The 55,273-nt window shown below is 63.7% G+C and carries 54 protein-coding genes and 3 tRNA genes (1 of these 57 running past the window's edge); 33 read left to right on the top strand and 24 right to left on the bottom strand.

The genetic code is table 11. The annotated features are described in order from the left end of the window. Positions 1–150, bottom strand: partial view of a Co2+/Mg2+ efflux facilitator ApaG/CorD gene (gene apaG / locus AC56KZ_RS18000; RefSeq protein ID WP_497163558.1) — the 5' portion only. 225 nt of this gene lie to the left of the window's left edge; the window shows 150 of its 375 coding nt (coding positions 1–150); the start codon lies at positions 148–150; its stop codon lies off the left edge, out of view. Positions 151–284: 134 nt separating this feature from the next. Between apaG and rpe the strand changes: the two genes are divergently transcribed. The 7 genes from rpe to AC56KZ_RS17965 all read left to right on the top strand — a co-directional run bounded on the left by rpe (position 285) and on the right by AC56KZ_RS17965 (position 6,283). Next, a complete protein-coding gene (gene rpe, locus AC56KZ_RS17995; protein WP_497163557.1) occupies positions 285–956 on the top strand; it encodes a ribulose-phosphate 3-epimerase in 672 nt (223 codons plus the stop codon). Next, entirely contained in the window at positions 956–1,654 is a 699-nt protein-coding gene (locus AC56KZ_RS17990; RefSeq protein WP_497163556.1) for a phosphoglycolate phosphatase, read from the top strand. Before rpe ends, AC56KZ_RS17990 begins: the two co-directional genes overlap by 1 nt. Positions 1,655–1,851: 197 nt before the next feature. Continuing rightward, positions 1,852–3,348, top strand: a complete 1,497-nt coding sequence (gene trpE / locus AC56KZ_RS17985) for an anthranilate synthase component I (RefSeq protein WP_497163555.1) — start codon at positions 1,852–1,854, stop codon at positions 3,346–3,348. Between the two features lies 1 nt (position 3,349). After that, positions 3,350–3,916: an anthranilate synthase component II gene (locus tag AC56KZ_RS17980; protein ID WP_497163554.1), complete on the top strand. Its 567-nt coding sequence runs from the start codon at positions 3,350–3,352 to the stop codon at positions 3,914–3,916. 22 nt (positions 3,917–3,938) lie between these two features. Continuing rightward, on the top strand, positions 3,939–4,988 hold the full coding sequence (gene trpD / locus AC56KZ_RS17975) for an anthranilate phosphoribosyltransferase (RefSeq protein WP_497163553.1): 1,050 nt from the start codon (positions 3,939–3,941) through the stop codon (positions 4,986–4,988). A 1-nt stretch (position 4,989) separates the two neighbouring features. Further along, positions 4,990–5,790 carry an indole-3-glycerol phosphate synthase TrpC gene (gene trpC / locus AC56KZ_RS17970; protein ID WP_497163552.1) on the top strand — a complete coding sequence of 267 codons (801 nt, stop codon included), beginning with the start codon at positions 4,990–4,992 and terminating at the stop codon, positions 5,788–5,790. A 1-nt stretch (position 5,791) separates the two neighbouring features. After that, positions 5,792–6,283: an energy transducer TonB gene (locus tag AC56KZ_RS17965; RefSeq protein ID WP_497163551.1), complete on the top strand. Its 492-nt coding sequence runs from the start codon at positions 5,792–5,794 to the stop codon at positions 6,281–6,283. A gap of 8 nt (positions 6,284–6,291) precedes the next feature. On the opposite strand, the gene AC56KZ_RS17960 is transcribed toward AC56KZ_RS17965, so the two are convergent. Genes AC56KZ_RS17960 through AC56KZ_RS17935 form a run of 6 tightly spaced genes read right to left on the bottom strand, consistent with a single transcriptional unit; the run spans position 6,292 to position 12,570 of the window. Then, positions 6,292–7,608, bottom strand: a complete 1,317-nt coding sequence (locus AC56KZ_RS17960; protein WP_497163550.1) for an amidohydrolase — start codon at positions 7,606–7,608, stop codon at positions 6,292–6,294. 25 nt (positions 7,609–7,633) lie between these two features. Beyond that, the gene (locus AC56KZ_RS17955) at positions 7,634–9,457 is read right to left on the bottom strand and encodes a M61 family metallopeptidase (RefSeq protein ID WP_497163549.1); all 1,824 of its coding nucleotides are present in this window, start codon (positions 9,455–9,457) and stop codon (positions 7,634–7,636) included. A gap of 43 nt (positions 9,458–9,500) precedes the next feature. Further along, positions 9,501–10,094: a nucleotidyltransferase family protein gene (locus tag AC56KZ_RS17950; protein WP_497163548.1), complete on the bottom strand. Its 594-nt coding sequence runs from the start codon at positions 10,092–10,094 to the stop codon at positions 9,501–9,503. Between the two features lie 12 nt (positions 10,095–10,106). Beyond that, positions 10,107–10,565 carry a (2Fe-2S)-binding protein gene (locus tag AC56KZ_RS17945; RefSeq protein ID WP_497163547.1) on the bottom strand — a complete coding sequence of 153 codons (459 nt, stop codon included), beginning with the start codon at positions 10,563–10,565 and terminating at the stop codon, positions 10,107–10,109. Between the two features lie 16 nt (positions 10,566–10,581). Further along, entirely contained in the window at positions 10,582–11,298 is a 717-nt protein-coding gene (locus AC56KZ_RS17940) for a DsbC family protein (protein WP_497163546.1), read from the bottom strand. Positions 11,299–11,346: 48 nt separating this feature from the next. Then, positions 11,347–12,570: an FAD-dependent monooxygenase gene (locus tag AC56KZ_RS17935; RefSeq protein ID WP_497163545.1), complete on the bottom strand. Its 1,224-nt coding sequence runs from the start codon at positions 12,568–12,570 to the stop codon at positions 11,347–11,349. 86 nt (positions 12,571–12,656) lie between these two features. On the opposite strand from AC56KZ_RS17935, the gene AC56KZ_RS17930 reads away from it, so the two are divergent. Next, positions 12,657–12,732, top strand: a tRNA-Phe gene (locus AC56KZ_RS17930). 181 nt (positions 12,733–12,913) lie between these two features. On the opposite strand, the gene AC56KZ_RS17925 is transcribed toward AC56KZ_RS17930, so the two are convergent. Then, the gene (locus tag AC56KZ_RS17925) at positions 12,914–13,807 is read right to left on the bottom strand and encodes a DJ-1/PfpI family protein (protein ID WP_497163544.1); all 894 of its coding nucleotides are present in this window, start codon (positions 13,805–13,807) and stop codon (positions 12,914–12,916) included. Between the two features lie 137 nt (positions 13,808–13,944). On the opposite strand from AC56KZ_RS17925, the gene AC56KZ_RS17920 reads away from it, so the two are divergent. From AC56KZ_RS17920 to AC56KZ_RS17910, 3 genes are all read left to right on the top strand, one after another. After that, a complete protein-coding gene (locus AC56KZ_RS17920) occupies positions 13,945–15,015 on the top strand; it encodes a sensor histidine kinase (protein ID WP_497163543.1) in 1,071 nt (356 codons plus the stop codon). A gap of 20 nt (positions 15,016–15,035) precedes the next feature. Next, positions 15,036–15,725, top strand: a complete 690-nt coding sequence (locus AC56KZ_RS17915; RefSeq protein WP_497163542.1) for a LytR/AlgR family response regulator transcription factor — start codon at positions 15,036–15,038, stop codon at positions 15,723–15,725. Positions 15,726–16,051: 326 nt separating this feature from the next. Beyond that, positions 16,052–16,156 (top strand) — tRNA-Phe (locus tag AC56KZ_RS17910). A 63-nt stretch (positions 16,157–16,219) separates the two neighbouring features. Here the strand turns inward: AC56KZ_RS17910 and AC56KZ_RS17905 are convergent. Continuing rightward, positions 16,220–17,773 (bottom strand): cryptochrome/photolyase family protein, encoded by a 1,554-nt coding sequence (locus AC56KZ_RS17905; protein WP_497163566.1) that lies wholly within the window; start codon positions 17,771–17,773, stop codon positions 16,220–16,222. A 181-nt stretch (positions 17,774–17,954) separates the two neighbouring features. Between AC56KZ_RS17905 and AC56KZ_RS17900 the strand changes: the two genes are divergently transcribed. The 5 genes from AC56KZ_RS17900 (at position 17,955) to AC56KZ_RS17880 (ending at position 22,757) form a co-directional block, all read left to right on the top strand. Further along, positions 17,955–18,650, top strand: coding sequence for an SDR family NAD(P)-dependent oxidoreductase (locus AC56KZ_RS17900; protein WP_497163565.1), 696 nt, complete (start codon positions 17,955–17,957; stop codon positions 18,648–18,650). Between the two features lie 91 nt (positions 18,651–18,741). Beyond that, positions 18,742–19,740, top strand: coding sequence for a sensor histidine kinase (locus AC56KZ_RS17895; protein ID WP_497163541.1), 999 nt, complete (start codon positions 18,742–18,744; stop codon positions 19,738–19,740). A 95-nt stretch (positions 19,741–19,835) separates the two neighbouring features. Next, positions 19,836–20,258, top strand: a complete 423-nt coding sequence (locus tag AC56KZ_RS17890; protein ID WP_497163540.1) for a hypothetical protein — start codon at positions 19,836–19,838, stop codon at positions 20,256–20,258. After that, on the top strand, positions 20,251–21,738 hold the full coding sequence (locus tag AC56KZ_RS17885; protein ID WP_497163539.1) for an ATPase domain-containing protein: 1,488 nt from the start codon (positions 20,251–20,253) through the stop codon (positions 21,736–21,738). The genes AC56KZ_RS17890 and AC56KZ_RS17885 overlap by 8 nt, the downstream gene beginning before the upstream one ends. 257 nt (positions 21,739–21,995) lie before the next feature. Next, positions 21,996–22,757: an ice-binding family protein gene (locus AC56KZ_RS17880; protein ID WP_497163538.1), complete on the top strand. Its 762-nt coding sequence runs from the start codon at positions 21,996–21,998 to the stop codon at positions 22,755–22,757. A gap of 68 nt (positions 22,758–22,825) precedes the next feature. On the opposite strand, the gene AC56KZ_RS17875 is transcribed toward AC56KZ_RS17880, so the two are convergent. Then, positions 22,826–23,425 carry a CHRD domain-containing protein gene (locus tag AC56KZ_RS17875; RefSeq protein WP_497163537.1) on the bottom strand — a complete coding sequence of 200 codons (600 nt, stop codon included), beginning with the start codon at positions 23,423–23,425 and terminating at the stop codon, positions 22,826–22,828. A 496-nt stretch (positions 23,426–23,921) separates the two neighbouring features. Between AC56KZ_RS17875 and AC56KZ_RS17870 the strand changes: the two genes are divergently transcribed. Next, positions 23,922–24,368, top strand: a complete 447-nt coding sequence (locus AC56KZ_RS17870) for a nuclear transport factor 2 family protein (protein ID WP_497163536.1) — start codon at positions 23,922–23,924, stop codon at positions 24,366–24,368. 6 nt (positions 24,369–24,374) lie between these two features. Here AC56KZ_RS17870 and AC56KZ_RS17865 read toward each other — a convergent pair whose 3' ends face one another. Further along, positions 24,375–24,911: a DUF2058 domain-containing protein gene (locus tag AC56KZ_RS17865; protein ID WP_497163535.1), complete on the bottom strand. Its 537-nt coding sequence runs from the start codon at positions 24,909–24,911 to the stop codon at positions 24,375–24,377. Between the two features lie 224 nt (positions 24,912–25,135). On the opposite strand from AC56KZ_RS17865, the gene AC56KZ_RS17860 reads away from it, so the two are divergent. Then, positions 25,136–27,490 carry a putative bifunctional diguanylate cyclase/phosphodiesterase gene (locus tag AC56KZ_RS17860; protein ID WP_497163534.1) on the top strand — a complete coding sequence of 785 codons (2,355 nt, stop codon included), beginning with the start codon at positions 25,136–25,138 and terminating at the stop codon, positions 27,488–27,490. 82 nt (positions 27,491–27,572) lie between these two features. After that, entirely contained in the window at positions 27,573–28,481 is a 909-nt protein-coding gene (gene uvsE, locus AC56KZ_RS17855) for a UV DNA damage repair endonuclease UvsE (RefSeq protein WP_497163533.1), read from the top strand. Positions 28,482–28,485: 4 nt separating this feature from the next. Here the strand turns inward: uvsE and AC56KZ_RS17850 are convergent, their stop codons facing one another. Further along, on the bottom strand, positions 28,486–29,346 hold the full coding sequence (locus tag AC56KZ_RS17850) for a class I SAM-dependent methyltransferase (protein ID WP_497163532.1): 861 nt from the start codon (positions 29,344–29,346) through the stop codon (positions 28,486–28,488). Positions 29,347–29,449: 103 nt separating this feature from the next. On the opposite strand from AC56KZ_RS17850, the gene AC56KZ_RS17845 reads away from it, so the two are divergent. The 4 genes from AC56KZ_RS17845 to msrA all read left to right on the top strand — a co-directional run bounded on the left by AC56KZ_RS17845 (position 29,450) and on the right by msrA (position 32,207). Then, positions 29,450–30,442: a cupin domain-containing protein gene (locus AC56KZ_RS17845; RefSeq protein WP_497163531.1), complete on the top strand. Its 993-nt coding sequence runs from the start codon at positions 29,450–29,452 to the stop codon at positions 30,440–30,442. Positions 30,443–30,492: 50 nt separating this feature from the next. Then, positions 30,493–30,568 (top strand) — tRNA-Phe (locus tag AC56KZ_RS17840). Positions 30,569–30,751: 183 nt separating this feature from the next. Then, the gene (locus AC56KZ_RS17835) at positions 30,752–31,627 is read left to right on the top strand and encodes an alpha/beta fold hydrolase (protein WP_497163530.1); all 876 of its coding nucleotides are present in this window, start codon (positions 30,752–30,754) and stop codon (positions 31,625–31,627) included. A gap of 52 nt (positions 31,628–31,679) precedes the next feature. Beyond that, positions 31,680–32,207 carry a peptide-methionine (S)-S-oxide reductase MsrA gene (gene msrA / locus AC56KZ_RS17830; RefSeq protein WP_497163529.1) on the top strand — a complete coding sequence of 176 codons (528 nt, stop codon included), beginning with the start codon at positions 31,680–31,682 and terminating at the stop codon, positions 32,205–32,207. Positions 32,208–32,270: 63 nt separating this feature from the next. Here the strand turns inward: msrA and AC56KZ_RS17825 are convergent, their stop codons facing one another. Then, complete coding sequence (locus AC56KZ_RS17825) at positions 32,271–32,669, bottom strand: NirD/YgiW/YdeI family stress tolerance protein (RefSeq protein WP_497163528.1); 399 nt, start codon at positions 32,667–32,669, stop codon at positions 32,271–32,273. A gap of 147 nt (positions 32,670–32,816) precedes the next feature. Here AC56KZ_RS17825 and AC56KZ_RS17820 point away from each other — a divergent pair, with 147 nt between their 5' ends. Next, positions 32,817–33,377, top strand: coding sequence for a lipocalin family protein (locus tag AC56KZ_RS17820; protein ID WP_497163527.1), 561 nt, complete (start codon positions 32,817–32,819; stop codon positions 33,375–33,377). A 6-nt stretch (positions 33,378–33,383) separates the two neighbouring features. On the opposite strand, the gene AC56KZ_RS17815 is transcribed toward AC56KZ_RS17820, so the two are convergent. The 3 genes from AC56KZ_RS17815 to AC56KZ_RS17805 all read right to left on the bottom strand — a co-directional run bounded on the left by AC56KZ_RS17815 (position 33,384) and on the right by AC56KZ_RS17805 (position 35,160). Then, positions 33,384–33,725, bottom strand: coding sequence for a YciI family protein (locus tag AC56KZ_RS17815; protein WP_497163526.1), 342 nt, complete (start codon positions 33,723–33,725; stop codon positions 33,384–33,386). Beyond that, positions 33,722–34,192, bottom strand: a complete 471-nt coding sequence (locus AC56KZ_RS17810) for a hypothetical protein (protein WP_497163525.1) — start codon at positions 34,190–34,192, stop codon at positions 33,722–33,724. Before AC56KZ_RS17810 ends, AC56KZ_RS17815 begins: the two co-directional genes overlap by 4 nt. A 65-nt stretch (positions 34,193–34,257) precedes the next feature. Next, positions 34,258–35,160: a LysR family transcriptional regulator gene (locus AC56KZ_RS17805; protein ID WP_497163524.1), complete on the bottom strand. Its 903-nt coding sequence runs from the start codon at positions 35,158–35,160 to the stop codon at positions 34,258–34,260. A gap of 118 nt (positions 35,161–35,278) precedes the next feature. Between AC56KZ_RS17805 and AC56KZ_RS17800 the strand changes: the two genes are divergently transcribed. Then, the gene (locus tag AC56KZ_RS17800) at positions 35,279–36,418 is read left to right on the top strand and encodes an aldo/keto reductase (protein ID WP_497163523.1); all 1,140 of its coding nucleotides are present in this window, start codon (positions 35,279–35,281) and stop codon (positions 36,416–36,418) included. Between the two features lie 33 nt (positions 36,419–36,451). Here the strand turns inward: AC56KZ_RS17800 and AC56KZ_RS17795 are convergent, their stop codons facing one another. Beyond that, on the bottom strand, positions 36,452–37,420 hold the full coding sequence (locus AC56KZ_RS17795; RefSeq protein WP_497163522.1) for a MerR family transcriptional regulator: 969 nt from the start codon (positions 37,418–37,420) through the stop codon (positions 36,452–36,454). 133 nt (positions 37,421–37,553) lie between these two features. Here AC56KZ_RS17795 and AC56KZ_RS17790 point away from each other — a divergent pair, with 133 nt between their 5' ends. Beyond that, positions 37,554–38,009 (top strand): fasciclin domain-containing protein, encoded by a 456-nt coding sequence (locus AC56KZ_RS17790; RefSeq protein WP_497163521.1) that lies wholly within the window; start codon positions 37,554–37,556, stop codon positions 38,007–38,009. A gap of 116 nt (positions 38,010–38,125) precedes the next feature. After that, a complete protein-coding gene (locus tag AC56KZ_RS17785) occupies positions 38,126–38,284 on the top strand; it encodes a DUF2256 domain-containing protein (RefSeq protein WP_497163520.1) in 159 nt (52 codons plus the stop codon). Here AC56KZ_RS17785 and AC56KZ_RS17780 read toward each other — a convergent pair. From AC56KZ_RS17780 to AC56KZ_RS17765, 4 genes are read right to left on the bottom strand one after another with little or no spacing between them, the layout of a single operon-like run. After that, positions 38,281–38,490, bottom strand: a complete 210-nt coding sequence (locus tag AC56KZ_RS17780) for a hypervirulence associated TUDOR domain-containing protein (RefSeq protein WP_497163519.1) — start codon at positions 38,488–38,490, stop codon at positions 38,281–38,283. The two genes, AC56KZ_RS17785 and AC56KZ_RS17780, sit on opposite strands and share 4 nt — an antisense overlap. 35 nt (positions 38,491–38,525) lie before the next feature. Next, positions 38,526–39,335, bottom strand: coding sequence for a hypothetical protein (locus tag AC56KZ_RS17775; RefSeq protein WP_497163518.1), 810 nt, complete (start codon positions 39,333–39,335; stop codon positions 38,526–38,528). Positions 39,336–39,378: 43 nt separating this feature from the next. Then, positions 39,379–39,966, bottom strand: coding sequence for a TerD family protein (locus tag AC56KZ_RS17770; RefSeq protein WP_497163517.1), 588 nt, complete (start codon positions 39,964–39,966; stop codon positions 39,379–39,381). Between the two features lie 39 nt (positions 39,967–40,005). Beyond that, on the bottom strand, positions 40,006–41,142 hold the full coding sequence (locus AC56KZ_RS17765; RefSeq protein WP_497163516.1) for a toxic anion resistance protein: 1,137 nt from the start codon (positions 41,140–41,142) through the stop codon (positions 40,006–40,008). A 230-nt stretch (positions 41,143–41,372) separates the two neighbouring features. Between AC56KZ_RS17765 and AC56KZ_RS17760 the strand changes: the two genes are divergently transcribed. After that, positions 41,373–43,190, top strand: coding sequence for a tetratricopeptide repeat protein (locus AC56KZ_RS17760; protein ID WP_497163515.1), 1,818 nt, complete (start codon positions 41,373–41,375; stop codon positions 43,188–43,190). Positions 43,191–43,263: 73 nt separating this feature from the next. Further along, positions 43,264–44,574: a glycerate kinase type-2 family protein gene (locus AC56KZ_RS17755; protein ID WP_497163514.1), complete on the top strand. Its 1,311-nt coding sequence runs from the start codon at positions 43,264–43,266 to the stop codon at positions 44,572–44,574. A gap of 8 nt (positions 44,575–44,582) precedes the next feature. Here AC56KZ_RS17755 and AC56KZ_RS17750 read toward each other — a convergent pair whose 3' ends face one another. Both AC56KZ_RS17750 and AC56KZ_RS17745 read right to left on the bottom strand, forming a co-directional pair. Next, on the bottom strand, positions 44,583–47,543 hold the full coding sequence (locus AC56KZ_RS17750) for a bifunctional diguanylate cyclase/phosphodiesterase (protein ID WP_497163513.1): 2,961 nt from the start codon (positions 47,541–47,543) through the stop codon (positions 44,583–44,585). A gap of 78 nt (positions 47,544–47,621) precedes the next feature. Further along, on the bottom strand, positions 47,622–48,161 hold the full coding sequence (locus AC56KZ_RS17745) for a hypothetical protein (protein WP_497163512.1): 540 nt from the start codon (positions 48,159–48,161) through the stop codon (positions 47,622–47,624). A gap of 143 nt (positions 48,162–48,304) precedes the next feature. Between AC56KZ_RS17745 and AC56KZ_RS17740 the strand changes: the two genes are divergently transcribed. From AC56KZ_RS17740 to AC56KZ_RS17725, 4 genes are all read left to right on the top strand, one after another. Continuing rightward, positions 48,305–50,302: an LTA synthase family protein gene (locus tag AC56KZ_RS17740; protein WP_497163511.1), complete on the top strand. Its 1,998-nt coding sequence runs from the start codon at positions 48,305–48,307 to the stop codon at positions 50,300–50,302. A gap of 24 nt (positions 50,303–50,326) precedes the next feature. Then, a complete protein-coding gene (locus AC56KZ_RS17735) occupies positions 50,327–51,025 on the top strand; it encodes a response regulator transcription factor (RefSeq protein WP_497163510.1) in 699 nt (232 codons plus the stop codon). Then, positions 51,018–52,265 (top strand): sensor histidine kinase, encoded by a 1,248-nt coding sequence (locus tag AC56KZ_RS17730; RefSeq protein WP_497163509.1) that lies wholly within the window; start codon positions 51,018–51,020, stop codon positions 52,263–52,265. Before AC56KZ_RS17735 ends, AC56KZ_RS17730 begins: the two co-directional genes overlap by 8 nt. A gap of 77 nt (positions 52,266–52,342) precedes the next feature. Beyond that, entirely contained in the window at positions 52,343–53,983 is a 1,641-nt protein-coding gene (locus tag AC56KZ_RS17725) for a phosphoethanolamine transferase (protein WP_497163508.1), read from the top strand. A gap of 34 nt (positions 53,984–54,017) precedes the next feature. Here the strand turns inward: AC56KZ_RS17725 and AC56KZ_RS17720 are convergent, their stop codons facing one another. Further along, on the bottom strand, positions 54,018–55,166 hold the full coding sequence (locus tag AC56KZ_RS17720; RefSeq protein WP_497163507.1) for a branched-chain amino acid ABC transporter substrate-binding protein: 1,149 nt from the start codon (positions 55,164–55,166) through the stop codon (positions 54,018–54,020). Positions 55,167–55,273: the final 107 nt, after the last annotated feature.

Genomic DNA, 55,273 nt, shown 5'->3' with positions numbered 1-55,273 from the left:
GACCCAGTGGCGTGAGATCAGCTGGGCCGGCACTTCGCCGCTATTGCGGATCGTAATCGTGTAGGAAAAAACATACTCGTCGCGGTCCGGCTTGGATTGCTCGGGCTGGTACTTGGTCCGGACGGTAACGGTGAAATCGTAGGTTGCCATCGGCTGCTCTTCTCTTATTAGTGGAAACGCGGGTGCGCAAAAGCCCATGATACCGCGTGGCGGAAATCCCGGCTGCGCGCGACTGGAAGCGGCAAAGCGTAAAATAGCGGCTGTCCATCACTGCTCACCATGCCATGACCACCTACCGCATCGCCCCCAGCATCCTGTCCGCCGATTTCGCCCGCCTGGGCGAGGAAGTGCGCAACGTCGTCGCGGCAGGCGCCGACATCATCCACTTCGACGTGATGGACAACCATTACGTGCCGAACCTGACCATCGGCCCGCTGGTCTGCCAGGCGATCCGCCCGCACGTGCAAGTGCCGATCGACGTCCACCTGATGGTCAAACCGGTCGACCGCATCATCCCCGACTTCGCGAAAGCCGGCGCCAACATCATCACCTTCCACCCGGAAGCGTCCGAGCACATCGACCGCACCCTGCAGCTGATCCGCGACCACGGCTGCAAGGCCGGCCTGGTGTTCAACCCGGGCACGCCGATGCACTACCTCGAGCACGTGATGGACAAGATCGACATCATCCTGATCATGTCGGTCAACCCGGGCTTCGGCGGCCAGTCCTTCATTCCGGAAGCCCTGAAAAAGATCGCCATCGCGCGCCGCCTCATCGACGAATCCGGCCGCGACATCCTGCTCGAAGTCGATGGCGGCATCAAGGCCGACAACATCGCCGCCGCCGCCGCTGCCGGCGCAGATACGTTCGTGGCCGGTTCCGCCATCTTCGGCAAGCCCGACTACAAGGCCGTGATCGACGCCATGCGCGCCGAACTGGCCACGGTCGGCAAATAATGCGGACGGGTGCGGCGGCCATCCGGGCCGCAATCATCGATCTGGACGGCACGATGCTCGACACCGTGCCCGACTTCGAGCTGGCCCTGAACGCCATGCGCGCCGAATTAGCGCTCGCGCCGATCACCCAGGAGCTGATCAAGCCGATGGTCGGCAAGGGCTCGGAAAAGCTGATCCGCGACGTGCTCGCGCTTGATTTCGCCGCCGCGCGCATCGACGCCGCGTACGACGAGGCGATGGCCGCCTACCAGCGCCATTACCTGGCCATCAACGGACAGCGCAGCGTGTTGTACGCGGGCGTGATCGAGGGCCTGCAAGCCATGCGCGAGCTGGGCCTGCGCCTGGCCTGTGTCACCAACAAGCCGATCGCGTTCGCCACCCCGCTGCTGGCGCAAAAGAGACTGGCGCCGTTTTTCGAACTCGTCTATGGCGGCGACTCGCTGCCGCGCAAAAAGCCCGACCCGCTGCCGCTGCTGCAGGTCTGCCGCGACTTCGACCTGGCCCCAAGCCAGGTGCTGGCCGTCGGCGACTCATCGAACGACGCCGAAGCGGCGCGCGCCGCCGGCTGCTTCGTGCTCACCGTGCCCTATGGGTATAACCACGGCGAGCCTGTGCAAAGCATCGATAGCGATGGTATAGTTAATTCGCTACTGGATGCCGCCGAGCTCGTTCGTGCGCACAACAGCACCCAAAACTAAGTCATCTATACATGTTCTCCATTAAAAAACTCATCGTCATCAAGACCAGCGCCCCTGAGGCCTGGGTCTGGCGACGCTGGCAATCCTGGGCCAATTAACCCATCCTGATTGCTGCCGGTGTCCTCGCACCCGGCAGGTTTTTATGACACTACCGCCGCCCATCCTCCAACTCGACTGCTGGCGGCCCGGAGAAGAACATGACCGAACTCGAATTCAAATCGCTGGCCAACCAGGGCTATAACCGCATTCCGCTGATCGCCGAAGCCTTCGCCGATCTGGAAACGCCGCTGACCCTGTACCTGAAGCTGGCCCAGTCTCAGGACACCGGCAAGAACACGTTTCTGCTCGAGTCGGTCGTCGGCGGCGAGCGCTTCGGCCGCTATTCCTTCATCGGCCTGCCCGCCAAGACCCTGCTGCGCAGCAGTGGCAATCTGACCGAAATCGTCACGAACGGCGTCGTCGTCGAAACCCACGAAGGCAATCCGCTCGAGTTCATCGAGCAGTTCCAGGCCCGCTTCAAGGTGGCGCTGCGTCCGGGCATGCCGCGCTTCTGCGGCGGCCTGGCCGGATATTTTGGCTACGATACGGTGCGCCATATCGAGCGCAAGCTGGCCGGCAAAGCGCCGGCCGATCCCCTGGGCCTGCCCGACATCGGCCTGATGGTGACCGAAGAACTGGCGGTGATCGACAACCTGTCGGGCAAGCTGTATTTGATCGTGTATGCGGACACGGCGCAGCCCGAGGCTTTCTCGAAAGCGCGCCAGCGCCTGAAGGAGCTGCGCATCATGCTGCGCCGTAGCGTCGAGCCGCCGGTCACGACAGCGTCGGTGCGCACCGAGGCGGTGCGCGAATTCAGCAAAGAGGACTACCTGGCGGCCGTCGCCCGCGCCCACGAGTACGTGATGGGTGGCGACCTGATGCAGGTACAGATCGGCCAGCGCATCCGCAAGCCCTATGTCGATTCGCCCCTGTCGCTGTACCGCGCGCTGCGCTCGCTGAATCCGAGCCCCTACATGTATTACTACAATTTCGGCGACATGCAGATCGTCGGCGCTTCGCCCGAGATCCTGGTGAGGAATGAAACCTCGGCCACGGGCGAGCGCAAGGTCACGCTGCGCCCGATCGCCGGCACCCGCCCGCGCGGCGCGACGCCGGAACGCGACGCGGTCCTGGCCGCCGAGCTGCTGGCCGACCCCAAGGAAATCGCCGAACACGTGATGCTGATCGACCTGGCGCGCAACGACATCGGCCGCATCGCCGATACCGGCAGCGTCAAGGTCACCGACCGCATGGTCATCGAAAAATACTCGCACGTGCAGCACATCGTCTCGAACGTCGAAGGCGCCCTGAAAGAAGGCATGTCGAATCTGGACGTGCTGCGCGCCACCTTCCCGGCCGGCACCCTGACCGGTGCGCCGAAAGTGCGGGCGATGGAAGTGATCGACGAACTGGAGCCGACGAAGCGCGGCATCTACGGCGGCGCCTGCGGCTACCTGTCGTTTGGCGGCGAGATGGACGTGGCGATCGCGATCCGCACCGGCGTGATCAAGGACGGCAACCTGTATGTGCAGGCCGCGGCCGGCATCGTGGCCGATTCGATTCCGGAAATGGAATGGCAGGAAACCGAAGCCAAGGCGCGCGCCGTGCTACGTGCGGCCGAGCAGGTGCAAGACGGACTGGATGGGGAGCTCTGACATGCTGCTAATGATCGACAACTACGATTCCTTCACTTACAACATCGTCCAGTATTTCGGCGAGCTGGGTGAAGAAGTAAGCACCGTACGCAACGACGAGATCACGCTGGAGGCGATCGGCCAGATGCATCCCGACCGCATCTGCATTTCGCCGGGCCCGAAAGCCCCGGTCGATGCCGGCGTGTCGGTCGACGTCATCAAGGAATTCGGGGGCAAGCTGCCGATCCTCGGCGTCTGCCTCGGCCACCAGGCCATCGGCGAAGCCTTCGGCGGCAAGATCGTGCGCGCCAAGCAGGTCATGCACGGCAAGACCTCGCTCATCGCCCATACCGGCGTCGGCGTCTTCAAGGGGCTGCCCAGCCCCTTCACCGTGATCCGCTACCACTCGCTGGCGATCGAACGCGCCTCCTTGCCGGCCTGCCTGGAAGTCACCGCCTGGACCGACGACGGCGAGATCATGGGCGTGCGCCACAAGGAATACGACATCGAGGGCGTGCAGTTCCACCCCGAGTCGATCCTGTCCGAGCACGGCCACGCGCTGTTGAAGAACTTCCTCGAGCGCAGTTAATTCACCTGATACTGGAAACGCCATGCCGATCACCCCACAAGAGGCGCTGCTGCGCTGTATCGATCACCGCGAGATCTTCCACGACGAGATGCTGTCGCTGTTCCGCCAGATCATGTCGGGCGAAATGTCGCCGACCATGGTCGCGGCGCTGACCATGGGCCTGCGCGTGAAGAAGGAAACCATCGGCGAGATCACGGCCGCGGCGCAAGTCATGCGCGAGTTCTCGACCAAGGTGCCGATGGCCGACACCACCCACCTGCTCGACATCGTCGGCACCGGCGGCGACGGCGCCCACACCTTCAATATTTCCAGCGCCGCGATGTTCGTGGCCGCCGCCGCCGGCGCGCGCGTGGCCAAGCATGGCGGGCGCAGCGTCTCCTCGTCCTCGGGCAGCGCCGACCTGATCGAAGCGCTGGGCGCCGACATCGACCTGACACCGGAACAGATCGCGCAATCGATCGCGCAGACCGGCATCGGCTTCATGTTCGCGCCGAACCACCATGCGGCCATGAAGCACGTGGCGCCGGTACGCCGCGAGCTGGGCGTGCGCAGCATCTTCAACATCCTCGGCCCGCTGACCAATCCCGCCGGCGCGCCGAACATCCTGATGGGCGTGTTCCACCCGGACCTGGTCGGCATCCAGGTACGCGTGCTGCAGCGCCTCGGCGCCCAGCACGCGATGGTGGTCTGGGGCCGCGACAACATGGACGAAGTCTCGCTCGGCGCCGGCACCCTGGTCGGCGAACTGGTGAACGGCGAAATCCGCGAATACGAAATCCACCCGGAAGATTTTGGCATGCCGATGATCGCCAGCCGCAACCTGAAGGTCGCCAATACCGAAGAGTCCAAGACGCGCGTGCTCGAAGCGCTGCGCGGCGAGCCGGGACCGGCCTGCGACATCGTGGCGCTGAACGCCGGCACCGCCTTGTATGCAGCGGGCATAGCCGCCTCGATCGAAGATGGCCTGGCCAAGGCGCGCGCCACCATCGCCTCCGGCGCGGCCATGGCCAAGCTCGAGCAATTCGTGAACGTCACGCGCCAGCTCGGTGCCAAGCTAATTTTCCCCGCCTAACATGTCCGACATCCTGAATAAGATCCTGGCCGTCAAGGCCGACGAAGTCGCCGCCGCCAAAAAATACCGCGACCTGGCCAGTCTGCGCCGCGAAGTCGAAGGCGATGCTGTTCTGCGCGCCGATATCCGCGGTTTCGAAGCGAACCTGCGCAAGACCATCGCCGCAGGCCGCGCCGGCGTCATCGCCGAGGTGAAAAAGGCCTCGCCCTCGAAAGGCGTCCTGCGCGCGGATTTCCGCCCGGCGAACATCGCCGAAAGCTATGCCGAGGGCGGCGCCGCCTGCCTGTCGGTGCTGACCGACGTGAATTTTTTCCAGGGCTCGCCTGAATACCTGCGCCAGGCGCGCGCTGCCTGCGAACTGCCGGTAATCCGCAAGGATTTTATTGTCGACATGTACCAGGTGTATGAAGCGCGCGCGATGGGGGCCGATGCCATCCTGCTGATCGTGGCGGCCCTCGATCATGGCCTGATGGCGGAATTGGAAGCCTGTGCTCAGGAACTCGGCATGGACGTTCTGGTCGAAGTACATGACGGTGATGAGTTGACCGCGGCACTGCGCCTCAAAACGCAACTGCTCGGCATCAATAACCGCAACCTGCGCACTTTCGAGGTCACGCTCGACACGACTCTTGGCCTGCTGCCGAACATTCCGGCGGACCGCCTGGTCATCACCGAGTCGGGCATCCTGGTGCCGGGCGATGTACAGCGCATGCGCGAGGCGAACGTGCACGCGTTCTTGGTGGGCGAAGCCTTCATGCGGGCTTCCAACCCTGGCGCCGAACTTCGACGATTATTCGACTAACATGACAACTACCATCCGCACCCGGGCCGCTCTCCTTCTTCTACTGGCAGCCCTGGGCGGATGTAGTGCCGTCCAGCCCGGCGTGTCCAGGGAAGGAAGTTTCGTCACCGATATCGTCTCCGCCGGCCGAACGGCCGCACCGGTCGCACCGCCTTCGCGCACGCTCGACGCCTACAAGGCGGTGGTGGCGCACCACATCATGCAGCACAACAGCGCACAATCCTTCAGCGGACGCCTGCCGCCGATCCTGCCGGCAATCGTGGTGCTGAACATCACGGTCGACGAAGAGGGAGCAGTCCAGGACGTCGCCGTACAGCGCTCGCGCGACCAGAATGCGTCCGAAGTGGCGCTGGCCTCCATGCGCCGCAGCGGCCCCCTGCCGAAGCCGCTTAACCTGCTGGCGGCCAAGCTGCGGACGTTTACGTTTTCCGAGACTTTCCTGTTCGGTGACCGTTACCGGTTCCAGTTGCGCAGTCTGGCAGAGCCGCAATAACGAAAAACCTACCGTCCCAACACATTCAACACCGCCATGCTCATGGCCTGCGCCGCCGTCTTGATCGACGGTTCCGGCACCGGGGCATAGAACGGCGAATGATTAAAGGCGATCGGCTTGCCGCCTTCGCGCTCTGCTTCACGCACGGTCTTCGGATCGTAGATGCCCGTGAAGAAGAACATCGACGGCACGCCGGCGTTGACGAACTGGGAAAAATCTTCGCTGGCCGTCATGGCCGGCATGCGCTGGGCATTGGCGGCGCCGAAGGCGTCCTTGAAAACGGCCTCGGTTTTGAGCACCAGCGCATCGCTGTTGACGATGGCGGCGCCGCCTTCGAACAGCTTGAAATCGGGCGCCGGCGCGCCGGACATCGCCGCCGACGCATTCGCCACGCGGCGCACGCCCTCGAGCAGCTTGGCGCGTACCGCCGGGCTGTACGAGCGGATGGTGCCGCGTATTTGCACGCTGTCGGGGATGATGTTGCCGACCGTGCCGCCCTGGATCGCGCCGATCGTCACCACGCCGAACTCCTTCGGGTCTTTCTCGCGGCTGATCACCGCCTGCACGTCGACGACAAAACGGGCGGCAATCATGATCGGGTCGAGCGACTTGTCCGGCGCCGAGCCGTGGCCGCCGCGGCCCTTGAAGACGATCTCCAGCGTATCGGAATTCGACGACACGACGCCGGTGTTATAGCCGACCGTGCCATGCGCGAGCGGCCAGGAGTGCAGTGCGAAGGCGTAGTCCGGTTTCGGGAAGCGCGTAAACAAGCCGTCGGCCAGCATCGCTTTCGCGCCCGAGCCCACTTCTTCCGCCGGCTGGCCCACGAAAACCAGCGTCCCCTTCCACTGCGATTTCAGTTCCACCAGCGTCCTCGCGGTGCCAAGCCAGCCAGCCATGTGGATGTCGTGGCCGCAGCTGTGGGTGACGAAACTCTCGCGTCCGTCGTTCGTCGCTTTCGCGCGGCTGGCATAGGGCAAGCCGGTTTTCTCTTCCATCGGCAGGCCGTCGAGCTCGGTACGCACCATCACCGTCGGCCCGGCGCCATTTTTAAACACGCCGACGACGCCGGTCTTGCCGACCTTTTCGGTCACCGTGAAGCCAAGTCTGCGCAGCTCGGCGGCCAGCTTGCCGGCCGTGCGCACTTCCTGGAAGGCGATCTCCGGGTGGGCGTGCAGGTCCTTGTAGACGGTGTCGAGCCAGGGGTACATGCCGTCCACCCGGGTCGTGACCTCCTGCTTGAGCGGTGCGGGAAGCTGGGCCAGGGCCGGAATGGTGGACAGTGCAAGGACGGCTGCGACAAGCTTTTTCAAGGAGGGCCTCATGGATGGATGGGCGATGAGCCGGCGCTCAGCGCGCGCTCGGGCGGGGAAGGATCGAGGGCGATTTCTTGCCGGGGACGGCGTGCGCCAGGGTGATGCACGCGACCTTGTCGCCCTGCAGGGTCAGGTCGAAAGCGATCAGTTCGTCGCGGCGAAAGGCGTGGATCACGACGCGGTCGCCGACCCGGTAGCGCGACAGCAGCGCATCGAGGTTCGACGGGTTGCCGGTCACGCGCAGGCCGTCGACCGCGATCACGATGTCCAGCGCCGACAGGCCGGCCTGGTGCGCCGCGCCGCCCTCGTGGACCTGGGTCAGTTTGACGCCGAGCGGGTCGCGGCCGATGCCCGCGTCGAACGAGGGCTTGCCGGCTTTCCTCTCGTCCTGCAGCTTGACGCCGAAGGGGGTGAACAGCCTGGCCAGCGGGATGTCGTCGACGCCGCGCACGTATTTGTCGAACAGGCCGCGCAATTTCAGGCCGCTGACTTCGTCGAACAGCGCCTCCACCTCCTGCTCGGTCACGCCGCGCCCGGCGCCGGCATAGAAGTCGCGGCCGTAGCGCACCCACAGCGAGCGCATGACGTCGTCGAGCGACTTCGCGCCGTCGGTTTTGGCGCGGATGGTCAGGTCGAAGGCCAGCGCGATCAGCGAACCCTTGCTGTAATAGCTGATGATCGCGTTCGGCGAATTCTCATCCTGGCGGTAGTACTTGCTCCAGGCATCGAAACTGGAATCGGCCACGCTCTGCTTGGTGCGGCCACTGCCGCGCAGCACGCTGCTGATCGTCTTGGCCAGCATCTTGAGATAGGTCGGCTCCTTGATGATCCCGGCGCGCACCAGCATCAGGTCGTCGTAATAGCTGGTGAAACCCTCGAACAGCCAGAGCAGCGGCGTGTAATTTTCCACCTGCAGATCGTAGGGCGCGAACACCGCCGGCTTGATGCGCTTGACGTTCCAGGTATGGAAGTATTCGTGGCTGCACAGGCCCAGGAATTTCAGGTAGCCCTCGTTCGGCTCGCCGGACGCGGGCATCGCGCTGCTCGGCAGGTCGGCACGGGCGCAGATCAGCGCGGTCGAGGCGCGGTGCTCGAGGCCGCCGTAACCGTCGCCCACGGCCATCGTCATGAACACGTAGCGCTCGACCGGCGCGCGCCTGGTCTGCGGTTCGAAGAACGCGATCTGCGCTTCGCAAATCGCCTTCAAATCCGCTTGCAGGCGCGCCATGTCCAGGTTCGGCACCAGGCCCGTGACGACGATGTCGTGCTCGATGCCGTGCGCCTTGAAGCTGGCCAGCGCGAAGTCGCCCATCTCCACCGGGTGGTCGATCAACTCGTCGTAATTGGCCGCGACATAGGTGCCGAAGCCATAACGCTTGGCGCCCAGCTCCTTCATGGCGGTGGCCACGCGCCAGGCTTTCGCGACCGGGTTGCCAGGGCGCTGGATGTCCACCTCGTGTGCGCCCTCTTCCTGGCCGAGCACGCGCAGGAACACGCTGGTGCCATTGAAAAAGCCGTGGGTCTGGTCGAGGTGCGCGGCGCGCACCGACAGGTCCCAGGCATAGACTTCGTAGTGCAGCGTCAGTGGGCCGGCCACGGGCGCGGCCTGCCAGGCATGCTTGTCGAGTTTCGTGAGCGCCACCGCGGCGCCGTTCGACTCGGCGCGGATGCGCACGATGTTGCGCGCGAACTCGCGGATCATGTAGCTGCCCGGGATCCAGGCCGGCAGTGCGAACACCTGGCCGTCGGCGTTCGGCGCCGGGACGGTCACCGTGACCTGGAACAGGTGCCCTGCCAGGTCTGTCGGAACGATGGTGTAATGGATCGCGGGCTGTTTGATCGAGGCTGTTTTTTTCATGATGGCGAAGGAATCGGCTGACTCGCTAGTGTAACGGATTCGGTCACGGCGGCGATACAAGGTCGGCGGGCGTATCGACGTCGCGCAAGATGCCGGGGTCGATCACCGCGACCTGCGTGACGGGGCAGGACTGCAGCAGCGCGCGGGCGCCGGCGTCTCCCTGCAGCGCCAGCAGCGCCGCCAGGTGGATGCCGCCAAAGGCGACGGGATTGCCGCGCCGGCCCTGGTGGACCGGGGCCGCGATCCCGGCCCCACTGGCCAGGGCATCGAGCAGCGCGCGCATCGTGTCGGTGCGCACCCAGGGCATGTCGCCCAGCGCCACCAGCCAGGCGTCGGCCGGCGTGGGGAAACAGGCAAGCGAATGGCCGATCGCGTGCACCAGCGAGGCCCCCATGCCGGTGTCGGCCCCGGCGCAGACGGTCACTTCGCAGCCGAGCGCGCGCAGCGCGGCCGCCACGCCGCCGTCCGCGGGCGGCACGACGGCAATCACGCGCGGAAGGACATCGAGAAGATGACGTGCGCTGGCCAGGACGACAGGTTCGCCGCCGGGCAGGAGCTGTAGCAGCTTGTTGCGTGCACCCTGAGGGTCGAAGCGCCGCCCGCGGCCGGCCGCCAGCAGGATGCCGACGGCATTCATCGGGGCCAGCCCTCAGACAAGGGTCGTGGCGGCATCCTTGATCGCCGCGCGGATGCGTTGGTAGGTGCCGCAGCGGCAGATGTTGCCGCTCATGGCGCTATCGATCGCGGTGTCGTCCGGGCTGCGATTGGTGCGCAGCAGCGCCGTCGCGCTCATCACCTGCCCGCTCTGGCAATAGCCGCATTGCGGCACGTCGTGGCGGATCCAGGCGGCCTGCACGGCTTTGCCGACCGGATCGAGGCCAATGGCTTCGATGGTGGTGATCCTCTTGCCGACGCTGCTGCCCACCGGCGTGACGCAGGCGCGCACCGGCGCACCGTCCAGGTGCACGGTGCAGGCGCCGCACAGGGCCGCGCCGCAGCCGAACTTGGTGCCGGTCAGGTTCAGGTTGTCGCGCAGCGCCCACAGGATGGGCGTGGCCGGATCGACGTCGACGCCGACGTCGCGGCCATTAATGTTGAGCTGGACCACGCCGCTTGCCCTCGCGTTACTTCAGCGACTGCAGCTTCGCTTCGAGCGTCGGCAGGTCGACCGCGCCCGGGATGCGGGTGCCGTCGATGAAGAAGATCGCCGGGGTGCCTGTGATATTAAGCTTCTGGCCGAGTTCGACGACCTTCGCGTTCGGCGTCTCGCAACTGGCCGGCGTCGCAGGCGGAACCTTGTTGTTGATCATCCAGTCGTCCCAGGCCTTGACCCGGTTCGGCGCGCACCAGATGTTCTTCGACTTCGTGAACGAATCCTCGTTCAGGATGTTGTACATGAAGGTGTAGATCGTGACGTTGTTCAGGTCCTTGAGCGTGGTCTGGCGCAGGCGCTTGCAGTAGCCGCAGTTCGGGTCTTCGAAGACGGCGATGACGCGCTTGCCGTCGCCCTTGACCTGTTTCAGCGCCAGGCTCAAAGGCAGCTCGGAGAACTTGATTTTGTTGAGGTCATCGAGGCGCGCGCGCGTCAGGTTCTTCGAGGTCTTGGCCTCGAACACCTGGCCGATGAACAGGAACTCAGCCTTCTTGTCGGTGTACAGGATGTCGCCGCCGACGCGCAGTTCGTACAGGCCGCTGTAAGGCGTTTCGCTGATCGACTCGATCTTGGCGCCACCGAGACGCGGCTCGATGTTCTTGCGGATGTTCGCTTCAACACTGTTTTCGGCGCCGACACACGAGGCCATCATCCCCAGCGCCAGCAGCGCGGCGATCTTGGTTTTCATCACAATCTGATCCTTGTTGAATATGAACTGCGGAATATGCCCAGCGTCTTACTTGCCGATGGCATGCGCCATCAGGCGCTGCTTTATGAAGGGCAATTTATCGAGCAAATTTAGCCCCAAATTGCGCGCAATGCGCAGCGGTTCGAGGTTGGCGCCAAAAAGACGTTCCAGGCCATCGGTGGCTAGTTGCATGAGCAGCACGTCTTCCTTGCGCGCACGCGCATAGCGCGCCAGCACCCGCTCGTCGCCGGGTCCGCGCTGCTCTTCACGCCCGGCCACCACGCGCAGCAAGTCCCGGATGTCGCCGAAACCCAGGTTCATGCCGTGCCCGGCCAGCGGATGCACGGCGTGGGCAGCGTCGCCGACCAGGGCCACATGGGGAGCGGTCAGCGCATGCGGGCGCACCAGGGCCAGGGGCACCGACTTGACCGACTCCGGCTGCAGGGGCTTGAGCGCGCCGAGCGCCGCGTCGGCATACTCGCCGAGGCGGATCGCCAGTTCGCCCATCGACTCGTCCATCAGCTGGGCGGCCAGGGTTTCCGGGGCCGACCAGACCAGCGACACGCGCTGGCCCGGCAGCGGCAGCAAGGCGATGATGCCGTCGGCGCAGGTGAACCACTGGTGGGCCACGCCATGGTGCGGCTTTTCGCAGGAAAAATTGGTGACGATGGCGCGCTGGTGGTAGGAGCGGTAGTCGATGCCGATGTCGCACTGGCCGCGCACCCAGGAATCGCGCCCGTCGGCGCCGACGACCAGCCCGGCATCGATCCGGCGCCCGTCTTCGAGTTCGATCGCCGCACCGCCCGCGCCGCAGACCAGGCGCGCTGCGCAGCCCTGGACCAGCTGGACGTTGTGCGCGAATTTCAGGGCGGCGTCGAGCGCACCATTCAGGTTGCTGTCCTCGACGATCCAGGCCAGCGCCCCGGTGCGGGCGCCAAAGGCGTCGAAGCCGAGGCTGCCGCCATTCTTGCCGTCGCCATTGACCGCCATCGCATCGACCGGGGCCACCCGCGCCAGGTCGAGCGCGCCCCACACCTTCAGCGAAGCCAACAGGTCGTGGGCGGTATGGTTCAGCGCGTACACGCGCACGTCCCACGGGCGTTCGCCGCCTGAGCCAACGACGCCCTCGCCCGGCGTCGCCGCCGGCACCAGCAGCGTCACCGTGTGCCCGGCCTGGGCAAAGCCGAGCGCGGCCGTCTTGGCGATGGCGCCATTGCCGACGATGCAGACGTCGCTGCGATAGGGTGCGATGGAGGAAGTGGCGGTCGTCATGCCGGCCATTATAGCGGGATGTCCAAAGAAAGTTGCAGCCGGGACTTGCAGAGCCGCAGGAGGCTGGCTATAATCATGCCTCTCTTGGCCTGGTAGCTCAGTTGGTAGAGCAGAGGATTGAAAATCCTTGTGTCGGTGGTTCGATTCCGCCCCGGGCCACCAAGAATATAGTTCACGCAACGCCCACTCATGCAAGTGGGCGTTGTCGTTTGTGGACTCCACAGTCTTGTGTCCGGTCCATTTCCGGACGTCCGATGTTTTGCCAACGATCGTGTGTTGGCGAACATGACGATTTACTTAAGTGAAAATGAGACCATCATCTTGCGTGATCAAACTCATCGGATCACGTGAAGCTTGCCGGGCTCGCATCGAACGTCTTCTTGTGGGCATCCATGCAGAAGTAGTAAGTCCGCTTACGATAGACGGAAGATGAGGCGCCCCCCTTGTCCAACTCCATTTCGCACACCGGACAGATCGGGTGCTGTTCAGTGGAGAGGCGTCGTTTGGCATAGGCCATGTTCGAAGAAGGGTCCAACCACCCCTGCCCTTGATATTCCAGCGTATTGGCGGTGTTTTTCGCCACCGTGCGACCGAAATACCGTTCCACCACGCGCAGCGTCAGGTCGATGCCGGAGGAAAGCCCGCCGGAGCTGGCAAGGTTGCCCGCTTCGACAAAGCGCGCGCCACGCTTGAGCGAAACGTCAGGGAATTTCATCGCAAACTCATTGTAAGAAGCGTGATGGGTGGTGGCCGGCTTGCCCGCCAACAGCCCGGTCTTGGCGAGCAGGAAAGCACCCGTGCAGACCGACATCGTCAAGTCCGCGGTGTGCGCCGTCTCCCTCACCCACTCCAACACCGCCTCGTTGCGCGCGCTTTGCGCCGGGATGACGATGACTTTGGGCGCAGGCGCATTGGCAAACGTGTAGTTCGGGACGACGATCATTCCGCCACTGGCAGTGATCGGAGCCGCAGTTGCGGCAACCGTGTATAGCTGGAACACTGGGTCCGCTGCGCGTCCAGGCACGCTGACGTTGCTAAATACTTCCCAAGGCCCTGCAAAATCAATCACCACCGCGTCGTCGGATAGCAGAAAGGCCACCGGAATGCTGCCTTCTGCGGGCGGTTGCAGTCGATTGGGCGCGGCAGGAGTGGGCTGCGGCTTCGCTTGTCCCGAAGTGGGGAGCGTCGCCGTCAACCCCATCGCGGTCGAGAAGCGAAAGAGGTCACGTCTGTTCATGAGGTCATTTCAAGGAAAATGCCACGTCAGTGGCGGAGCATGTAGTGTCCCACCGCGTCGGCGGCTGCACGAGGTGCCTTGCTGCATGCTGCCGTGGTTTCGCTGCAAACCTTCGCCCGGAACCGGATTTCCTCTCTATGATGGCGACCATGACAAAAAACGCTTACGTGGCAGGCGCCTGGCTGGCGCTGGCCTTGTTCGATTCCACCCAAACCGTGGTGTCGATGCGGGCCATGGGCATGCATCACGCCTGGTGGACGCTGTTCTTCGTGGTGCTGGCTTCTTGGGCACCATGGGCGCTGCTCACACCCGTCGCGCTGACATTGCTGCAGCGTTTCCCCCTGCCATCGAAGACGGCTGCACCGTGGCTCGTGCATATTGCTGCGTGCCTTGGCTTCGGCCTTGCATGGGCCACCTGGGGCGCATTGCTTGAACACACGACCAATCCCTTTGCCTATCCCAAAGGCTCTGATCCATACTGGCCGCTTTGGAAGGCAAAATTCCTTGGCACGCTTGTTGGCGACGTGATCCTGTATGGTGCGATCGCGACGCTCAGCGTCGCTTTCGACACGCGCCACCGACTCCTGCACCAGCAAGCGGCGAGCGCACGCCTGTCGGAGTTGCTGGCCCAGGCCCAGTTATCAGCACTGCGCTTGCAACTTGAGCCGCATTTCATCTTCAATGCCCTGAACGCAGTCACAGGCCTGATCCGCCAGGAGAAGCACAGCGAAGCGATCTCCATGATCGCAGGGCTGGGCCACCTGATGCGGCGCGTGACTGACCGTTCGGAACGCCAGTACGTGACGCTGGACGACGAAGCCGATTTCCTGCGCAAGTATCTGGACATACAGCAGATGCGCTTTGCTGAGCGGCTACGCATCCAGATCGACTTGCCTGCCGCGTTGATGCAAGCCCATGTACCGGACTTCATCCTGCAGCCACTGGTTGAAAACGCCCTCAAGCATGGCATCGCCAAACGAGCGAAGGGCGGAGTGCTGAGCATCACTGCGGCACGCAGCGGCGATACGCTGACGCTGGGCGTCCTGAACGAGGGTCAATTGCTGCCGCAAAAAATTGTAGAAGGCGTTGGTATCTCCAATACGCGCCAGCGCTTGCAGGCGCTGTATGGAGGTGCATCATCGTTGACGCTGCAAAATACTGCCGGCGGCGTACTGGCCACGATTACCCTTCCCTATCGCGCAAACTAATGAAATGCCCTTTGCGCGTCATGATTATCGATGACGAACCGCTCGCTCGCAGCAACCTTACCGTGCTGCTGGCGCGCGATCCGGCCATCGCCTTGGTGGCCCAGTGCGGCTCCGCCGAAGAAGCGCTGACCGCGCTCATTACAGCCAAACCGGAACTGGTTTTCCTCGACGTGGAAATGCCCGAATGCGACGGGTTCGAACTACTTGACCGTATCGGCCCGGCGCCCGCTTTCGCGATTGTCTTCGTCACCGCCCATCATCAGTTCGCCGCGCGCGCATTTGAAGTCGGCGCTCTAGACTACCTACTGAAGCCCTTCGATGATCAGCGCTTCCAGCGCGTGCTTGAACGCGTGAAGGAGCGCCTGAGCGTACCCAGTGAAACGCAACGCTTTATCGTCAAGAACGGCAACACGCTGGAGGTGGTGAAGTATGTAGAGATCGACTGGATCGAAGCCAGTGACTACTACTCGACGCTGCACGCCGGCGGCCGCAAGCATATGTTGCGGCGCAGTCTGGCAGACCTGGATGCCCTTCTGGCAGTCCATGGCTTCTACCGCATCCATCGCTCCGCGATCGTCAACCTCAATCGCATCCGCGCGTTGGAAATCCGCGAAGATGGCGAATACGAAGTTGTGTTGGAAACCGGCCAACGCCTGCGCATGAGCCGACGCTACCGCAAGACTGTGCTTGAGCGCCTGACGCCGGGCTAACGGCACCCTCACGTCGAAACCTGCTTCACCTCCAAGAAATCGACCTGAGTGTCCAATCGACCAGATTGTCCTGTGCTGGTCGTTTCGTATGCTACTCAAGCAGGATGGGGCGGGGGTGAAACCATCGCGTCGGGAAGATACCTCGCCCCCACGGTCGCAATGCATTCAAACCGGCCGGTCCGTTGCCGGTCTATTGTGCGAATTTCGCCGCCTGAGTGACCATGATGTGTGTTCAGAAAATCAGGCATGGGCAGGCAGAACCGCCGCGCGATGCGCCAGCGGATCTGCCGTAGCGTTTGACCGGCGACCAGCTATCGAAGTTGGCGGGCCGTAGCGGAACCCTGGCGCGGCAAACCGATGAAGTACTAACAAACGCAGCGCGAAGATTGAAAATCCTTGTGTCGGTGGTTCGATTCCGCCCCGGGCCACCAAGAATTCCGCAGTAACGCAAAACGCCACCCTCGAGGTGGCGTTGTTGTTTCCGCAGTCCGGCGTCACAGCGCATCCAGGTTCGCCGTCACCCCTTGCGCTTGCGCCTGGAACTCCATCACCGCGGCGGCGTCCATCTTCTCCAGCTGCCGGTACACCATTCCGATGCGCGGATTCCGTGCCAATGACGCCGCATTACGATGGAAAAAATCCCAGTACAGGGCATTGAACGGACAGGCGAGCTCGCCGATACGGCTTTTCTTGTCGTAGTGGCAGCCCTTGCAGTAATCGCTCATCCGGTCGATGTAGGCGGCACTCGAAACATAGGGTTTGGTCGCCAATAGCCCGCCATCGGCGAACTGGCTCATGCCCACGGTGTTCGGAAGTTCGACCCATTCGAAGGCGTCGATATAGATGCCCAGGTACCACCGGTGCACCTCGCCCGGATGCAGGCCTGCAAGCAGGGCGAAATTACCGATGATCATCAGGCGCTGGATGTGATGGGCATGAGCGTGCTCGAGCGACTGGGTGATTGCGTGTTTCAGGCAGTTCATTTTGGTGTCGCCATCCCAGAACCACGATGGCAGCGCCCGCGTGTGCCCGAAAAAGTTCTTTTCCGAATACTCGGGCATCTTGGCCCAGTACACGCCGCGCACATATTCGCGCCACCCCAGGATCTGCCGGATAAAGCCTTCCACTGCCGCCAGCGGTGCCTGCCCCGCATGATAAGCAGCCTCGGCCTTGCCGACGACCTCGCGCGGATTCAGCATTTTGACGTTCAAGGCGAACGACAACAGCGAATGGAACAAGCGCCAGGCCTTGACGCTCATGGCGTCCTGAAAATCACCGAACCGGGGCAGCGCATTGCCGATAAATGCGTCCAGCTGTTGCACGGCCTCGTCGCGGTTCAGCGCCCACGGGAGCCGATCGGCTTTCGGATTGCCGAAGCTTGCCACGCCCGCCTCCACAATCGTGTTCCACAGAATGGAATGATCATGCAGGGTCCGCGGATCGTTTGGCTCGGCAGGGTCGCCGCGCCACGGTTTGCGGTTGTCCGCATCGTAGTTCCACTGGCCGCCGGCTGGCTTGCCGGCGGCGTCCATCAAGACCTGGTGTTCGATGCGCATCTGGCGATAAAAAAACTCCATCAGCCACTGTTTGCGCCCGGCAAAAATGTCCGCGGCCTGGTTACGGCTTGAATAATAGTGATCACTGTCGACCATCATCCAGCGCACGGGCGAGCGCCGTCCGTGCCGGTACAACTGCTCATCCAGGCGCCATTCGTCGGGCTCCTGGTATTCGACGGCCTTCGCCTGGTAGTGATCGGCCAGCGCGTCGATGTTCGCCGGAATCGCTTGCAGATTGCGCGGGTCGTCGATCGCCAGGTAATGCACCCGATGGCCGGCTTCGCGCAACTGGCGCGCGAAGTCGCGCATCGCGGCAAAGATCGCCAGGATTTTTTGCGCATGATGCAGGACGTAGTCGGTTTCCTGCCGTACCTCCATCAAGACATGGATGATGGCGTCGTCGACGTCGGAGAACCAGCGGTGCCGCCGATTGAGCTGGTCGCCAAGGATCAGCCTGATCGTCGGCCCTGATGTGCGTTCTGTCCCTGTCATCCTCAACTTTCCGGTTGTCGGCGGTTCACTGATCGTCGTCGCCATGAGCCGGAAGTTTAGCCGAGTGCATGGCTGCCGCCGCTGCTTGCCTCGTCAAATAAGCGGGTCAACGCCGTGTGTGTCCCGGCCTGCCTCCGGTACACTCGACTCCCGGTCCACCGCCATTGAAAAGCACATCATGATGAACAGCCTTCCCGACCAGTTTCACGCCCTGGTCATCGGCGCGTCGGGGACGATCGGGGCGGCGTTTGTCGACTTGCTCGGCAGTTCGCCGCGCTGCGCATCGGTGCAAGGACTGCATCGCCACTCGGCGCCGCGCGTCGATTTCGCAGATGAAAACAGCGTTGCCGAAGCAGCGCGCGTCCTCGGCGCCGGCCGGTCTTACCACTTGATCATCAACGCGGCGGGCCTGTTGCACACTGACGCCTTCATGCCGGAAAAACGCCTGGCCGACCTGAATACCCTGCAAATGCAGGCGACCTTCCAGGCGAATACCTTCGGACCTGCGCTGGTGATGCGCCATTTCGTTCCGCTGCTGGCGAGCGAGCGCGCCATCCTGGCCATGTTGTCGGCCAAGGTGGGCAGCATCGGCGACAACCGCCTGGGTGGCTGGTACAGCTACCGCGCTTCCAAGGCCGCCCTGAACATGATGGTCAAAACCGCCGCCATCGAAGTCGCACGCAACCAGAAAAACAGTGTGCTGGTTGCCTTGCATCCGGGTACCGTCAGCTCACGCCTGTCGCAGCCATTTCGGGGCGAAACCATCGGGCGCCCTGCCCATGACGCCGCCGCCGACATGCTGCACGTTCTCGATGCGCTGACGCCAGCCGACAGCGGCGCATTCCGCTCCTACAACGGCGCCGAGCTGCCCTGGTAGCTTCCACCACGTCCTTACGAATGAAAGTTCTTTTGGTGGGCAAACGTGTATAGTGAATCTTTGGCACGCACTGCCTGGGAGTTTCACGCACATGAATGGGACTTCAACATTAGCTGGCCTTTCCGGGAATGCTGACGAGGTAAAGCAGAAGATCGCAGCCCTTTCGAAGGAAAATGATGTCCTGAAGGCAGCAGTTGCAGCGCTACAGGAGCAATTATGGGGCATGCGGGAGAGCGAAAGTGCTCACCTTGAGCAGCAGCAACAACTCGAGCAGCTGCGCGAAGCCAATCAACACCTGATCCTTGCAACGTTCGGCGCCCAGGACTCGACATCGGCGGCGGAGGCAGTCAACAAGCGGCAGACAGTGTTCCTGTCCATGCTGGCGCATGAGTTGCGCAATCCAATGGCGTCCATCGCGATTGCCAACTCCGTCCTGGAAAGCCTGAACCTTGCTCACCCGCGCGTGAGCAAACTGCTTGCCATCACACGGCGGCAAGCCAACCACCTTGTGCGTTTGGTCGATGACCTGCTCGACGCGTCGCGTATCAGCACCGGCAAGATCTCTCTCCAAACGCACATGATCCCGTTAAGCGAGGTCATCGACAGTGCAGTCGAAACCGCCGAGCCGTTCTTCACGAAACGGGGACAGACCCTCCAGATCAAGCTGCCGCCTGTGCCGATTGTTTTGCTCGGGGATCTGGTCCGGCTGTCGCAGCTGTTTTCAAATCTGCTCATCAACGCCAGTAAGTTTTCCGATGCCAACGCTACGGTGTGGGTCACTGCGTCGCAACAAGGCCACGATGTGCGCGTAGCCGTCAAGGACCATGGCAAAGGTATCGCGCTCGACCATCAACCAGGAATTTTCGACTTGTTTTCGCAAGGCGAGGACGCCATCGAAAACACCCTGTCCGGCGGCCTCGGGATCGGCCTGTCGCTCGTCAGGTCGATCGCCGAAATGCATGGCGGCTCGGTCATGGTGGAGAGTGCCGGTGTCGGGTGCGGGAGCGAATTCATTGTCTTGCTTCCCCTGCCAGGCGTTGGCCCCAATCCTATTCACTCCGCCGGTAATGAACTGCCTGTCATGGCATGAGGCGTGCAGATGATGCGGCATCGGTTCACGGGGCGCTGGAACGCCGCTTCGATAATAATGTAGAACCCAGTGCGGTACTTACTTCAGCAAATCACATGGCAACAGACGACGAATTACTGCGCGAGCGAATCGGGCAGGTGCTTGCTGGCCGCCCTGATACGTGTGCCGAGGTCAGCCTGGCTTTATTGCAGAGTCTGGCTAAATCCTTGAGCCAGCTGATCGGCGCCGACGGGATCGATTCCTTGCTGTTTCGCGTTGCACGTCGCGTCAGCATCGAACATCCCTGGTTTCAGTTTTCGCCAGGGACCCTCTTTTCGGATCCTCAGCTTGCGGCATTGCGCAGCTGCTTCGAGGCGCAGGATCCCGGCCAGGCGCGCGCCGCCAGCATGCTGCTCTTCAGCACCCTCATCGATGTTCTTGCGTCATTGATCGGCGCGCACCTAACAACCTTAATTTTCAAATCTGCACTCGATGGCGCTAACGTCGCTATCAGCAGCAAGGAGCAGAATGATGAATAAGCGGGTAAAAATCAGGCGACTCGTCACTGGCATACCCGGGTTTGATGACCTGCTGGGCGGCGGCATCCCGGAATTTTCATTCAACCTGATCGCAGGAACGCCCGGCAGCGGCAAGACGACACTGGCGCACCAGATGATGTTTTCGCTGGCGACCCCGGTTTGCCGCGCCCTGTTTTTCACGGTTCTGGGCGAACCTCCTTTGAAAATGCTGCGCTATCAACAGCAATTCGAATTTTTCGACTTCGACAAGCTCGACACCTGCGTCAAATTCGTGAACCTGTCGGCTGACATGATCGACGGCGATTTTGACCGTGTACTGAAACGCATTACCGCGGAAGTCCAGGAATTCGAACCGAGCCTGGTATTCGTCGATTCCTTCCGTTCCGTCGTGCACTCGGCAAGATCGACCGACCAGGGTGCGTCCGACTTGCAGCGCTTTGTCCAGCAATTGGGAATGCAGATGACCAATTGGCAAGCCACGACCTTCCTCATCGGCGAATATCTTCAGCCGGAAGCCGAGTCCGGCCCCGTATTTACGGTGGCCGACGGAATCATCTGGCTATCGCAATTGGTACGCGGCGACTCGATGGTACGCAAAATTCAGCTTGTGAAGATGCGTGGTGTCGCACAAAAGCTGGGAACGCACACCTTCCGCCTGGACGACAGCGGCGTCACGGTATTCCCGCGTGCCGTGCTTCAGGCGCCCGAAAAGGAGCGGTCGAGTTTCACGACCGGACATCGACTGGCGCTCGGCGTGCCGGAACTCGATGCGATGATGGGCGGCGGTATTCCTGCCGGCTATTCCGTCTTGCTGGTAGGCCCATCCGGCTCCGGCAAAACGATCCTGACCACGGAATTCCTCGCTGAAGGGGTGCGACTTGGCGAGAAGGGGGTCATCGCGGCATTCGAGAAAAGCCCGAACCAGCTCTTGAGCCACAAACTCGCTCAGCTGGTCGATGCGGGCAATGTCGGGATCATCAACACCCGTACCCTCGACCTGTCGCTCGACGAGATCCTGCACGACCTGGTCAAGATGATCAAAGAGAAAAAAGCAACGCGTGTCGTGATCGATTCCCTGTCGGGTTTCGAGCTCGCGCTATCGCCTATTTTTCGAGACAATTTCCGCGAATCGCTGTATCGGCTGGTCGCAGTGCTGACCGGGATGGGGGCAACGGTGCTCATGACCGCGGAATTGGAAGACCGCTATACCGTGCTGAGGTTTAGTTCCTACGGGAACGCGTTTCTTGCCGACGCAATCATCATGCAGCGCTATGTGGAGTTGAGCGGACAGTTCAAGCGTGTTATCTCCGTGGTCAAGGTACGCGGCAGCGAACACAGCAAGGATGTGCGCTTCTTCGAAATCGAGGGCGATACCGTCATCATCGGCAAACGCCTGACCGGGTTCAGCGGCATTTTGTCTGGCCAGCCCTTGCGCCGCAAGCGGGGTGAACGGGTCAGAATGAAGCTGACCTTGTCCTGACGACAGCACCGCAAACACAGCAACGCCACCATCCGCCTTTTGACGGAAGGTGGCGTTTTTCTTTGTGGCAAAGCCGTGCCAGGCGAAACACCCCACTTGTTCATTTGTAAGTGTTGTAACTATGTACGCTAAGCCACACAGGGATTTCCGGTAGGAACTGTATAACTAGTTGCATGCAAACGGCCTCAGCGCCGGCGAATCCACTCTGTCCTGAAAAAACCAGGCTCGGGATGCGCAACCCATACAAAGGAAAAATCATGAACCGATTCGCGACCAAGCCGCACGCCGTATTGTTGGCAACGATCCTGAGCGCCCTGCTCGTAGCGCCGGGAATCGCCAGTGCGGGCGACTCGTCCCAGATTCAGGCGCCGGTCAAGCTGGGTTCGGCAGCTACGTTTGCGCTCCTGAGCAAAACCGGTATCACCAATGTATATGCCTCAGTAATTACGGGCGACGTTGGCGCCAACCCGATTACCGGCGCGGCAATCGGCCTGACCTGTGGCGAGCTTGCTGCGGGCATCCTCTACACCGTCGACGCCGCCGGCCCGCTGCCATGCAGCGTGACCGCCGCTACCCTGCTGACTTCGGCAGTGAGCGACATGGAAGCGGCCTACACCGATGCGGCCGGCCGGGTCCGTCCTGACTTTACCGAACTCGGTTCCGGCGAAATCGGCGGCAAGACGCTGGTGCCGGGCCTGTACAAATGGGGTACCGATGTCAAGATCTCGACCAACGTCACCCTGGCAGGCGGTCCGAACGACGTCTGGATTTTCCAGGTCGCCGGCGGCATCCACCAGGCCAGCGCAACCCGTGTCACATTGACCGGCGGCGCACTGGCCAAGAACGTTTTCTGGCAGTCAGCCGGAGCGGTGTCGATCGGCACCACCGCCCACTTTGAAGGCGTGCTGCTGGCCAAGACAATGGTCGCTGTAAAAACTGGTGCATCAGTCAACGGACGCTTGCTGGCCCAGACTGCCGTTACCCTCCAGAAGAACAGCGTCACCCAGCCAGCCCCGTAATAAAACGGAGCCGGTACAACAACGCCACCCTCGAGGTGGCGTTGTTGTTTCCGGAGCGCTTAGCCCGGTCAGGCAGCTGCCTGTGTGCGCCGGCGCCGCAATCCCGCCAGGCCGGCCGCGCCAAGTCCGAACAAGGCGATACTGCCCGGCTCGGGAACCGCATTGAGGAAGCCACGAATTTCCCCACCCGGAAACGCGTTCGTATGGATGTTCAGATAGGTGCGGCCGGAATTGAGTCCTGCCAGGAAGGCCAGCCGTGCGCTTGCCACGGTGTTGCCATTGTTCGTGACAAAGGCCGGATTGTAAGACGCGGAGTTTGAGAGGTCGAAGGTCCGGCTGTAGCTGCCTGCAGTGACGCCGAGCGGGAAGCCCGGAAAGGTCGGCACAGGACTGGCGACGCCTGCCACGCCGGCAAACGGAACCGCCGTGCAGCAATGCAGGTGAGCCGCGGTGGTCATCCCCGTCAGGTTCGAAAAGCTCGCGCTGATCGTCATCGTATTCGCCACGTCGTTGATGATGACGGTCGTCTGGCCGGTACCCCGGGAATTGTTCGACGGATCTTCGTTGGTGCCGTTCAGGGTGGCCGAGTACGTCATGATGGCTGCCTGCGCGGCGCCGCCTCCCAGAAATAACAGCGAGACCGATAAGCCAAGGACAAGACGTTTCATGACGACTCCTTTACGTGGTTGGGTGTTTCAGGCACCTTGCATAAAGCGTGCCTGTACAGTTTCATGGGGCGTGGATGGCTTGACACCAGCGCATCGTCAACCCAACTGTAAAGACAGTCGACACGAAAAAGTTACCAAGTTTCAACGCCGTGTTCCTGTGGGCATTCCCTTGCCGCGCCGGTGCGCACGCGTTTCCTCGACCGGGCGCATAATCCTTGTGCCGATAAACCAACAGGAGAGCTGCAATGAGCAAAGCCCAGGACGCCAAGAAGGCAACCAAGAAAGAACCCGCGAAAACCGTGAAAGAGAAAAAGGACGCGAAGAAGGTGAAAAAAGAAGAGAAGAAGCGCCAGCAATAGCGCGGGAGCTGCACGGCAAGGCTTGTGCCACGGCCCACCTTGCATTCCCCGAATCGCGTCCTAGGCTATAGGGAGCGACCGTCTGCGACCTGCGCATCCGCGCGCGCCGCGGACGGCCCGAAACGGGGGGAACCATCATGGACGCACAGCAAAACAAGCAGCTGGTGATCGAAGGTTATCAGCTGTACCAGAGAGGTGACATTCCTCGCCTGCTCGAGCGCTATCACGAGGATGCGCTCTGGATCGAGCCGGAGGCGGAGAACATTCCATTCGCCGGCAAACATGCGGGCAAGGCGGAAATTGCCCGCTTTTTCCAACAGCTCGACGCACATGCGCAGGCTTTGCGCTTTGAACCGAAAGAATTCATCGCCGAAGGCGACAAAGTGGTCGTCACCGGCGAAGCCACCTGGCTGGCCAGGAACACGGGGCGCAGCTACGACAGCCCCTGGGTCCATGTCTTCACCATGCGTGACGGCAAGGTCACCCGCTTCGAGAGCTACCACGACACGGCCGCCGGCGAACGGGCCTTCCGTCCTGACCAGCCCGGACAGGGAGCCGGCGCCGGGGCGCCGCTCCACCATTGACACCGCTTACCACATCAGATCGTCGGGAATCTGGAAGGCCGCGTACGGATCGTCCTCCTCGATCACGGCCGCGGTCTTCTTGACCCGCACCACTAGCGACGCATCGCGTTCGGAAATCTTGTCGGCAATCACGCGCGGCACCAGCTCGGTGCCCTCACCCAGGCGCACGATCACCAGGCGCCCCGCCATCAGGTGCGCCTGCACCGCGTTCGACACATAAATCCGCTCGATCTTCGCGCCGTGCGTGAAGTTGTAGGCGACGTCACCATTGCCCTTGTTCTGGCGGTTCTTCTGCACCAGCTGCACGATTTGCGCCATGATCGCTTTCTGCTGCGCGGCGGCGTCGCGCTGGGCGTTCAGTTCGCGTGCGCGCTCGGCATTCTTGCGCTGCAGTTCGGCGGCAGCCAGCTTGGCCTCGTCGACCGTTTGCGTGCCGGTGCGGCGCTCGATCTTTTGCTGCTTGGTCTTGTCCTGCTGAAGTTGTTTTGCCTTGTTCTTGTTGACCAGGCCGGCCTTTAAAAACTGATCTTGCAACGATGCCATGCTCGGCGCTCCTGTGGGTGGGCTTGTCGCGGCGCGCGGCGGCACGACGCAGGCGCCAGCATAACAAACATGGCGGTCCCCGTTCCAGCATTGCCTGGCGCTGTAGTTTCGCAACACCTGTTCACGATTCAGTGACAAACGGTTGCCACCTCAGCTAAACTGTTGCGCTCCAGCAAGTAACACTGCCACTCTCATCGGCGCTTGCTCGTGTCTCCAAGGCAAACGTGACTTCCCCTACCGACATCGCACACTGGCGCAGCCAGATCTTTTCTCGCCTGATCACGATCGTTCTCGTACTGGGCCTGGTGACCGCCGTGCCCTGCATCGTCATCGCGGTGCGCGAGAAGATATGGCCGATGATCGGCGTTATTCTCTTCTCGCTCGCCTGGCTGGTCGGCGTGCGGCAGCTGACGGGCCTGTCCCATTCGGCGCGGGTGCTGAACTTCATTGCAATCGTTTTCTTTACCTCGATCGGCCTGATGGCCAACGTCGGGCATGTTGCCCAGATTTTCCTGATCGCGCCGCCCGTGTTCGCTTCGCTGCTGCTGGGGATGCGCCCTGCCCTGGCGGCGCTGTCGATCAGCGCCTTGGCCATGCTGGTGCTCGGCCTCACCGGCCTGGCGCCGCTCGACGTCCCCGGTTTTTCCGAAAGCGCCACCGTGGCGGCGATCCTGGCCACGCTGAACTTCCTGTTTGTCGGCGCCTTGATCACCGTGTCTTGCGGGACGCTGCTCGACCGGCTGGCGCAGTCGCTGGCCGCGCTGCGCCTGTTCGCGGCCTCGCTCGAAGAAGGCAAGGATGCCCTGCACGCCGTGAACGCCAACTTGCGCCTGAGCGCCGCCGCGCTGGCCCAGCTCAACGACAAGGTGCTGATCGCGCATGCCGTCGACGCCGACGGTGACCCGGACGGGCGCCAGCCGATCATTTTCGCCAACGACGCCTTCATTCGCCGCACCGGTTTTACGCGCGAAGAACTGCTCGGCCAGAGTTTCACCGGCTTCATCGCGTCGGAAAGCGATCCGGCCCAGGTAGCGCACGTGATCGACGCCATGGCGCGCGGCGAAGGCACGTCGGCGGAACTTCAGGTGTCGACCAAATCGGGGGAACGCTACTGGATCGAAATGGACGTCGTTCCCTTCCGCGACGAGGAAGGCACGCATACCCACTGGGTCATCGTCGCCCGCGACATCGACGAGCGCAGGAAAGCGGCCACCGCCATCCATCGGCTGGCTCATTACGATGTCCTCACCGGGCTGCCGAACCGGCGTCTCCTCATGGAGCGGCTCGAGGAGCGCCTGAAGCCGGGGCGCGATACCCGCCGCTCGGACCGGGCGGGCATGGGTGGCGCGCTCCTGTTCATCGACCTCGACCACTTCAAGTACGTCAACGATGCGCGCGGCCATGCCACCGGCGACGGCTTGCTCAGGCACGCGGCGCAGCGCCTCTCCAGCCTGGCAGGGGATGGCGACATGGTGGCGCGCATCGGCGGCGACGAATTCGTCGTGCTGCTGGGCCGGCTGGAAGGGGGCGAGGCCGAAGTGGCCGCCGCCGCCCTGGCCAGGGCGCACGAGATGTGCGCAGCCTTGTCGCGCGAGATGGATATCGATGGCAACCCTTACAGCAGCTCGGCCAGCGTCGGCGTCGCGCTGATCGCGCATCCGGAACAAAGCGCCGCCGACCTGCTGCGCGAAGCCGACACCGCGATGTACCGCGCCAAGGCGGGCGGGCGCAACGGCGTGGCCCTGTTCGAGAAAACCATGCGCGCCGAGGTGGAAGAACGCCTGACGCTGGAACGGGCCCTGGCGCGCGCGCTCGAACGTGGCGAGCTGTCCATGCACGTGCAACTCCAGTTCGATGCCGACGCCCGCCCTGCCGGCGCCGAACTGCTGATGCGCTGGCGCCGCGGCGACGGACGCATGGTGCCGCCTGACGTCTTCATTCCGGTGGCCGAAGCCACCGGCCTGATCGGCCCGATCGGCCAGTGGGCCCTGCGCCAGGCTTGCCTCACCTGGCTGCAACTCGACGCCGCCGGTCACCCGATGCCGCTGTCGGTCAACGTCAGCCCCTCGCAATTCCGGCAACCCGATTTCGTCGCCGCGGTCCAGCGCGTGCTCGCGCAGTACAAGGTGCCGCCGGGCCAGATTATCCTGGAGGTGACCGAAGGCCTGGTCGTCGGCAACGGCGACGTCACCATTGCGCGCATGCAGGAACTGGCCGCGCTCGGACTGCGTTTCTCGATCGACGATTTCGGCACCGGCTACTCGAACCTGGCCTACCTGAAGCGCATGCCGCTGTACGAACTGAAAATCGACAGGAGTTTTATTCGCGACACACCAGGCGACCCCGACGGCACCGCGATCGTCTGCTCGATCATGGCGATGGCCGCCCACCTGCGCCTGCGGGTGGTGGCCGAAGGCGTCGAGACCCGCGAGCAGGCCGCCTTCCTGGCGGCCAACGGCGCGCCGCACATGCAGGGCTATCTGTTCGCGCGGCCGGCGCCGCTGGCCCAGGTGCTCGAACAACTCGGCCAGAGTCCGCACGGGCACGCATGGGGCGGGGCCGAAGCCGGCGTCGCCTGAAAGGGGCCAGGCTGGCCGCTAGCGCGCTCTCGCCTCGCGCGCGAAGACATATACTGGGATCATCACCTTACGAGATCCCCTTATGCCCAAGCTCGGCCTGGTCTGCATCACCGCCTCGAAAGACATCCGCTACCGCACCGTCACGCGCACGCGCCTGCATGCGCAGGCGCCTGACGCCCAGCGCACCATCCTGGAAGACATTTTTCGGGACAACCTCCAGACCTTCGACAGCGGCCTGCGCTATTGCCTCGATGCCGGTATCAGGCTCTATCGCATCCCTTCCTCGATCTTTCCGTTCGCCGACACCGCCGAAGGCCTGGAGGTGTTGCAGACGCTGGCGCCGATGCTGGCGCGCTCTGGGCGGCGTGCGCTGGAGGCCGGCATCCGGCTGGTAATGCATCCCGACCAGTTCGTCGTGCTCAGTTCGGATTCTCCGAGCGTGGTCGAGAACAGCATCCGCATCCTGCAGATGCACGCCGACATCATGGACTTGCTGGAGCAGCCGCGCTCGCCGTGGGCGCTGCTGGAAATTCACGGCGGCAAATCGGATCGGGCCGATGCGCTGGTCAAGGTCATCGCGGCCCTGCCGGACGCGATCCGCTGCCGCCTCGGCCTCGAAAACGACGAGTACGCCTACAGTGCCGAAGAGATTTATGCCATCTGCATGAAAAGCGGCGTACCGATGGTATTCGATGCCCACCACCACATCGTCCACGAAAAGCTGGACAGTTACGACGACCCGAGCGTCGACGCCATGTTCGAGAAGGCGCGCGCCACCTGGGCCGTGCCCGAACACCAGCTGGTGCACATCTCGAACGGACGGGCCGGCTTCAACGACCGGCAGCATGCCGACCTGATCGACACCATGCCGGCCGCCTACGCCCGCGCGCCCTGGATCGAGATCGAGGCGAAACTCAAGGAAGAAGCGATCCAGGGACTGCAGCCGTGGCTGGCTGGCCTGGGCGCGGCTGCAGCCGGAATCGCAACTTAAGGCCTCAAGCGCTGCGTTTCACGATCACCGCCTCCAGATATTCTGACGGCACCACGAGCGATGCCTTGCCGGCGGTGTTGAAACGCTCGAGCAGCGCCAGGATGTCCTGTTCGAGCGCGGCCTGGCCATCGATGTCGAGCGCGCCGAATGCCTTGTACACCGGGCCGTAATAGTCGCGGAAGATCTGCACCCAGTGCGCGGGCGAGGCATAGCGCATCAGAAACACGCGGCGGTTGGTGCGGATGTCGGCGGCGGCGTCGCCGAACAATTCGCCCAGGTAGGCTTCGGTCCCCCACAGCAGCGGCGACGTCACCCCCGCCGGCGGCGGCACATACTTGCCGATGGTTTTAAACAGCTGGCCGATGAAACTGTCGGGCGTCCAGCTTGCCAGGCCAATACGCCCGCCATCGCGCACCACGCGCAGCAGCTCGCCGGATGAGCGGACATGGTCAGGGGCAAACATCACGCCATAGGTCGACAGGGCGACGTCGAAGGCGCCGGCCCGGAACGGCAGGTCTTCGGCATCGGCAACCCGGAATTCCACGCCCAGCCCTTCGGCGGCGGCGCGCAGGCGGCCCTTGTCGAGCAGCGCCGGCACATAGTCGGTCGAGGTAACGCGGGCGAAGCGGCGCGCCGCGGCCAGCGTCGCGTTGCCGTTGCCGGCGGCAACGTCCAGCACGGTTTCGCCGGCGCGGATATCGGCCGCTTCAGCCAGCGTTTCGCCGACAATCTGCAAGGTCACGCCGATGACGGCGAAATCGCCGCTGGCCCAGGCCGCCTGCTGGCGCCCCTTGATGGCAGCGTAGTCCGGCGCGCCGGCGGGACGGGCTGTCACGGAAGAAGTCGATTGCGTTGATTTGTCCATGGTGGCATCCTCCATCTTCGATCTCCAATATTCCAGTATCGTGCGACGAAGGGACGCCGACTTGACCGCGCGTCGGCCCCTTTTGCCCGCGCGTCCTGCCGCCATGCAGACCGATACCCTCTCCGACGTGCTGCGCCCGGTACGCCTGCGCGGCGCCGTCTTCTACCAGATCGGCTTCCCTGCGGTCTGGTCGGTGGAGGCGCCGCCGATGCACGAACTCGGCCGCCTGCTGTTTCCCGACGCCGAGCACGTCATGGAATACCACGTGCTGGCCAAGGGCGCCGGCTGGGCCAGGGTCGCGGGGCTGGCGCCGGTGCCGCTGCGCGCCGGCGACGTCGTCATCCTGCCGCACGGCGACGGCCACGTGCTCTCGAGCGACCCGGACCAGCAGCCGGCACGGATCGATCCGCAGTGGCTGGCAGCCACCCGCCACGCGCCGAAGCCGATCCCGGTCGTGTTCCACTCGCAATACGAATTCACCTGGGGCGAACATGCAACGCCGGCCGACAACGAGCTGGTGTGCGGCTTCCTCAGCTGCGACCGCCATCCCTTCAATCTGCTGCTCGACGCCCTGCCCAGGTTGCTGCACTTGCCGGCAGGGAGCAGTAGCGCCCACGCCGACATCGGCGCACTGGCGCTGCGCGCCGACCGCGGCCTGCCGGGCGCCGCCGCGCTGCTCGAGCGCGCCAGCGAAACCATGTTCATCGACGCCCTGCGGCGCTACCTCGAACAGCTGCCCGCCAACAGCACCGGCTGGCTGGCCGGGCTGCGCGACCCGCAGGTCGGACGCGCCCTGGCCCTGATCCACCGCTCCCCTGCCCGCCCCTGGACGATCGACGACCTGGCGCGCGCGGCAGCCTTGTCGCGCTCGGTGTTCTGCGCGCGCTTCCTGCGCCTGCTGGGCCAGCCCCCGATGCAATACCTGGCGCGCTGGCGCATGGAAGCCGCCGCCGGCATGCTGCGCGCAAGCCGAGCGCCGGTGGCCTCGGTGGCGCTGGACGTGGGCTACGAATCCGAGGCGGCCTTCGCGCGCGCGTTCAAGCGTGAGGTATTCACTTCCCCAGCGCGCTGGCGCCGCATGCAGCATGCGGGCTGAGCCAGCGGCGCAACCGATCCCCGTAAAGTCATGCTAAAATTCGCCGCCTTGGCCTGGTAGCTCAGTTGGTAGAGCAGAGGATTGAAAATCCTTGTGTCGGTGGTTCGATTCCGCCCCGGGCCACCAACAATAAGCAAGCAAAACGCCAACCCATGCAGGTTGGCGTTTTTGTTTGTGAAGTCTGCATTCCTTGTGTCCGGTTCATTACCGACAACGCATCCCTCGCGAGAATTCCTGCCGGACGCGGTGCTTGTGCCCGCTGGGGTAGGCTTGCAGCATACGCACGTCCGTGCGATGAGAGGATCGATCATGCATCACATCCGTTGCGGCACCGGCAAGCCTTTGCTCCTGATCCATGGCCTTGGCGGCCATTGGCAGAGCTGGAATCCCATCCTGGCCGATCTCGCGACAACGCGCGAAGTCATTGCAGTCGACCTGCCCGGCTTTGGCCAGACGCCGAAGCTGGCCGGCGAAACCTCGATCCGGACCCTGGCGAATGAGACCGCCGCCTTTCTCCACGCCGAGGGCCTGGATGGCATCGATGCAGTCGGCAGCTCGATGGGTGCGCGGCTGGTGATGGAGCTGGCGCGACGCGGTGGGAGCGTCGGTGGCGTGGTAGCGCTCAACCCAGGCGGCTTCTGGCAGGGATGGGAGCGCCACGCCTTTTTCAGCTCGATCTACCTGTCGATCAGGTTGCTGCGGCTGCTGCGCCCGGCCTTGCCGGCAATCTGCGCCAATCCGCTCGGCCGCGCTTTGTTGCTGACGCAATTTTCTGCCCGGCCGACGAAGCTGGCGCCGGACACCGTGAGCGATGAATTGTGCAGCTATGTGGGCTCGACGGCTTTCGACGAACTGCTAGCCCAGCTCGCTTACGGCGAAGAGCAACAAGGGGCGCCTCGCAACAGCATCGCGCATCCACTCATCATTGGCTGGGGACGCCGTGACCGGGTCTGCTTTCCGCGTCAGGCCAAGCGCGCGCTGGCCTTGTTCCCGGATGCGCAATTGCACTGGTTCGATCGCTGCGGTCATTTTCCGCACTGGGATGCGCCGGCGGAAACCGCACAGCTGATTCTGAGCGCACTGTCCGGCGCGCGCGTCACTGCTGCGGCCGGTCTCTCGCACGAGCGCCATGAAAACCATCCTGAACACTATTTCAGTCCGCAGCTGCCACAGTCCACAGCCTGATCATGTCAGCTAGGCTCTGTCGGCACACTACTCATTCAAGCAAAGGGAACCAATGACACTTCACACTGAAACCGCCATCCTGGCCGGAGGCTGCTTCTGGGGCATGGAGGACTTGCTGCGGCGTATTCCCGGCGTGCTTTCAACGCGCGTCGGCTACACCGGCGGCGACGTGCCCAACGCCACCTACCGCAACCATGGAACCCACGCGGAAGCACTCGAACTGGTGTTCGATCCGGACAAGATCAGCTATCGCCAGATCCTCGAATTCTTCTTCCAGATCCACGACCCGACCACGCCTGACCGTCAGGGCAATGATAGGGGGATGAGCTATCGCTCCGGCATCTATTACCTGGATGAGGCACAAAAGCGCATGGCCGAGCAGACCATCGCCGATGTCGACGCGTCCGGCCTCTGGCCCGGCAAGGCCGTTACCGAGATCGCCGCGGCGGGGCCTTTCTGGGAGGCCGAGCCGGAACACCAGAATTATCTGGAGCGCATTCCGAACGGGTACACCTGCCATTTCATCCGACCAGGCTGGAAACTGCCTGTCCGCCAGGGATCAGGACCGGCAGGGGATTGATACCTACGACACAACAACGCCACCCTCGGGTGGCCTTGTTGTGTCACCGACGTGATTGCACCCTTATTTGGTCACAACCTTCATCTGCGTGACCTCGAGGGCGGAATCCTCGAAGGTGTTCTTGTCGAACTCGCCCACCAGTTCAACGACCGTATTCTGGTCGATGCGCGCGCCTTCCGGGAAACGCCTGTCGTCGATTTCCACCTTCATCTTGCCGCTGGCATCGGCAAATTCATAGTTGTCGCCACCATTGTGCTTGAGCAGTTTTCCCTGAACGCGCACCATCTGGCCATCCTTGCCCTTCGCCAGCAGGTCTTTCGCCTTGATCATGGGATGGTTCGCCGCGGCGGCCTTGGCGGTCGGTTTGCTCGACGGCCCCGTGTAACCGGCAGGCTGGGCGATCACGAGTGCCGATGCCGTAAGTGCTACGGTCATCAGCGATGCTTGGACAATACGTTTCATGGCTGGTCCTTTCGCGTGCTTGTGGATAAGACAAGATCAGCATGTATTAAACCATAGCTTGATTAAAACCTTCGTTATGCTTCGGCCCGCCGAAACTGAGGCGGGCTGCTGGAGCAGCAACTTGAAAATCCTGCCATAGTGGCGCACATGAAAACCATCCCTTCCCTTTCCCTTTTACTGGCGCTGGTCGCCATCCACGCCATGCCGGCACAGGCGCAAGACGCCGGAACGAGGCGCCCGCTCGCCACGATCGCATCGCTGGATGTGCCACGCTACATGGGAAAATGGTATGAGATTGCGAAGTTTCCCAACAGATTCCAGCGCGACTGCGTCAGCGATACGAGCGCCACCTATTCTGTTTTGCCGGACGGGGAATTGAAAGTGGTAAACCGCTGTCGCCAGGCCGATGGATCGGACAAAAGTGCAGAGGGCGCCGCACGCCAGCTTGGCGGTGCGGGCTCGCCCAAGCTCGAAGTGCGCTTTGCACCGGCCTTCCTGTCCTTCATTCCCATGGTATGGGGTGACTACTGGGTCATCGACCTCGACCCGAACTACCAGCTCGCCGCGGTCAGCGACAGCAAGGGCGAATACCTGTGGATCCTGGCACGCACACCGAAGGTGGCCAAGGCCAGCTACGACGCGCTGCTAGGCCGGCTCGCGGCACAGGGCCTGGATGTTGGCAAGCTCGTCGCCACGTCGCACAAGTAAGCCCGCTCAGCTCTCGGGGTCGTAAAAGAATTCGCGAAGCTCCTGCTCACAGCGGCAGGCTGCGGCGAGCCGTGCTGCCCATTGCACGGCTTCCTCCCTCGAAGGCAGTTCGAGCACGCAAAAACCTCCATCGAACTCGCTCGTCTGGGGGTAGGTTTCGGTGCTGCAGCTGCCGTTTGCAGCAACCTTTACCGACGCCACTTCACTGTTGATACCCCCGCCAAAGACGTAGATCCCGGCAGCCTTTGCTTGCCGAATGACTTCACGCGAGGCATCACCGACCGCCGCCATTTCAGCGGCAGGAACAGTCATCGCACTCGCAGGGAAGGAGATCAAAAATTTACTCATTCTTTCTTTTCCCTGAATTCAGCATCGATCACCGTGGGGTCGCCGCGCCTGGAAGGGGTGCGTCCAAAGAACTTGAGGACGGATGACGAGATGCGGCCGAACATCGCCCGCCTCAACCAGGGCCAGGTCAGGACAAACATGGTCGCAAACCCGGTGAATGCCGCGGGCACGTAGTCGACTTGCCACAGGAAGTGCAAGGTGCACAGGGCAAGGATGCCCAGGATGAGCGGCCGGCGCAGCGGTTTGGGCAAGAGCCCGACAATGCGCAGCTTGCGATTGCGTATCAAGGGAAAGCGTGCAAACAGGGCGCCAAGCAACAGGCCTGCCATCACGCGGCCTGTGCCGAGATAATCGCCCAGAACCCCGACGACCAGGTAACCGGCGTAAGTCATGGTGCTCGCCAGAATAAGGAGCCCGATGAAGGCCACGGCGAGCGCCAGCTTGGGCGCACGTAGCGCCGCTGTCATTAAAAAGCCTAGGATTTGTGTACTCCTGTGAAGATCGCTGTGAGGTGCCGCAAATTTTAACAGTCTCAAACGTCGCGCATCGCTGACTTGGCCATTTTTTGGCCAAGCATCTTGACCAGCAAGGAAAATGCCGGCGTCGGCTGGCGTCGGCTTGGATAGTAGAGGTGGTAGCCCGACATCGGAGCCGACCAGTCTGCCAACACCCGCACCAGCCGTCCCGCCGCCAGGTGCTCCGCCACTACATCTTCAGGCAAATAGGCCAGTCCCAATCCCGCCAGGGCGCTGTCAAGCTGCAATGTGATTGTGTTGAACGCGAGTTGGGCACCGGGTCTCACCTTCAGTTCGCGCCCGTCTTTTTCGAAGGGCCACGACCAGACGCCTCCCGAGGTCGGCAGGCGCAGGCCAATGCAACGATGCGCGTTCAGCTCGTGCGGCGTGTGGGGCTTGCCATACCTTTTGATGTACTCGGGCGTCCCGACCACGCATTGTGTGAAATCCGGACCGATGCGCACGGCGATCATGTCTTGCGCGACCTGTTCGCCAAGGCGTACCCCTGCATCGAATCGCTGCGCCACGATGTCGGCGAGACTGTAGTCATTGATGATCTCGACGGAAATGTCGGGATAGTCGGGGAGCAAGGCCGCCAATGCCGGCAACAGGATCGTCTGCGAGGCATGTTCGACCGAACTGATGCGCAGGCTTCCCGCAGGCTTGTCGCGCAGCGCGCTTAGCTCAGCCAGCCCGGACGCGATACCGTCGAAATGCGGCCCGATCGATGTGAATAGCCGTTCGCCCGCCTCGGTGGTCGAGACGCTGCGCGTCGAACGTGTCAACAAGCGCACACCGAGCCTGCCTTCCAGGGCCGTGATCTTGGCACTCAAGGCCGGTTGGGAAATCCCGAGCTGCGCGGCTGCCCGCGTAAAGCTCTGTTGGGTCGCGACTACGGTGAACGCAACCAGGTCATCCATGCTCTCCTTACTCATTCATAACCCCTGCCTATAAGCGCAAGACGATTATCGCATCTAATCATATGCAGTGCGCGCTGCTAAAGTCCCTGCTTCACCATCAACACGCAAGGAGATGAGCATGGCAAGTGACGGCAATCACCTATTTGAAAGCACAGGACGGCGCGGTTTCATCAAGCATTCGGCGCTGCTCGGCGCGGCCACGGCGCTTGGCGCATTGCCTGGCGCGAGTGCGGCGCAGGCACCAGGAAAACAGGACGTTCAAGGGAATTTCATGCAACAACGCAGTTTGGGAAAAATGAAAGTGGCGGGAATCGGCCTGGGCTGCATGAACTTCGCCGGAAATTACAACGCGCCGGTCTCGAAGGAACAGGCTGTCAAAGTGATCCGCAAGGCCGTCGAGAGCGGCGTGACCTTCTTCGATACCGCTGAAGTCTACGGGCCTTATACCAGCGAGGAATTCGTCGGTGAAGCGCTCGCGCCGTTTCGAGACAAGGTACAGATTGCAACCAAGTTCGGTTTCGCGATCGACGGCACGATTGCCTTGAACAGCCGCCCGGAACATATCCGCAAAGTGGTCGAGCAATCACTTCAACGGCTGAAAACCGACTACCTCGACCTGTATTACCAGCACCGCGTGGATCCGGCGGTGCCGATTGAAGAAGTTGCCGGTGTACTGAAGGACTTGATCAAGCAGGGCAAGGTGCTGCATTGGGGCCTGTCCGAAGCCAGTGCCCGCAGCATTCGCCGCGCGCATGCCGTTCAGCCGGTATCAGCCGTGCAATCGGAGTACTCGCTATGGACACGCAACGTCGAACTCAACGGCGTCCTGGCAACCTGCAATGAACTGGGCATCGGCTTCGTGCCCTGGTCGCCGCTCGGTGCGGGCTTCCTGAGCGGCACGATCGATACCAACACCAGGTTCGACGCGAAGACCGATTTTCGCGCCGGCTTCCCGCGCTTCTCGAAACAATTCTTGAAGCAGAATATGCCGATCGTCGAATGGCTCAAACGGTATGCCGCACACAAGGGGGCAACGCCGGCGCAGGTCGCCCTGGCCTGGCTGCTGGCGAAGGGACCGAATATCGTGCCGATCCCCGGCACCCGCAGCGAGGCACACCTGCTTGAAAATCTCGGCGCCCGGCGCCTGCGCTTGACGCCTGCCGATGTCCTCGAGATCGATACGAAGCTCGGCAAATACCCGGTCTTTGGTGACCGCATGGGCGAAGCACACATGAGTTCGATCGACTACACCGTATAGTAATCGCCTCGATGTTGCCGGTTCGCTTCAGCCTCAGTTCTGCTTCCAGGGCAGCGGCAGCCCTTCGGCCAGGGCAAGCTTCTCCAGTGCTTCTTCCAGCACCATGCGCGCCTGTCCGGCCGCGTCCTCGAGCTGGGCATGCAGGCGCGCATCCTCGGGATTGCGGTGGGCGCAGCTGGCACTGTAGCGCTCGAAACTGAACAGCATCATCAACAGGTCCGACAGGTGGCGCGGGCATTCGCAGGCCAGGCGCTTGCTCGCGGCCGACATGGCCGCCAGCGATTCTTCGTCGAAACGGGGCGGCGCGACCGCCGGCGCCGGCGCCTGCGCTTCCACCCGCGGCAGGCGTTGTCCGGACAGCGCCGAGCGGCACAACAGCGCCAGCTCGCCGAGGTCGGCCGGCACGCGCGCGACCAGGCAGCCTTGCGCGCGTAAGGCACGGATGGTGGCGCTGGCGCAGAAACGGTAGAGCACGACGACGGCCGCCACGCCGGACACCGCGCGCGCCGCGGCAAGCAGCGGCAGGATCGAGTCGTCGATTTCGGACTGTTCGACTACCAGCACCTGCGCCTCGCCCACTTCGCAATCCCCGGTGACTTGTCCCAGGCCGGCGCAACTGGCGCGCACGTCGAGTCCGAGCCCCTCGCGCTCGGCCGCCACGCGCCGCGCCAGGCTGGCGCCGACCAGCAGTACCGGCACCCTGCCCCTGCTTGCGTTGACGCCCCCGCCCCCGGTGGCGAGCATCGCCTGCAATTGCTCGCGCGACAGGCCGGCCAGCACGCCGATCGCATGCCCCTGGTCGACCAGCTGCTTGAGCAGTCCCAGGCGCGTCACCTGCTCCGCCGAATACAGGCGCTGTCCGCGCTCCGAGCGCTCGGCGTCGGACAGGTTGTAGCGGCGCTCCCAGATGCGCAGCGTTTCCACCGGCAAGCCGGCCAGCCGCGCTGCGGCGCCACTACGATAGGTGATGCGGTCTTGTTCCATTGGCGTCGAGGTAGTCATTGGCTCCGTCCCATTATTGTCCCAGCAAAGTCTCATTATAATGCGACAATCCTTGGACAAACCACCGAATACAAATTAAATTGTGTCCAGGCCAGTTCACAACGGACTGCCACACCACCAACAGGAGCCTTCCATGAAAAAAATCTTGCTCGCCCTTCCCCTCGCGTTTGCAATCGGTTCCGCATCGGCCGCCGACATCGTGGACACCGCCAAAGCGGCTGGCAGCTTCAATACCCTGATCGCGGCAGTGCAGGCAGCCGGACTAGTCGATACGCTGAAGGGCCCAGGCCCGTTCACCGTTTTCGCACCGACCGACGCCGCCTTCGCGAAAATCCCGAAAGCCAAGCTCGACGCGCTGCTGAAAGACAAGGCAGCCCTGACCAAGGTGCTGACCTATCACGTCGTGCCAGGCAGCGTGATGGCCGCCGACGTCAAGCCGGGCAGTGTCAAGACCGTCGAAGGCAGTTCGTTCATGGTCGCCATGAAGGGCAAGAATGTGATGATCGACAAAGCCAAAGTCGTCAAGACCGACATCGCGGCCGACAACGGCGTGATCCACGTCATCGACTCGGTGATCATGCCGAAGTAAGCAAGTAAGTTAAGCCTCATTTGCGAACGCGTGGGCAAACGCATCGCAGGCAAGCCGAAACGCCACCTCCCGACAGACGGGCGGTGGCGTTTCTCATTTTCGGGCAGAGTCACACGATGAAAATGCGCAAGAAATCCGAGCTGCCCACCAAGATTTGCGCGCATTGCGGGCTGCCTTTCAGCTGGCGCAAAAAATGGGAGCGCGACTGGGAGCAAGTGAAATATTGCTCGGAGCGCTGCCGCCGCAGCGCCAGGCCGGCGGGACAAGAAGCTTAGATTTTCTTTAGCGCGTCCGGCTTGTGCGCCGCCTCCGCACCGGTCTTGTCGCTGGCAACCAGGTACTCGGGATTGTCTTTCGAGGCCGCGACATGATGGCCCTTGATCTCGATGGGCGAAGTCAGCTTCTTCTTGACGACGCCCGTGACGGTTCCCTGGGACGAATGCCATTCCACCTTGTCGCCAACCTTGAATTCGTTTGTCATGCCGGTTCCTTTGGATGATGTCGGGTTTGAGGATGCTAATTACCCTGGGTCTGGGCCTGCGCCATCTCGAGCGCGGGCAAGGTGACCGTCAGGAAGGAAGTGATCTGGCCGATCAGGTCGGCGGCTTGCTGGCGTACCTGGCCCATCTGCAGCATCGACAGCTCCGCCTGGCGCACCGCTTGCTGGAGCAGCGTGCGGCGCTGCACGAGGGCGTCGGCCAGGGTGTCGTCGAGAGCGCCGCCGGCCAGCTTCGACACCACGACCAGGGCGGCGAGGTGCAGGTTCAGGTTCATGGCCGACTCCTCCAGGTTGCGCATGGCGACCTCGCTGTCGGCCATGAGTTGCAGGAGCTGCGCGCGGCTTGAGGTCAGCGCGGGTTTGTACAGGGCCGGCGGTGTCGGGCGGCGAAACAGCTTGCTCAATACGCCGCTCGGGGTCCTGGTGCTCTCGAGTGCATCATCGAGCAGCGCCGGGACGGCCATCTGCGCGAACTTCAGCACCAGCTCGGTAACGGGCTGGAGCAGCGTGGCCTGCTGCATCAAGGGCGCTTCCGCCCACTGCGCCACCAACGACAGCCTGACCGGCAGGATGCGGCGAAACAGCGCCGCCAGCCGGCCCTCGGCGTGCGCGCACAAGACCGGATACTCGGCGCGCGCGATCGCCAGGGCGTCGCGCACCGCCGGATGGTCCTCGCTTTCGAACAAGGCGCGCGCCACCGGGGCCGGGCTGGACGATGGCGGCGCTGCCGGGAGCGCGTCGAAATCGAAGGCCCGCGGCACAGCCGAAGGGCTGGCCGGCTCGGGAAGCGGCTCCTGCTCGGCGCCGAAATCGAAAGGCTTGGGCATCTGGTGTGTCATTGGCAGCGCGCGGCCGCGCGCGTGGCGCTGTTCAGACGGTGCCGCCGAGCTTGCGGATGAAAGTCGCCAGGTTCAGCTTGAAGCCGGCGCCGACGGCCTGGAAGCGCCACTCGCCATCCTTGCGGTACAGCGAGCCGAACTGCAGCGCCGTCTTGTCCGCATAGTCTTCGTCGAGGTCGTACTGGGCCAGCACGGCGCCGGTCTCGTCGTTGTAGACCTTGACGTAGGCGTCGGTGACGCGGCCGAAGGTCTGCTTGCGCGCCTCGGCGTCGTGGATGGTGACCACGATCGGCATTTCCATGACGGCCGCGTCGACCCTGGAGAGGTCGACGGTGATGACTTCGTCGTCGCCATCCTTGTCGCCGGTGCGGTTGTCGCCCGAGTGCACGACGGCGCCGTCCGGGGAGGTGGTCTGGTTGTAATAGACGAAGTGGGCGTTGCTGATCATGACCGGGTGGTCGTCGGCATCTTTCTTGCAGAGAAACACCGACGAGTCGAGGTCGAAGGCCTGGCCTTCGGCCGCATTGACTTTCCATCCGAGGCCGATACGCACCCGCTTCAAGCCCGGCGCGGTCTTTTCGAGGTTGATGCGGTGGCCGGTTTCGAGCATCGTCGACATGGACTTTCCTTTACGTGTGAATTGAGCGTGAGTGGTGGATTACGCCGCGGCAGACGGCGCGCTCGCGGAAAAGCGCGCAATCAGCTCGCGCTCGAGTTCCTGCAGTTTCGGCAGCTCGTCGCGGCGGCGCTGCTGGCCTTCGTTCGAGATCTGCTCGAGCTTGTCGAAAGCGCTCACCAGCTGGGTCTGGACGTGCTGGGCGGTTTCCAGGCTGACCAGGGAACGCTGCTTGGTGCGGGCCACGGTCTCGGTATTTTCCAGCAGCATGTCGGCCTGGGCGCGGAAGGCCGCGTCGGTGGCGTCGTAGGCGGCATTCGCCACCGCCGCGCTCTGCTTGGCTTCCAGCTGCAGCAAATACAGCGAGAACACGTTGCGCCAGGCCGGAATCGAGACGTTGACGATGTCCGTGAAGGTGTCGGTCAAGGCCCTGGCATTGTCCTGGGACAGGCGGATCTGCGGCACCATCTGCGTGGCCATCAGCATGGCGCGGCGCAAATCGTCGATGCGTTTTTCCAGGCGTTCCAGGCGGCGCTTGAGTTCAGTGGCCTGCTGAGCCTCGAAGGCATTCACGGGCGCCGCTTGCTGGGCAACGGCGAGGCGTAGCTGCTCGGCCCAGGCTTCGCCCTTCTTCACGTCGGCATCCAGGCCCTGGTAATAAATTTCCAGGCCCTTGTACATCTCGTCGAAGTCCTGGATGCGGCTGCGGTGCACGTTGGCGTGGCGCGTCATTTCCGCGACCAGGGTGTCCATCCGCGATTCGACCACCTGGTACTGCGACAGCATCTTTTCCTTGACCGAGCCGAACATGTTCGTCACGCGCGACATCAGGCCGCCGGAACGCAGCTTGGCCGGGTCCAGCCCCTTTGAAGTGGCGATCAGTTCGTTCAGCTGGGTGCCGAACACATCCGCATCCGAGGCACGCACCGTGCCGAGCAGCTTGGCCGACACCTTGGCCACGCCCGTGCCGGTATTGCCGCCCAGGGACTCGATGGCCTTGTCGTCGATGCCGGAAATATCGACCCGCTGCTGCGGAACCGGGCTCGCCTCCGGACGCAATGCCGGCAGCGCATCGAGGGCGGGAGCGGAACTGAACAGCGGCGGCAAGGCGGACGGTGCCGTAACAGGCTGCGCGGCCGATGCGTTCGCTTCTTCGTCGGAGGAGAACAGCGGTTTCATAACTTTCCTTCAGGTTGAAGTGACAACATGAATAGCTTACCACCGGTGAATCGGGCTGAGCGAGTTTCGCTATCCCGCCAGGGGCGGCAGCAATTGCGCACCCCCGAAATCGCCAACAATTCTGGCCTCGCGCAAGCCGGACGACAGAGCGCGAAACTTGGAAGCTTTCGCTGTACTCTAATGACAATGCCTGTATCACCCAGCAAGCAGGAAGGCCGGAGGAAAGCATCATGACACCACGTTTCGTACTGCTGTGCGCCGCCGCCGGTGCGGCGTCCGTCCTGGTTGCCGCACCCCTCTCGCAAGCCGGGCGCCAGCCCCTCGCCTTCGATCCCCTGTTCGCCCCCGGCGCCGCATGTTCGCCGGCGCGGGCCGGACGCCCGCCGCTGCTGGACACCCTGGTGCTGGCGCAGGCGGAAACCCGGCCCTTCCAGCCAGGCCGGCAAGCGCCCGCCAAGGCGCCGCCGGACCAGGCTGGAGCGCCGCCGCTGTATGGCGACCTCGGCACCCTGCACGTGCCGATCACGACGCGTAACCCAAAAGCGCAGGCCTATTTCGACCAGGGCATGCGCCTGAGCTTCGCCTTCAACCACGCCGAAGCGGCGCGCGCCTTCCGCGCCGCGCAAGGCGTCGATGCCGGCTGCGCCATGTGTTACTGGGGCGAAGCCCTGGTACTGGGCCCCAACATCAATGCGCCGATGTTCCCCGAGGCAGTCGCGCCGGCCGTCCGGGCCGCGGCGCAGGCAATGCGCCTGGCAAAAAACGCCACCCCTGCCGAGCAGGCCCTGATCCGCGCCGTGGCGCGCCGCTACAGTGCCGACCCGGGCGCCGTATCGGGTGAAAAGCGGGCCGCGCTGGACCGGGCCTATGCCGACGCCATGGCCGCGGCGGCGCGGGCGCACCCCAACGACGACACCATCCAGGTCCTGTTCGCCGAAGCGCTGATGGACCTGGCGCCCTGGGATTACTGGGCCGCCGCCGGCACCCAGCCCAAGCACCGCACGGCCGAGACGGTCGATGCGCTCGAGCGCGTCCTCGAACGCAACCCCGGCCATCCCGGCGCCGCCCACTATTACATCCACACGATGGAGGCTTCCGCCCACCCCGACAAGGCCCTGGGCGCCGCGCGCGTGCTGGCGCGCCAGATCCCCGGCGCCGGGCATATCGTGCACATGCCTTCCCACATCTATTACCGCCTCGGCATGTACCGGGAAGCGCTGCAGTCGAATGTGGAAGCGGTCGCCGTCGACGAAAAATACTTCGCCAGCTCGCCCAGCGATCCCGTCTACCGCGGCGCCTACTACCCGCACAATATCCACTTCGTGATGGTGTCGGCCCTGATGGGCGGCAACGGCAAGACCACCCTCGATGCCGCAGGCAAGCTCGACCGGGCGGTCGGGGCCGATACGGTGGCGGCCATCGGCGCGCTGCAACCGGTCAAGGCCGCGCCGTATTTCGCCCACGTCCAGTTCAGCAGCCCTGAGGTGCTGCTGGCGCTGCCCGACCCTGGTCCCCAGTTCGTGCTGGTCAGGGCGATGTGGCATTACGCGCGCGCCATCGGCCATGTGCGCATCGGCGATCTCGAGGCCGCGAACCGCGAAGTGGCCGCCATCGAACGCATCGAGCGCAGCGGCGACTTCAAGCCGCTCACCGACTGGGCCATACCGGGACGCGAAATCGTCCAGACCGCCAGGGCGGTGGCGCGCGGGCGCATCGCCGACCGCCAGGGCAGGCTGGCGCAGGCCATCGCCTCCTACCGCGAAGCCGTCGCGATCCAGGACGCCTTGCCCTACATGGAACCGCCCTACTGGTATTACCCGGTACGCCAGTCGCTCGGCGTGGCCCTGCTGCGCGCCGGCCAGCAAGACCAGGCCGAAGAGGTCTTCCGCGCCTCGCTGGCGCGCACCCCGAGCAACGGCTGGGCCCTGCGCGGGCTGATGGAGGTCTACCGGGTGCGTGGCGACGGCGCCGCGCTGGCCGCGGCCCGGCAGCGCTTTGCGAATACCTGGCTCGGCAAGCCGGAAGGGCCGGCATTGTCCGCGCTCTAGGCTGAGCGCCGGTGGTACATTTCCACGTGCGGGCCATTGCCCGCAGTGCGGAACGTTCATCGAAAGAAAACACATGCCCAACACCGGATTTGCTGGCTCCCCGCGCACGCTGCTGCGCGCCATGTTCGACGCCGCCGTCGCCGCCGCCCAGCCCGCACTCTGCCTGCCGCCCCACCTGCTGCCCTATCTGTCCTCTCCGCCGCGCGGCCGCACCCTGGTCATCGGCGCCGGCAAGGCCTCGGCCGAGATGGCGCGCGTGCTCGAAGCGCACTGGCCGGGACCTTTGAGCGGGCTGGTCGTCACCCGCTATGGCTATGCCGTGCCCTGCGAACGCATCGAGATCGTCGAAGCGGCTCATCCGGTGCCGGACGCCGCCGGCATGCGGGCGGCCAGGCGCATGCTGGACATGGTGGAAGGCTTGAGTCCGGACGACCTGGTGATCTGCCTGATCTCGGGCGGCGGTTCGGCGCTGCTGCCGCTGCCCGCGCCGGGCCTGGACCTGCTTGACAAGCAGCGCCTGAACGCGGCGCTGCTGGCCAGTGGCGCGACGATTACCGAAATGAACTGCGTGCGCCGCCATCTGTCCGCCATCAAGGGCGGCCGGCTGGCCGCCGCCTGCCATCCGGCGCGCGTCGTCAGCCTCTTGATTTCCGACGTGCCGGGCGACGACCCGGTCGACATCGCCAGCGGGCCGACCTGCGCCGACGCCAGCACCTGCGCCGACGCGCTGGCCGTGCTGGAACGCTACCGCATCGCGGTGCCGGCCCAGGTGCGCGACCTGCTGGAAAGCGGCCGCGGCGAGTCGGTGAAACCGGGCGACCCGCGCCTGGCCGGCCATGCCATCGCCATCATTACGGCGCCGCAGATGGCGCTGGAGGCCGCCGCCGCGGTGGCGCGCGCGGCCGGGGTGCCCGCGCACATCCTGGGCGACAGCATCGAGGGCGAAGCGCGCGAGGTCGGCATCGTCATGGCCGGGATCGCACGGCAGGTGGCGACGCGCGGCCAGCCTTTCGCACCGCCCTGCATTCTTCTGTCCGGCGGCGAAACCACGGTGACGGTGCGCGGGGGCGGCCGCGGCGGACGCAATGTCGAGTTCCTGCTGTCGCTGGGCGTGGCGCTCGATGGCCTGGCGGGCGTGCACGCGATTGCCTGCGACACCGACGGCGTCGACGGCCAGGAAGAGATCGCCGGGGCCTTGCTGGCCCCGGACAGCCTGGAGCGCGCCGAAGCGCTGGGCCTGCGCGCCCGCGCCAGCCTGGCCGACAATGACGGCCACGGCTTTTTCGGGGCACTCGGGGACGCGGTGGTGTGCGGCCCGACCCTGACGAATGTAAATGACTTCAGGGCGATTTATATCGGCGGGGACGGCGCGCGCCGTTCTTGATCCGGTCTTCAGGCTGCCAGCCGCACTTCAATCCGCTCGACCACCTGCAGCAAGTCTTCGGACGGCACCGGCGGGCTGAAATAATAGCCTTGCCCGATATGGCAGCCATGGGCCAGCAGCCAGTTCATCTGCTCGCGGGTTTCGACCCCCTCGGCCACGATGGTCATCTTCAAGGCATTGCCCATAGCGACGATGGCCTGGGTGAGTTTTTCCGCGTTCGCATCCTCGAGCATGCTGGCGGTAAACGACTGGTCGATTTTCAGGCACTGCAAGGGCAATTGCCGCAGGTGGCTGAGCGAGGAAAAGCCGGTGCCGAAATCATCGAGCGTGGTGGATATGCCATGCTCGTTCAGCGCCCGCAATACGCCCTGGGTCTGGCTGAGCTGGCGCATGAAGCAGGACTCGGTCACCTCGATTTCCAGGGCGGCGGGCGGCACTTTATATTCCTCAAGTAACTGGTTGAAATAGTCCACCAGGTTGGGCGACAGGATATCGGCGATCGAGAGATTGATGGCGACCGGCAGCATCGGCAGGCCGCTGGCCTGGCGGCGCGCCTGTTCCGCAATGGCGTTGCGAATGACCCAGCGGTCGATCTCGATGATCTGGTCGCTGTTTTCGGCGATCGGAATAAAGGAACCGGGAGTGTTTTGACCGCGAGTCGGATGATTCCAGCGCACCAGCGCCTCTAGGCCGACTACTTTGCGGGTGATCAGGTCGACCTTGGGCTGGAACACCAGCGACAGCTGGTCCCGGACCACCGCTTCGTTCAGGTCGCGTTCGAGCAGGTAATAATCGAGCTGGTTCTCCGCCATCGCCGTCTCGAACACCACGCTGCGGCTGCGGCCCTGGGATTTCGCCTGGTACAGCGCCAGGTCGGCGTGGCGCAGCAGTTCGCTCACGGAATGACCATGACCGGGCGGGATCGCAATACCCACGGAAATTCCCAGCCGCAGCTGTTGGCCGTTGACCTCGAAGGGGGTGGCCACCGCCTGGTGCAGGCGCTCGGCGAAGGTCAGGGCAATCGCCGGGGTCGGATGCGGGATCTGCAGCAGCAGCATGAATTCGTCGCCGCCCAGCCGCGCCAGCAGGTCGAATTCGCGCATTACGGCCTTCAGCCGCAAGCTCAGGTGCTGGAGCACCTGGTCCCCGGTTTCATGGCCATAGGTGTCGTTGATCTTCTTGAAATGATCCAGGTCGAGCAGCATCAGGGCCGTGTTGTATTGGCCGTCTTCCAGGCGCCGCGAGACCTCGTCTTCCATCGCGCGCCGGTTGTACAGTCCGGTGAGATGGTCATGGTGGGCCCGGTAATGCAGGGTTTCCTGCATCTTCCGGTTGCTCTGCAATTTGTCCACCTCGCTCAGGATCTGCAGCAGGTTTTGCAGGGCGTCGGCAGCCATCTGCTCCCAGCGCTCCGAATGGCCCCGCACCGACTCCTGCCAGGCAGCAAACGAGCGGCGTGGCTCGAGTCGCACCTGGCCATCGGGAAGCGCCACCAGGGACTTGACCGGCTCGCCGCCCCAGCGCACTTCGCGCACCGTTTCCTTGCGCGTCATGAAACAGAAAATGATGTCCTCAACATGGCGTTGCGCCAGCAACAGGCCGGCCGCTTCCGGCAGGAACACGAGGGAGCGCTTCCTGGACGTGAGCAGGTCGTCGATCATCTGCACGTGCGGGCTGCGGCTCTGGGCATCCAGCCGCGCCGCGACCTCGTCGAGGATCTGGTGCGTGGAGCCATGGCGCTCGCCCGGCCCGCCGACATACGCAAGCGTACCGATGCGCACACCCAGGTTGTCCGCATTAAATGCCGACAACAGCCTGGGCAGCCAGACGTCGAGTACGGAGGGAATATCGCCGTCCTGGATCAGGGCCTGGTGAAACTGGTTGAGCAAACGATCGAGCGTCAGGCGCTGGCGCACCGATTCCAGGTGCGACAGCGCCTCGATGCGCATGTTCGTGATTTCGGCCAGCAATTCACAGACTTGGCGCATGCCTTCCCTGAGCTGGTAGGGGGGCGTCCTGGGCTGGTGATGATGGCAGGCGATCAGTCCCCACAGCTTACCGTCGCACACGATCGACAGGGTCATCGTGGCGCGCACGCCCATATTCCGCAAATACGACAGGTGCACCGGCGACAGGCCGCGCAACATGCAATGGGACTGGTCGAGCGCTTCCCCGCCGGGCAACAGTGGCGGCACCAGCGTATCCATCGACGCTTCCACGTCGGCCAGCACGCGCAGCTTGTTGATGAGATAGAGCGCGCGTGCCTGCGCCGGAATGTCGGAAGGGGGAAAGCGCAAGCCCAGGTATTTGGACTCGTAATCTTCGGAGGTATGCTCGGCCACGATTTCACCGCCGCCATCGGGCAGGAAACGGTAGATCATGGCCCGGTCGAAGGTGCTGATTTCCTGGATGACCTTGACACACTCGCTGAAAAACGAATCCAGTCCGGCGGCGCGGCGCAAACGCCCGATCACCTCCCCGAAATCGGTGAGTATCTGGTTCTGGCGCCGTACTTCGTCGAGGTTGCCATTCACGGGCAGCCATTCCAGCAGGGCCCTACCCTGGCGCCGGTGGCCAAGGCATTCCCACTGACTGGCGGCCTGATCCGCCTGCAAGGATGAAGCGGGCAGCGCGGTCTGTTCGAAGCGCGGGCGCCAGGGCAAGGCCACCAGGTGCGATTCCGGCAGCGATTGCAGGCCCGGTTCAAGGGAGGCGCCATCGGGTGGTTCGCGCTCGTCGATGGCGGCAATCCAGTCGGACAGCGGCCGGGAGAGCAGGTCGTGGGCATCCTGCAGGCCGGGCCAGTGGCGCACGATGCCGGCGGACACCTGCACGATGCACCCGCTCGCCAAGTCCACGACCATCAGGAAACCATAGGACTGCACCGTACCCAGCAGATGGATCGGCTCCAGAGCGCAGGATCGCTCCAGTTCTACCGGAATGGTGTCGCCATGAACATCCGGGTTCATGCTCTGCAACTCCCTGCCACGACAGACTAATCGCAGCCAATAAAGTTCAGACCTACTGCACGAGCGTTGGTTCCGGCGCTAGCCAGGCGTGCGCTTCAATACGAATTCCGCACGCGGCTTCGCATGCCGCTCCAGGCGATAGTGCAACTCGTTTCCATCCTCGCTGACGCTGACGGTCCAGACATTGGTTTCTGCTCCTGGAACCATTTTAGCGGTAAGGCCGTCGGCCAGGAAGGACTGGGTGCGTGCCGTGCCGCCCTCCTTCGCCATGCCGCCGTACATCGTCACCGCGTCAGGCGTGCCGTCCGGATGGCGGTGATCGTGCCGCAGTTCCAGCCCGGCCGCTCCACGGGTGAAGATCCAGGTGCGCGAGCGATTTTCGCCGACCAGCACCGGCATGCGCACGCCAGCCGCGCTGCAGACGACCTGGGTCGATATCTTCTTGCCGGCGAAATCGTTGTTGGGGTCGATCGCATAGGCCTGCGCCCCTTCGAAGCGCTGGCCGCACATGCCTTGCAAGGTCGCCATGAAAGCGTCGCGCGGGTCGGGCGGGGCCTGGGGTGCGGCACAGCCGGCCGCAAGGCAGGCGGCTGCGAGGAGGGATGGCAAGGATTTCATGGGGCTCCGGAAATGGTGTTGAACAAGCGACCCTAGCATACGCATCCCGGCCAGGTCCGGGTTTAACGGGAATTTAACCGCAGCTTAACGGGTCCGAGACACGGCGCCCGCTAACATGGGCCGATTTTCCGCACATCGAGCACATGAACCACGCACCCGCCGCCTGTCTTCCCGCCCAGCGCCTTGCCACCCGGGCCGAAACACGCTGGTGGCACCGGGCCGGTCCCTTTTTGAACCTGTTCTACCTGCTGGCGGGTGGACTGGCGATGCTGTCGCTGTCGCGCATCGCCCTCGTAGCCTGGCAACACGAGCGGGTGGCTGCGGCCGGCATGTTCGGTGAAATTTTCGTGCAGGGCGTGCGTGCCGACCTGATCTTGCTCGGCTACTTTCTCGTACTTCCCCTGCTGCTCGCGCCCTTCCTGGCGCACCGGCGCAGCGCGCGCCTGTGGGCCGGGCTGAGCGCGTGGTGGACGACCTTTGCGCTGGTGTTCATCGGTTTCATGGAACTGGCCTCGCCCCAATTCATCATGCAATACGATGTGCGGCCGAACCGCCTGTTCGTCGAATACCTGGCCTACCCGGCCGAAGTGTTCGGCACCCTGTGGCACGGTTACCGCCTGGCCCTGCTCCTGACGATCGGGGCCACCCTGCTGCTGGCCTGGGCCTTGCACCGGACGCTGCAACGCGCGTCGGATCGGATGACGATGTGGCCCGCCAAAAAGCTGCTGCTGACCTGGCCCCTGCTGGTGCTGGTAGCGCTGGTGCAGATCCGCTCCACGACGGCGCACCGCCCGGCCAATCCGGCGATGTTCGCACTGAGCGGCGACGCGCTGGTCAATTCGCTGGTCATCAATTCGGCGTGGTCGGTGCTCGATGCGATCGCTTCGCTGCGCAAGGAAGCCAGCTCTTCGGAAATCTATGGCAGCATGCCGCGCGAACAGATACTGGCCGAAGTCACCGCCGCGCCATGGCTGAACGGCTACCGCTTCACGAATCCCGAGCTTCCCACCCTGCATTTCCAGCAAGCCGCCGTTTCCCGCAAAAGGCCGCTCAACCTGGTCATCGTGCTCGAGGAAAGCCTAGGCGCCACCTTCGTGCAATCGCTGGGCGGCTTGCCCGTCACGCCGGAACTGGAAAAGCTCAAGCACGAGGGCTGGTGGTTCGAGCAGCTGTATGCCACCGGCACGCGCTCGGTACGCGGCATCGAGGCGGTGGTGGCCGGCTATGCGCCGACCCCGGCGCGCAGCGTGGTAAAACTGTCGCTGGCGCAGCAGAATTTCTACACGCTGGCGCTCGGCCTGGGCAAGCAGGGCTACCAGACCGAGTTCGTGTACGGCGGCGAAGCGCACTTCGACAACATGCGCTCCTTCTTCACCGGTAACGGTTTCCAGAATGTCGTGGACCGGCGCCAGATGCAGCCGCGCTTCGAGGGCAGCTGGGGCGCCTCCGACGAAGACCTGTTCGATACGGCCCTGGTGCGCCTGCGTCACTTGCATGCGCAAGACAAGCCCTTCTTCAGCCTGATCTTCACGTCCTCGAACCATGAACCGTTCGAATTCCCGGACGGTAAAATCGCGCTGCACGACCCGGTCAAGCAGGGCGTCAACAATGCGGTCAAGTATGCCGACCATGCACTGGGCAAATTCATTCGCGCGGCCAAGGAGCAGGACTACTGGCGCGATACCGTGTTCCTGATCGTCGCCGACCACGACAACCGGGTCTACGGCGACAGCCTGGTGCCGATCAAGAAATTTCATATCCCCGGCCTGATCCTCGGCGCCGGCATTCAACCGCGCCGGATCAAGACGATGGCCAGCCAGATCGACCTGGGCCCGACGCTGCTGTCGCTGCTTGGCGTCTCCAGCACGCATCCGATGATCGGGCGCGACCTGAGCCAGGGCAGCACTGCGCCAGGAAGGGCGATGCTGCAGTTCGATAACTCTTTCGCCTGGCTGGAAGGGTCTTCCGCCACCATCCTGCAGCCCGGGAAGCAGCCCTTGCAGGGCGATTACGACGCCGCCAGCGGCAAGCTGGTGCTCGGCGCCGCCGCTCCCGGCAAGGCAAACGTCGACCGGGCGATGGCGCATGTCATGCTGCCCTCGCTGCTCTACCGCGAGCAGCGCTACCGGCTGCCGAAATAGCGGCGGCGCCTCTATAATCACCCGATGCGCATCCTGATTATCGAAGACAACGCCGACATCGTCGCCAACCTGTACGGATTTCTCGAGCCGAAGGGCTATGTGCTCGATTCGGCGCCGAATGGCTATGGCGGGCTGGCGCTCGCCAGCGAGCACGACTATGACGCGATCGTGCTCGACGTGATGCTGCCCGGCCTGAACGGCCTCGAGATGTGCCAGAAACTGCGCGGCGAACTGCGCAAGAACACGCCGGTGCTGATGCTGACCGCGCGCGATACCCTCGAGGACAAGGTGGCCGGCTTCGACAGCGGCGCCGACGATTACCTGGTCAAGCCGTTCTCGCTGGTCGAGCTCGAAGCGCGCCTGAAGGCCCTGGTGCGCCGCGCGCGCGGCGCCGGCACCGCCAGCGCCGTGCTGACCGTCGGCGACCTGGTCTTCGACACCGAAACCTTCCAGGCCAGCCGTGCCGGAACGCCGCTGGCGCTGACCAGGACCGGCTACACGATCCTCAAGCTCCTGATGCGGGAAACCCCGAAAGTGGTGCTGCGCGACCGGATCGAACACGCACTGTGGGGCGACAACCCGCCCGACACCGATGCCTTGCGGGTGCATATCCACGCGCTGCGCCAGGCACTCGACAAACCCTTCCCGCAGCCGATGCTGCATACCATCGCCAAGGTCGGCTACAAGCTCGTCCCGGCCGCACCGGATCCGGCCGATGCATAAAGCTGCGTCCCTGCGGCGGCGCATCACCCGTGCCTACCTGACCTTTGCCGTCATCTCGTCGGTGTTCTTCGCCATCATCGCGGCCATCGCGGTCGAGGGAATCGAGATCGAGCTGGTCGATGAACGCCTCGAAGAAGTCGCGGCCTGGGCCGGCCCGCGCAGCGCCGGCGCACTCCCGGTCGACCTGCCGGCCGGACTCAGTTATCACCATGGCGCCGGCATTCCACATTCCCTGCGCGCCCTGCCCGAGGGCGTGCATGAGGTGACGGTGGACGGCGTCGACCTGCACGTGCTGCGCGGACGCGACGGCAGGGGCGAATGGGCCGTCGTCGACCACGCCAGCGCCTACGAGCAGATCGAACTGGTCGTGTATTCGATGTTCGCCGTCGCCTTCCTCGGCTTCATGGGCTTTGCCGTGGCCCTGGGACGCTTTCTCGGCAACCGGATCGTCGACCCGATCGTGGAACTGGCCGAAGCGGTGGAACAACGTGCTCCGCGGTTACCGCTGCAGGATCGCCAGGACGAACTCGGCCTGCTGGCGCGTACCATCACCGGCCATACGGCGGAGCTGAATCAATTCCTCGACCGCGAACGCTTTTTCACCGGCGACGTCAGCCACGAGCTGCGCACGCCCCTGACCATCATTACAGGTGCGGCCGAGCTGCTGCTGGAGCAGGCAAGACACGATCCGGCGCTGTATGCGCCGGCCGACAGGATCTACCGCGCCGCACGCAGCGCCAGCGACGTCACCTCGATGCTGCTGCGCCTGGCGCGTTCGCCCGAGCAGCTGGAGTGGACGGCGATGCCGGCCGCGGCGCTCGCCAGCGCCGAGGTAGCCCGTTGCCAGGGGCTGGTGGCGAACCGCCAGGTCGTGCTGCGCTATGCCGGCGGCGACGATTTTCTCGTGCACGGCGTGCGCGAGCTGGTGCTGGCCGCGATCGGCAACCTGGTACGCAACGCCTGCCAGTACACCGAGCACGGCCTGGTCGAAGTCCGGCTCGAAGGCAGCAGCGTGGTGGTCGAGGATACCGGTCCCGGACTGCCGCAGGGCGCCCGTGCGCGCCTGCGCAAGGAACCGATGCCGGAGGGCGAGCGCGGGTCGTCCGGAACCGGGCTCGGGCTGGGACTGGTCCAGCGCATCTGCGCCCACCTCGGCGCCGACCTGATCCTCCGCGAGCGGGTAGGCGGTAGCTGTATCGAGCTGCGTTTCCCCCCGGAGCCGGACGCCAGGCGTGCTTAACCTGGTCTTAACCGCCTCTTGACGCGGGGTTTACCGGCCTGCGGGTAGTGTGGAAGCTTCGAAACGAAGCCTATCCAGTGAACATTCCCGCCCTCCCCCGCCTCAGCGCTTCCCTGCTGACGCTGCTGTGCTCCATCTTCCTGGTCCTGGTCGATAACCTGAAATTCTGGAAAGCGTTTGCCTTCGCCACCGGCGGACTTCACCTCGCCAAGCTGCCGATCTGGCTGGGCGCTTTTGCCTTGCTGGTACTGTTTTTTAATGCCCTGCTTTCGCTGCTCAGTTTCAGGTACCTCATCAAGCCGGTGTTGATCGCGCTGTTCCTGAGCGCCGCATTCGCCTCCTATTTCATGAACCACTACGGGGTCGTCATCGATGCCGCGATGGTCCAGAACGTGTTCGAGACGGATGCCGGCGAAGCCTACGAGCTGTTGAACTGGCAGATGCTGCAAAGCGTCACCCTGCTCGGCATCCTGCCTTCCCTCGTGGTATGGCGGCTGCCGCTGCGTTTCCCGCCGCTGCGGCGCAGCCTGCAGCTGCAGCTGGGCACGGTGGCGCTGTCGCTGATCGCGATCGTGGTCCTCTTGATGCTGCTGTTCAAGACGCTGGCGCCGGCCGTGCGCGAGCACCGCGAGCTGCGCTTCCTGCTGACGCCGACCAACCTGTTCCAGGCCAGTCACAGCTACCTGAAACGCAAAGGGACAAGGCCAAGTGTCATGGCCCCGCTCGGCACCGACGCGGTCAAGGGCATGGCGTGGAACGCGGGTCCGCATCGGAAAACGGTGACCGTGATCGTGGTGGGCGAGACGGCGCGCGCCATGAATTTCTCGCTCAACGGCTACGGCCGCCAGACCAATCCGCTGCTGTCGAGGCAAGCCGGACTGATCAATTTTCGGAAGGTCAGTTCGTGCGGGACCGCGACCGCGGTGTCGCTACCCTGCCTGTTTTCCCATTTCGGGCGCAGCGCCTACACGGCGGACAAGGCGAACAGCCAGGAAGGCTTGCTGGACGTACTGGCCCATGCCGGCTTCAAGGTCCTGTGGCGCGACAATAATTCCGGATGCAAGGGCGCCTGCGACCGCATCGCGTATGAAGACTGGACCGCGCCGGGCCCCGGCGACCCCCTCTGCGATGGCGAGGAATGCCATGACGAACGGCTGCTGCGCGGCCTGCCGCAGCGCATTCGCGACAGCACGCAAGACATGGTGATCGTCCTGCACCAGAAGGGCAGCCATGGTCCGGCCTACTGGAAACGCTACCCGGAACGCTTCGGTAAGTTCGGCCCCGTGTGTCGTACCACCGAGCTCGACCACTGCTCACAGGAATCCATCGTGGCGGCCTATGACAACACGATCCTGTACACGGATTATTTCCTCAGCCAGACGATCGACCTGCTGCGTGCCGCGGCTGGCGAGGGGGCCGATACGGCCATGCTGTATGTGTCCGATCATGGCGAGTCGCTGGGCGAGCACAACCTGTACCTGCATGGCGCGCCCTGGATCATTTCGCCGCCCGAACAGCGTCAGGTGCCGATGATGCTCTGGCTGTCCGACGGCTTTCGCACACGCTTCCATATCAATCCGGCCTGCCTGGCGGCGCGCACCGGCCAGGAATTCTCGCACGACCATGTCTTCCACTCGGTACTGGGACTGCTGAACGTCAGTACCGCCGTCTACAATCCCAAGCTCGATCTGGTGCAGCCCTGCACCAGCAAGACCTGAGCCGGGCCGGCGTCAGCCCGGCACGCGGCGCCTGTTAACGCAGCACCTGCAGCTTGGTCTTCTTGCCCTGGCGGTAGGTGTACAAGGTCAGCGCCGCGTTGCGCAGGTCGCCTTTCGGATCGAAGGCGATGCTGCCGGTGATGCCCTCGTGCCTGGTCTGCGCCAGCGCCGGCAGGAACCTGGCCGGGTCCACCGAACCGGCTTTCTGCATGGCGGCGGCGAACACCATGGTCGCGTCGTAGGCGTACGGCGCATAGGTCTGCACTTCCATCTTGTAACGCTGGCGGTAGCGCTCGTTGAAAGCGTGAAAACCGGCTTCCTGCGCGCCGCTGACGCCGCCGGCCACCACGCAAAACACCTTGTCCTCGCCGAGCGCGTCGCCGGCCAGCTGCGGCAGCTTTTCCGAGCAGATGCCGTCGCCGGCAACCATTTTCGCGCGCAGTCCGAGCGCCTTCATCTGCTTGAGCATGGGGCCGGCGACGGCATCCATGCCGCCATAGAAAATCACGTCCGGGTCGCGCGCGCGGATCTGGGTCAGGATGGCGTTGAAATCGGTTGCCTTGTCGTGGGTGAACTGGCGGCTGACGATGGCGGCGCCGCTCGCCGGGCCGGCGCGTTTGACGCCCTTGATGAATTCGTCGGCCAGGCCCTGGCCGAAGGCGGTGCGGTCGTCGATGACGGCGATCTTGCGCGCTTTCATGGTCACGATCGCATGGTTTGCCAGCGTGCTGCCGACCAGGTTGTCGTTGGCCACGACCCGGAACGCGGTCTTGAAACCCTGGTTCGTGTAGAGCGGCGTGGTGGCAGCCGGCGAGATCTGCGGGATACCGGCGTTCGCATAGATTTTCGAGGCCGGCACCGTCGGCCCCGAGTTCAGGTGGCCCACCACCGCCGCCACCTTGGCGTCGACCAGCTTCTGGGCGACCGCGGTGCCGGTCCTGGGATCGCTGGCATCGTCCTCGGGCTGCAGGACCCACTGGATTTTCTGGCCGCCGATGACGATGCCCTTGGCGTTGAGCTCGTCGATCGCCATGCGCGCGCCATTTTCGATGTCCTTGCCCTGGTGGGCGCCGGGGCCGGAGAGCGGCGAGGCGGTGCCGATCCGGACGACCTGTTGCGCGTGGACGGATGAGGCAATGCTTGAGGCGAACAGGCAGGCTGAGACGATGGCGCGAAGTCGCATGGTGGATTCCCGGATTAGTTGCACCAATTGTAATGCCGGACGGATGTATGACTCGAAGCAATCGTGTGCGTGGCAAGCGGACGCCGCAAGCGGGCGACTTCCCCCGC

It is taken from the genome of Telluria sp. LT2P34 (assembly GCF_059685915.1).
This window is presented reverse-complemented; position numbering and strand designations above follow the sequence as displayed.

Bases quoted from the DNA above. Each gene is read 5' to 3' on its own strand.
- rpe (WP_497163557.1), top strand. From the start codon at position 285: ATGACCACCTACCGCATCGCCCCCAGCATCCTGTCCGCCGATTTCGCC.
- AC56KZ_RS17990 (WP_497163556.1), top strand. From the start codon at position 956: ATGCGGACGGGTGCGGCGGCCATCCGGGCCGCAATCATCGATCTGGAC.
- trpE (WP_497163555.1), top strand. From the start codon at position 1,852: ATGACCGAACTCGAATTCAAATCGCTGGCCAACCAGGGCTATAACCGC.
- AC56KZ_RS17980 (WP_497163554.1), top strand. From the start codon at position 3,350: ATGCTGCTAATGATCGACAACTACGATTCCTTCACTTACAACATCGTC.
- trpD (WP_497163553.1), top strand. From the start codon at position 3,939: ATGCCGATCACCCCACAAGAGGCGCTGCTGCGCTGTATCGATCACCGC.
- trpC (WP_497163552.1), top strand. From the start codon at position 4,990: ATGTCCGACATCCTGAATAAGATCCTGGCCGTCAAGGCCGACGAAGTC.
- AC56KZ_RS17965 (WP_497163551.1), top strand. From the start codon at position 5,792: ATGACAACTACCATCCGCACCCGGGCCGCTCTCCTTCTTCTACTGGCA.
- AC56KZ_RS17960 (WP_497163550.1), bottom strand. From the start codon at position 7,608: ATGAGGCCCTCCTTGAAAAAGCTTGTCGCAGCCGTCCTTGCACTGTCC.
- AC56KZ_RS17955 (WP_497163549.1), bottom strand. From the start codon at position 9,457: ATGAAAAAAACAGCCTCGATCAAACAGCCCGCGATCCATTACACCATC.
- AC56KZ_RS17950 (WP_497163548.1), bottom strand. From the start codon at position 10,094: ATGAATGCCGTCGGCATCCTGCTGGCGGCCGGCCGCGGGCGGCGCTTC.
- AC56KZ_RS17940 (WP_497163546.1), bottom strand. From the start codon at position 11,298: ATGAAAACCAAGATCGCCGCGCTGCTGGCGCTGGGGATGATGGCCTCG.
- AC56KZ_RS17935 (WP_497163545.1), bottom strand. From the start codon at position 12,570: ATGACGACCGCCACTTCCTCCATCGCACCCTATCGCAGCGACGTCTGC.
- AC56KZ_RS17925 (WP_497163544.1), bottom strand. From the start codon at position 13,807: ATGAACAGACGTGACCTCTTTCGCTTCTCGACCGCGATGGGGTTGACG.
- AC56KZ_RS17920 (WP_497163543.1), top strand. From the start codon at position 13,945: ATGATGGCGACCATGACAAAAAACGCTTACGTGGCAGGCGCCTGGCTG.
- AC56KZ_RS17915 (WP_497163542.1), top strand. From the start codon at position 15,036: ATGATTATCGATGACGAACCGCTCGCTCGCAGCAACCTTACCGTGCTG.
- AC56KZ_RS17905 (WP_497163566.1), bottom strand. From the start codon at position 17,773: ATGACAGGGACAGAACGCACATCAGGGCCGACGATCAGGCTGATCCTT.
- AC56KZ_RS17900 (WP_497163565.1), top strand. From the start codon at position 17,955: ATGAACAGCCTTCCCGACCAGTTTCACGCCCTGGTCATCGGCGCGTCG.
- AC56KZ_RS17895 (WP_497163541.1), top strand. From the start codon at position 18,742: ATGAATGGGACTTCAACATTAGCTGGCCTTTCCGGGAATGCTGACGAG.
- AC56KZ_RS17890 (WP_497163540.1), top strand. From the start codon at position 19,836: ATGGCAACAGACGACGAATTACTGCGCGAGCGAATCGGGCAGGTGCTT.
- AC56KZ_RS17885 (WP_497163539.1), top strand. From the start codon at position 20,251: ATGAATAAGCGGGTAAAAATCAGGCGACTCGTCACTGGCATACCCGGG.
- AC56KZ_RS17880 (WP_497163538.1), top strand. From the start codon at position 21,996: ATGAACCGATTCGCGACCAAGCCGCACGCCGTATTGTTGGCAACGATC.
- AC56KZ_RS17875 (WP_497163537.1), bottom strand. From the start codon at position 23,425: ATGAAACGTCTTGTCCTTGGCTTATCGGTCTCGCTGTTATTTCTGGGA.
- AC56KZ_RS17870 (WP_497163536.1), top strand. From the start codon at position 23,922: ATGGACGCACAGCAAAACAAGCAGCTGGTGATCGAAGGTTATCAGCTG.
- AC56KZ_RS17865 (WP_497163535.1), bottom strand. From the start codon at position 24,911: ATGGCATCGTTGCAAGATCAGTTTTTAAAGGCCGGCCTGGTCAACAAG.
- uvsE (WP_497163533.1), top strand. From the start codon at position 27,573: ATGCCCAAGCTCGGCCTGGTCTGCATCACCGCCTCGAAAGACATCCGC.
- AC56KZ_RS17850 (WP_497163532.1), bottom strand. From the start codon at position 29,346: ATGGACAAATCAACGCAATCGACTTCTTCCGTGACAGCCCGTCCCGCC.
- AC56KZ_RS17845 (WP_497163531.1), top strand. From the start codon at position 29,450: ATGCAGACCGATACCCTCTCCGACGTGCTGCGCCCGGTACGCCTGCGC.
- AC56KZ_RS17835 (WP_497163530.1), top strand. From the start codon at position 30,752: ATGCATCACATCCGTTGCGGCACCGGCAAGCCTTTGCTCCTGATCCAT.
- msrA (WP_497163529.1), top strand. From the start codon at position 31,680: ATGACACTTCACACTGAAACCGCCATCCTGGCCGGAGGCTGCTTCTGG.
- AC56KZ_RS17825 (WP_497163528.1), bottom strand. From the start codon at position 32,669: ATGAAACGTATTGTCCAAGCATCGCTGATGACCGTAGCACTTACGGCA.
- AC56KZ_RS17820 (WP_497163527.1), top strand. From the start codon at position 32,817: ATGAAAACCATCCCTTCCCTTTCCCTTTTACTGGCGCTGGTCGCCATC.
- AC56KZ_RS17815 (WP_497163526.1), bottom strand. From the start codon at position 33,725: ATGAGTAAATTTTTGATCTCCTTCCCTGCGAGTGCGATGACTGTTCCT.
- AC56KZ_RS17810 (WP_497163525.1), bottom strand. From the start codon at position 34,192: ATGACAGCGGCGCTACGTGCGCCCAAGCTGGCGCTCGCCGTGGCCTTC.
- AC56KZ_RS17805 (WP_497163524.1), bottom strand. From the start codon at position 35,160: ATGGATGACCTGGTTGCGTTCACCGTAGTCGCGACCCAACAGAGCTTT.
- AC56KZ_RS17800 (WP_497163523.1), top strand. From the start codon at position 35,279: ATGGCAAGTGACGGCAATCACCTATTTGAAAGCACAGGACGGCGCGGT.
- AC56KZ_RS17795 (WP_497163522.1), bottom strand. From the start codon at position 37,420: ATGACTACCTCGACGCCAATGGAACAAGACCGCATCACCTATCGTAGT.
- AC56KZ_RS17790 (WP_497163521.1), top strand. From the start codon at position 37,554: ATGAAAAAAATCTTGCTCGCCCTTCCCCTCGCGTTTGCAATCGGTTCC.
- AC56KZ_RS17785 (WP_497163520.1), top strand. From the start codon at position 38,126: ATGAAAATGCGCAAGAAATCCGAGCTGCCCACCAAGATTTGCGCGCAT.
- AC56KZ_RS17780 (WP_497163519.1), bottom strand. From the start codon at position 38,490: ATGACAAACGAATTCAAGGTTGGCGACAAGGTGGAATGGCATTCGTCC.
- AC56KZ_RS17775 (WP_497163518.1), bottom strand. From the start codon at position 39,335: ATGCCCAAGCCTTTCGATTTCGGCGCCGAGCAGGAGCCGCTTCCCGAG.
- AC56KZ_RS17770 (WP_497163517.1), bottom strand. From the start codon at position 39,966: ATGTCGACGATGCTCGAAACCGGCCACCGCATCAACCTCGAAAAGACC.
- AC56KZ_RS17765 (WP_497163516.1), bottom strand. From the start codon at position 41,142: ATGAAACCGCTGTTCTCCTCCGACGAAGAAGCGAACGCATCGGCCGCG.
- AC56KZ_RS17760 (WP_497163515.1), top strand. From the start codon at position 41,373: ATGACACCACGTTTCGTACTGCTGTGCGCCGCCGCCGGTGCGGCGTCC.
- AC56KZ_RS17755 (WP_497163514.1), top strand. From the start codon at position 43,264: ATGCCCAACACCGGATTTGCTGGCTCCCCGCGCACGCTGCTGCGCGCC.
- AC56KZ_RS17750 (WP_497163513.1), bottom strand. From the start codon at position 47,543: ATGAACCCGGATGTTCATGGCGACACCATTCCGGTAGAACTGGAGCGA.
- AC56KZ_RS17745 (WP_497163512.1), bottom strand. From the start codon at position 48,161: ATGAAATCCTTGCCATCCCTCCTCGCAGCCGCCTGCCTTGCGGCCGGC.
- AC56KZ_RS17740 (WP_497163511.1), top strand. From the start codon at position 48,305: ATGAACCACGCACCCGCCGCCTGTCTTCCCGCCCAGCGCCTTGCCACC.
- AC56KZ_RS17735 (WP_497163510.1), top strand. From the start codon at position 50,327: ATGCGCATCCTGATTATCGAAGACAACGCCGACATCGTCGCCAACCTG.
- AC56KZ_RS17730 (WP_497163509.1), top strand. From the start codon at position 51,018: ATGCATAAAGCTGCGTCCCTGCGGCGGCGCATCACCCGTGCCTACCTG.
- AC56KZ_RS17720 (WP_497163507.1), bottom strand. From the start codon at position 55,166: ATGCGACTTCGCGCCATCGTCTCAGCCTGCCTGTTCGCCTCAAGCATT.